The sequence below is a fragment of the Arthrobacter sp. BI5 genome, from assembly GCF_056680065.1.
In genome coordinates this window covers 3299389-3354838 of record NZ_CM155264.1, presented here as the reverse complement: position 1 = coordinate 3354838, position 55450 = coordinate 3299389, and the positions used below count along the sequence as shown (strand labels likewise).

At 67.9% G+C, this 55450-nt stretch carries 57 protein-coding genes and 1 pseudogene (2 of these 58 running past the window's edge); 27 read left to right on the top strand and 31 right to left on the bottom strand.

Annotation, left to right across the window (positions count from 1 at the left end; genetic code table 11):
• Window positions 1–271 carry the 5' end (the start) of a GNAT family N-acetyltransferase gene (locus tag AC1MED_RS15470; RefSeq protein ID WP_346957824.1) on the bottom strand. Its footprint begins 422 nt before the window's first position, so only the first 271 of its 693 coding nucleotides appear in the window; the start codon lies at window positions 269–271; its stop codon lies beyond the left edge, outside the window.
• A 143-nt stretch (window positions 272–414) separates the two neighbouring features.
• On the opposite strand from AC1MED_RS15470, the gene trhO reads away from it, so the two are divergent.
• Window positions 415–1368 carry an oxygen-dependent tRNA uridine(34) hydroxylase TrhO gene (gene trhO / locus AC1MED_RS15465; RefSeq protein ID WP_479784141.1) on the top strand — a complete coding sequence of 318 codons (954 nt, stop codon included), beginning with the start codon at window positions 415–417 and terminating at the stop codon, window positions 1366–1368.
• On the opposite strand, the gene AC1MED_RS15460 is transcribed toward trhO, so the two are convergent.
• The 4 genes from AC1MED_RS15460 to AC1MED_RS15445 form a co-directional block, all read right to left on the bottom strand.
• Window positions 1324–1863 carry a DUF6023 family protein gene (locus AC1MED_RS15460; RefSeq protein ID WP_479784139.1) on the bottom strand — a complete coding sequence of 180 codons (540 nt, stop codon included), beginning with the start codon at window positions 1861–1863 and terminating at the stop codon, window positions 1324–1326. The two genes, trhO and AC1MED_RS15460, sit on opposite strands and share 45 nt — an antisense overlap.
• A 62-nt stretch (window positions 1864–1925) precedes the next feature.
• Window positions 1926–2471, bottom strand: coding sequence for a hypothetical protein (locus AC1MED_RS15455; protein WP_479784137.1), 546 nt, complete (start codon window positions 2469–2471; stop codon window positions 1926–1928).
• 40 nt (window positions 2472–2511) lie between these two features.
• Entirely contained in the window at window positions 2512–2967 is a 456-nt protein-coding gene (locus tag AC1MED_RS15450; RefSeq protein WP_479784136.1) for a DUF6023 family protein, read from the bottom strand.
• 107 nt (window positions 2968–3074) lie between these two features.
• Window positions 3075–3527 (bottom strand): hypothetical protein, encoded by a 453-nt coding sequence (locus AC1MED_RS15445; protein WP_479784135.1) that lies wholly within the window; start codon window positions 3525–3527, stop codon window positions 3075–3077.
• A gap of 73 nt (window positions 3528–3600) precedes the next feature.
• Between AC1MED_RS15445 and AC1MED_RS15440 the strand changes: the two genes are divergently transcribed.
• On the top strand, window positions 3601–5250 hold the full coding sequence (locus AC1MED_RS15440; RefSeq protein ID WP_479784133.1) for a DUF7059 domain-containing protein: 1650 nt from the start codon (window positions 3601–3603) through the stop codon (window positions 5248–5250).
• 93 nt (window positions 5251–5343) lie between these two features.
• On the opposite strand, the pseudogene AC1MED_RS15435 reads toward AC1MED_RS15440, so the two are convergent.
• Window positions 5344–6441: pseudogene (locus tag AC1MED_RS15435) on the bottom strand (MFS transporter); the annotation flags it as partial.
• 210 nt (window positions 6442–6651) lie between these two features.
• On the opposite strand from AC1MED_RS15435, the gene AC1MED_RS15430 reads away from it, so the two are divergent.
• Window positions 6652–7311 carry an ArsR/SmtB family transcription factor gene (locus tag AC1MED_RS15430; RefSeq protein WP_479784132.1) on the top strand — a complete coding sequence of 220 codons (660 nt, stop codon included), beginning with the start codon at window positions 6652–6654 and terminating at the stop codon, window positions 7309–7311.
• Between the two features lie 102 nt (window positions 7312–7413).
• Here AC1MED_RS15430 and AC1MED_RS15425 read toward each other — a convergent pair whose 3' ends face one another.
• From AC1MED_RS15425 to AC1MED_RS15410, 4 genes are all read right to left on the bottom strand, one after another.
• Window positions 7414–8208, bottom strand: coding sequence for a DUF2382 domain-containing protein (locus AC1MED_RS15425; RefSeq protein ID WP_479784130.1), 795 nt, complete (start codon window positions 8206–8208; stop codon window positions 7414–7416).
• A 324-nt stretch (window positions 8209–8532) separates the two neighbouring features.
• Window positions 8533–9483: an SRPBCC family protein gene (locus tag AC1MED_RS15420; protein ID WP_479784128.1), complete on the bottom strand. Its 951-nt coding sequence runs from the start codon at window positions 9481–9483 to the stop codon at window positions 8533–8535.
• A gap of 253 nt (window positions 9484–9736) precedes the next feature.
• Window positions 9737–10687 carry a carbohydrate ABC transporter permease gene (locus tag AC1MED_RS15415; protein WP_479784126.1) on the bottom strand — a complete coding sequence of 317 codons (951 nt, stop codon included), beginning with the start codon at window positions 10685–10687 and terminating at the stop codon, window positions 9737–9739.
• Window positions 10687–11634, bottom strand: coding sequence for a carbohydrate ABC transporter permease (locus AC1MED_RS15410; protein ID WP_479786704.1), 948 nt, complete (start codon window positions 11632–11634; stop codon window positions 10687–10689). The genes AC1MED_RS15415 and AC1MED_RS15410 overlap by 1 nt, the downstream gene beginning before the upstream one ends.
• A gap of 234 nt (window positions 11635–11868) precedes the next feature.
• Here AC1MED_RS15410 and AC1MED_RS15405 point away from each other — a divergent pair, with 234 nt between their 5' ends.
• Window positions 11869–13227, top strand: coding sequence for an ABC transporter substrate-binding protein (locus AC1MED_RS15405; RefSeq protein ID WP_346957815.1), 1359 nt, complete (start codon window positions 11869–11871; stop codon window positions 13225–13227).
• An 87-nt stretch (window positions 13228–13314) separates the two neighbouring features.
• Here AC1MED_RS15405 and AC1MED_RS15400 read toward each other — a convergent pair whose 3' ends face one another.
• From AC1MED_RS15400 to AC1MED_RS15385, 4 genes are all read right to left on the bottom strand, one after another.
• Window positions 13315–13854 (bottom strand): HPP family protein, encoded by a 540-nt coding sequence (locus tag AC1MED_RS15400; protein ID WP_479784125.1) that lies wholly within the window; start codon window positions 13852–13854, stop codon window positions 13315–13317.
• Between the two features lie 26 nt (window positions 13855–13880).
• Entirely contained in the window at window positions 13881–14342 is a 462-nt protein-coding gene (locus AC1MED_RS15395; protein ID WP_346957813.1) for a hypothetical protein, read from the bottom strand.
• A complete protein-coding gene (locus AC1MED_RS15390) occupies window positions 14339–16861 on the bottom strand; it encodes a molybdopterin oxidoreductase family protein (protein WP_479784124.1) in 2523 nt (840 codons plus the stop codon). Before AC1MED_RS15390 ends, AC1MED_RS15395 begins: the two co-directional genes overlap by 4 nt.
• 399 nt (window positions 16862–17260) lie before the next feature.
• Window positions 17261–17515 (bottom strand): hypothetical protein, encoded by a 255-nt coding sequence (locus AC1MED_RS15385; protein WP_346957811.1) that lies wholly within the window; start codon window positions 17513–17515, stop codon window positions 17261–17263.
• A 336-nt stretch (window positions 17516–17851) separates the two neighbouring features.
• Between AC1MED_RS15385 and topA the strand changes: the two genes are divergently transcribed.
• The 6 genes from topA to AC1MED_RS15355 all read left to right on the top strand — a co-directional run bounded on the left by topA (window position 17852) and on the right by AC1MED_RS15355 (window position 24499).
• A complete protein-coding gene (gene topA / locus AC1MED_RS15380) occupies window positions 17852–20590 on the top strand; it encodes a type I DNA topoisomerase (RefSeq protein WP_346957810.1) in 2739 nt (912 codons plus the stop codon).
• A gap of 197 nt (window positions 20591–20787) precedes the next feature.
• On the top strand, window positions 20788–21237 hold the full coding sequence (locus AC1MED_RS15375) for an SseB family protein (RefSeq protein WP_346957809.1): 450 nt from the start codon (window positions 20788–20790) through the stop codon (window positions 21235–21237).
• Between the two features lie 63 nt (window positions 21238–21300).
• Window positions 21301–22320 (top strand): Ppx/GppA phosphatase family protein, encoded by a 1020-nt coding sequence (locus AC1MED_RS15370; RefSeq protein ID WP_479784123.1) that lies wholly within the window; start codon window positions 21301–21303, stop codon window positions 22318–22320.
• Between the two features lie 136 nt (window positions 22321–22456).
• On the top strand, window positions 22457–22798 hold the full coding sequence (locus AC1MED_RS15365; protein WP_346957807.1) for a YciI family protein: 342 nt from the start codon (window positions 22457–22459) through the stop codon (window positions 22796–22798).
• Between the two features lie 227 nt (window positions 22799–23025).
• Window positions 23026–23859, top strand: coding sequence for a pyrroline-5-carboxylate reductase (proC, locus tag AC1MED_RS15360; protein WP_346957806.1), 834 nt, complete (start codon window positions 23026–23028; stop codon window positions 23857–23859).
• A gap of 55 nt (window positions 23860–23914) precedes the next feature.
• The gene (locus AC1MED_RS15355) at window positions 23915–24499 is read left to right on the top strand and encodes an HhH-GPD-type base excision DNA repair protein (RefSeq protein ID WP_479784122.1); all 585 of its coding nucleotides are present in this window, start codon (window positions 23915–23917) and stop codon (window positions 24497–24499) included.
• Between the two features lies 1 nt (window position 24500).
• On the opposite strand, the gene AC1MED_RS15350 is transcribed toward AC1MED_RS15355, so the two are convergent.
• A complete protein-coding gene (locus tag AC1MED_RS15350; protein ID WP_026539112.1) occupies window positions 24501–25139 on the bottom strand; it encodes a potassium channel family protein in 639 nt (212 codons plus the stop codon).
• A gap of 40 nt (window positions 25140–25179) precedes the next feature.
• Complete coding sequence (locus AC1MED_RS15345) at window positions 25180–26613, bottom strand: TrkH family potassium uptake protein (RefSeq protein ID WP_479784121.1); 1434 nt, start codon at window positions 26611–26613, stop codon at window positions 25180–25182.
• Window positions 26614–26716: 103 nt separating this feature from the next.
• Here AC1MED_RS15345 and AC1MED_RS15340 point away from each other — a divergent pair, with 103 nt between their 5' ends.
• Window positions 26717–27940, top strand: a complete 1224-nt coding sequence (locus AC1MED_RS15340; protein WP_479784119.1) for an acetoin utilization protein AcuC — start codon at window positions 26717–26719, stop codon at window positions 27938–27940.
• 88 nt (window positions 27941–28028) lie between these two features.
• Window positions 28029–28589: an ArsR/SmtB family transcription factor gene (locus AC1MED_RS15335; RefSeq protein WP_479784118.1), complete on the top strand. Its 561-nt coding sequence runs from the start codon at window positions 28029–28031 to the stop codon at window positions 28587–28589.
• 99 nt (window positions 28590–28688) lie between these two features.
• Here the strand turns inward: AC1MED_RS15335 and AC1MED_RS15330 are convergent, their stop codons facing one another.
• On the bottom strand, window positions 28689–30089 hold the full coding sequence (locus AC1MED_RS15330; protein ID WP_479784116.1) for an alpha-hydroxy acid oxidase: 1401 nt from the start codon (window positions 30087–30089) through the stop codon (window positions 28689–28691).
• Between the two features lie 293 nt (window positions 30090–30382).
• Between AC1MED_RS15330 and AC1MED_RS15325 the strand changes: the two genes are divergently transcribed.
• The 3 genes from AC1MED_RS15325 (at window position 30383) to AC1MED_RS15315 (ending at window position 32204) form a co-directional block, all read left to right on the top strand.
• A complete protein-coding gene (locus AC1MED_RS15325; protein WP_479784115.1) occupies window positions 30383–31495 on the top strand; it encodes a 3-deoxy-7-phosphoheptulonate synthase in 1113 nt (370 codons plus the stop codon).
• A 204-nt stretch (window positions 31496–31699) separates the two neighbouring features.
• A complete protein-coding gene (locus AC1MED_RS15320; protein ID WP_346957799.1) occupies window positions 31700–31912 on the top strand; it encodes a helix-turn-helix domain-containing protein in 213 nt (70 codons plus the stop codon).
• 193 nt (window positions 31913–32105) lie between these two features.
• On the top strand, window positions 32106–32204 hold the full coding sequence (locus AC1MED_RS15315; protein ID WP_003792170.1) for a 30S ribosomal protein bS22: 99 nt from the start codon (window positions 32106–32108) through the stop codon (window positions 32202–32204).
• Between the two features lie 184 nt (window positions 32205–32388).
• Here AC1MED_RS15315 and AC1MED_RS15310 read toward each other — a convergent pair whose 3' ends face one another.
• Entirely contained in the window at window positions 32389–33207 is an 819-nt protein-coding gene (locus tag AC1MED_RS15310; RefSeq protein ID WP_346957798.1) for an HAD family hydrolase, read from the bottom strand.
• A 119-nt stretch (window positions 33208–33326) separates the two neighbouring features.
• On the opposite strand from AC1MED_RS15310, the gene AC1MED_RS15305 reads away from it, so the two are divergent.
• Window positions 33327–33599 carry a glutaredoxin family protein gene (locus tag AC1MED_RS15305; RefSeq protein ID WP_479784114.1) on the top strand — a complete coding sequence of 91 codons (273 nt, stop codon included), beginning with the start codon at window positions 33327–33329 and terminating at the stop codon, window positions 33597–33599.
• Between the two features lie 126 nt (window positions 33600–33725).
• Window positions 33726–34421, top strand: a complete 696-nt coding sequence (locus AC1MED_RS15300) for a redox-sensing transcriptional repressor Rex (RefSeq protein ID WP_479784112.1) — start codon at window positions 33726–33728, stop codon at window positions 34419–34421.
• Window positions 34422–34495: 74 nt separating this feature from the next.
• Here AC1MED_RS15300 and AC1MED_RS15295 read toward each other — a convergent pair whose 3' ends face one another.
• From AC1MED_RS15295 to AC1MED_RS15285, 3 genes are all read right to left on the bottom strand, one after another.
• Complete coding sequence (locus tag AC1MED_RS15295) at window positions 34496–35308, bottom strand: hypothetical protein (protein ID WP_479784110.1); 813 nt, start codon at window positions 35306–35308, stop codon at window positions 34496–34498.
• A gap of 214 nt (window positions 35309–35522) precedes the next feature.
• Window positions 35523–36107 carry a hypothetical protein gene (locus tag AC1MED_RS15290; protein WP_479784109.1) on the bottom strand — a complete coding sequence of 195 codons (585 nt, stop codon included), beginning with the start codon at window positions 36105–36107 and terminating at the stop codon, window positions 35523–35525.
• Between the two features lie 129 nt (window positions 36108–36236).
• Complete coding sequence (locus tag AC1MED_RS15285; protein ID WP_175321455.1) at window positions 36237–36785, bottom strand: YceI family protein; 549 nt, start codon at window positions 36783–36785, stop codon at window positions 36237–36239.
• Window positions 36786–36999: 214 nt separating this feature from the next.
• On the opposite strand from AC1MED_RS15285, the gene AC1MED_RS15280 reads away from it, so the two are divergent.
• From AC1MED_RS15280 to ccsB, 5 genes are read left to right on the top strand one after another with little or no spacing between them, the layout of a single operon-like run.
• The gene (locus tag AC1MED_RS15280) at window positions 37000–37665 is read left to right on the top strand and encodes a histidine phosphatase family protein (RefSeq protein ID WP_479784108.1); all 666 of its coding nucleotides are present in this window, start codon (window positions 37000–37002) and stop codon (window positions 37663–37665) included.
• Window positions 37662–38279 (top strand): TlpA family protein disulfide reductase, encoded by a 618-nt coding sequence (locus AC1MED_RS15275; RefSeq protein ID WP_346957792.1) that lies wholly within the window; start codon window positions 37662–37664, stop codon window positions 38277–38279. The genes AC1MED_RS15280 and AC1MED_RS15275 overlap by 4 nt, the downstream gene beginning before the upstream one ends.
• Before the next feature lie 16 nt (window positions 38280–38295).
• Window positions 38296–39051 (top strand): cytochrome c biogenesis CcdA family protein, encoded by a 756-nt coding sequence (locus AC1MED_RS15270; RefSeq protein WP_479784106.1) that lies wholly within the window; start codon window positions 38296–38298, stop codon window positions 39049–39051.
• On the top strand, window positions 39051–40886 hold the full coding sequence (resB, locus tag AC1MED_RS15265; RefSeq protein WP_479784104.1) for a cytochrome c biogenesis protein ResB: 1836 nt from the start codon (window positions 39051–39053) through the stop codon (window positions 40884–40886). Before AC1MED_RS15270 ends, resB begins: the two co-directional genes overlap by 1 nt.
• Window positions 40886–41989: a c-type cytochrome biogenesis protein CcsB gene (gene ccsB, locus AC1MED_RS15260; protein WP_479784102.1), complete on the top strand. Its 1104-nt coding sequence runs from the start codon at window positions 40886–40888 to the stop codon at window positions 41987–41989. The genes resB and ccsB overlap by 1 nt, the downstream gene beginning before the upstream one ends.
• A 349-nt stretch (window positions 41990–42338) precedes the next feature.
• On the opposite strand, the gene AC1MED_RS15255 is transcribed toward ccsB, so the two are convergent.
• Window positions 42339–42764, bottom strand: a complete 426-nt coding sequence (locus tag AC1MED_RS15255) for a PLD nuclease N-terminal domain-containing protein (RefSeq protein WP_479784100.1) — start codon at window positions 42762–42764, stop codon at window positions 42339–42341.
• Window positions 42765–42844: 80 nt separating this feature from the next.
• On the opposite strand from AC1MED_RS15255, the gene AC1MED_RS15250 reads away from it, so the two are divergent.
• On the top strand, window positions 42845–43153 hold the full coding sequence (locus AC1MED_RS15250; protein WP_346957787.1) for a DUF4229 domain-containing protein: 309 nt from the start codon (window positions 42845–42847) through the stop codon (window positions 43151–43153).
• Window positions 43154–43255: 102 nt separating this feature from the next.
• On the opposite strand, the gene AC1MED_RS15245 is transcribed toward AC1MED_RS15250, so the two are convergent.
• The 7 genes from AC1MED_RS15245 to AC1MED_RS15215 all read right to left on the bottom strand — a co-directional run bounded on the left by AC1MED_RS15245 (window position 43256) and on the right by AC1MED_RS15215 (window position 50144).
• Entirely contained in the window at window positions 43256–44137 is an 882-nt protein-coding gene (locus AC1MED_RS15245) for a 1,4-dihydroxy-2-naphthoate polyprenyltransferase (protein WP_479784098.1), read from the bottom strand.
• Between the two features lie 57 nt (window positions 44138–44194).
• Window positions 44195–45358 (bottom strand): AMP-binding protein, encoded by a 1164-nt coding sequence (locus tag AC1MED_RS15240; RefSeq protein WP_479784096.1) that lies wholly within the window; start codon window positions 45356–45358, stop codon window positions 44195–44197.
• Window positions 45359–45368: 10 nt separating this feature from the next.
• Window positions 45369–46322, bottom strand: a complete 954-nt coding sequence (locus tag AC1MED_RS15235) for a 1,4-dihydroxy-2-naphthoyl-CoA synthase (protein WP_479784094.1) — start codon at window positions 46320–46322, stop codon at window positions 45369–45371.
• 21 nt (window positions 46323–46343) lie between these two features.
• Window positions 46344–46784, bottom strand: a complete 441-nt coding sequence (locus AC1MED_RS15230) for a VOC family protein (RefSeq protein WP_479784093.1) — start codon at window positions 46782–46784, stop codon at window positions 46344–46346.
• An 84-nt stretch (window positions 46785–46868) separates the two neighbouring features.
• A complete protein-coding gene (locus AC1MED_RS15225; RefSeq protein WP_479784091.1) occupies window positions 46869–47618 on the bottom strand; it encodes a CPBP family intramembrane glutamic endopeptidase in 750 nt (249 codons plus the stop codon).
• A gap of 139 nt (window positions 47619–47757) precedes the next feature.
• The gene (locus AC1MED_RS15220) at window positions 47758–49674 is read right to left on the bottom strand and encodes a hypothetical protein (protein ID WP_479784089.1); all 1917 of its coding nucleotides are present in this window, start codon (window positions 49672–49674) and stop codon (window positions 47758–47760) included.
• The gene (locus AC1MED_RS15215) at window positions 49671–50144 is read right to left on the bottom strand and encodes a hypothetical protein (protein WP_479784088.1); all 474 of its coding nucleotides are present in this window, start codon (window positions 50142–50144) and stop codon (window positions 49671–49673) included. The genes AC1MED_RS15220 and AC1MED_RS15215 overlap by 4 nt, the downstream gene beginning before the upstream one ends.
• Before the next feature lie 386 nt (window positions 50145–50530).
• Between AC1MED_RS15215 and AC1MED_RS15210 the strand changes: the two genes are divergently transcribed.
• The gene (locus tag AC1MED_RS15210; RefSeq protein ID WP_346957779.1) at window positions 50531–51991 is read left to right on the top strand and encodes an amino acid permease; all 1461 of its coding nucleotides are present in this window, start codon (window positions 50531–50533) and stop codon (window positions 51989–51991) included.
• Between the two features lie 135 nt (window positions 51992–52126).
• On the opposite strand, the gene AC1MED_RS15205 is transcribed toward AC1MED_RS15210, so the two are convergent.
• Both AC1MED_RS15205 and AC1MED_RS15200 read right to left on the bottom strand, forming a co-directional pair.
• Entirely contained in the window at window positions 52127–52891 is a 765-nt protein-coding gene (locus tag AC1MED_RS15205; protein ID WP_479784086.1) for a dienelactone hydrolase family protein, read from the bottom strand.
• Window positions 52892–53006: 115 nt separating this feature from the next.
• Window positions 53007–53183 carry a CsbD family protein gene (locus AC1MED_RS15200; protein WP_346957777.1) on the bottom strand — a complete coding sequence of 59 codons (177 nt, stop codon included), beginning with the start codon at window positions 53181–53183 and terminating at the stop codon, window positions 53007–53009.
• 143 nt (window positions 53184–53326) lie between these two features.
• Here AC1MED_RS15200 and AC1MED_RS15195 point away from each other — a divergent pair, with 143 nt between their 5' ends.
• The 3 genes from AC1MED_RS15195 to AC1MED_RS15185 form a co-directional block, all read left to right on the top strand.
• Entirely contained in the window at window positions 53327–53983 is a 657-nt protein-coding gene (locus AC1MED_RS15195; protein ID WP_479784084.1) for a pentapeptide repeat-containing protein, read from the top strand.
• Between the two features lie 124 nt (window positions 53984–54107).
• Entirely contained in the window at window positions 54108–55319 is a 1212-nt protein-coding gene (locus AC1MED_RS15190) for a thiolase family protein (protein ID WP_479784082.1), read from the top strand.
• Window positions 55319–55450, top strand: the start of a protein-coding gene (locus AC1MED_RS15185; RefSeq protein ID WP_479784080.1) for an enoyl-CoA hydratase/isomerase family protein. 684 nt of this gene lie beyond the right edge of the window; 132 of the gene's 816 nt are visible here — the first part of the coding sequence; it begins with the start codon at window positions 55319–55321; its stop codon lies beyond the right edge, outside the window. Before AC1MED_RS15190 ends, AC1MED_RS15185 begins: the two co-directional genes overlap by 1 nt.

Genomic DNA, 55450 nt, shown 5'->3' with positions numbered 1-55450 from the left:
TTTGTTCCGCGAGAGCGGTGTAGCGCGGCACGTCGTTGGTGAGGATGGTGAGGATCCGGGCCGGGACCTCGGCGGTTTTAGCGGCCAGGTCGGCGAACTCGGCGTCCGAGGGATCGTGGGCGAAATACTCCCATTCGTGGGTCGTGTCCGCCCGCAGCGCCGCAGGAAAGCGGCCCTCCCTGCGCGTCTCATAACCCCGGCAACCGGCCCACCCGGCAACCCAGACCTCCAGGAGGTGGGTGGTGTCTTCAACCATGGCGTCAAGACTCATGAGATGAGCGTATTCCAGCCCTGCCGCAAGCAACAGGGGCCGGGTTCGGTGGGGCCGCTTGCTTACCCAATTGTGACCGTGGCGAGCTCGCACCGCGACGCAGCGCTGCCCGGGGTTTTGCCCCGACCAGTACGCTTAAATACGTGGCTTTGAATCGAATTGTGCTCTTTTACGGCTTTACCCCGATCGCCGACCCGGACGCCGTCCGGCTCTGGCAGCGTGCCCTCTGCGAAAAACTCGGGTTGACCGGCCGGATCATCATCTCCAAGGACGGCATCAACGCGACCGTCGGCGGCGAGATCGGCGCCGTTAAGCAGTACGTCAAGACAACCCGCGAATACAAGGGCTTCTGCGGCATCGACGTGAAATGGTCCGACGGCGGTGCCGCTGACTTCCCCCGGCTCAGCGTCAAGGTGCGCGACGAGATCGTCTCCTTCGGCGCGCCGGGTGAGCTCAAGGTGGACGAACACGGCGTCGTCGGCGGCGGGACGCACCTTGCGCCCGAGGAACTGCACCGGCTTGTGGAAGCGAAGAAGCAGGCCGGGGAAGAGGTTGTGTTCTTCGACGGACGCAACGGCTTCGAAGCCCAGATCGGAAAATTCAAGGACGCCGTCGTCCCCGACGTCGCAACGACCCACGACTTCATCAAGGAGCTCGACTCCGGCAAGTACGACGCCCTCAAGGACAAGCCGGTCGTCACCTACTGCACCGGCGGCATCCGCTGCGAGGTCCTCTCCAGCCTGATGGTCAACCGCGGCTTCAAAGAGGTCTACCAGCTCGACGGCGGGATCGTCCGCTACGGCGAGGCGTTCAAAGACCAAGGGCTCTGGGAGGGCTCACTCTATGTCTTCGACAAGCGGATGCACCTGGAGTTCAGCGAGGACGCCAAGACCATCGGCCAGTGCGTCCGCTGCGCGGCGCCCACGAGCAAGTTCGAGAACTGCTCCAACCCCAGCTGCCGCACCCTGACTCTGTACTGTGCAGACTGCGCCTCGGACCCGGCGACGCTGCGCTGCCCGGACGGCTGCGACCCGGCTCCGCAAGGATCGGGCTCAGATCCGGCTCACGCGGTAGGCGAAATTCGCCGGGGCCAGTGACTCTATCCGGACCCGCAGCACCGCGTCGGCGGCGAGCTGGACCACGTTGACCCGCGGACTGCCGCAGCGCAGGCTGAGATCCACCAGGACACTCTCCTTGTCCCGGATGGTGAACGACACCCGGCGCGTACTCCGGCAAACCAGGGTCAACGCATACGTTCCGCTCGGCAATTGCGTGGTGGTCTCGTGCCGGATCTCGCCTGCGTCCAACAGGCCGGAAGCGGTGTGGAAGACCTGTCCCTGGGTTTCCGGCAATACCTCCACCAGCCATTGGTCCAGCTCCGCCCCGATTACCGGCCGGTTCCTCCCGGGGTCCTGCGGGAGCGCGGCGTCCGTGAACGTTGCCGCCTGGGACGGCGAAGGACCGGAGAACCCGTCGTCGTACTTATACTCGCAGGCGGCCAGCCCCGAAGCGCAGGCAAGGACAGCGGCCAGCGCGACGGCGGCCGCGGCGCCGCGGCACCGCCGCAGCGCGGGTGCCTGCGCGGTGGGCATACTCCGACTCTAGGCCCGGCCGCGGCGCCGGACCAGAGCGACGTAGCCGGGCGGTCGCGGCTCTAAGGCGGCGGTTCGCGGATGACTCGGAATCCGACCGCGGCGCCGAGACCGGGGTCAGTGGAGTTCTTGACGATCTGCACCGTGGCCGGCCCGGATTTCAGTGCTACGGAAGCCTCGACAGCGCGTCCGCAGGGGACGTTGAGCTCCAGTCTGCCGCCGTCGCGCCGGCCATCCTGCGAGATCGTCAGGAGCGCGCTGGGCGTGCCGGTGCAGGCCGCCGTCACGTCGTACGTGCCCTCGGCGAGGCCCTTGAAGGAGCCGCGGAAGCCGAACCCCGCCGAGGCGCCCATCACCATCGCAGCGGGGGACGTCCCGAGGATACGCTCAACCGCAGCCTGGTTCCGGACCGCCCTGGCGGCAAGTTCCGGGTCCTGGGTCGGCAGAGGCGGTCCAGGCGCCGTTGAGCGGGCCGAAGACGCGGTTTCAGAAGACGGACTCCCGACGTCGTCCGCCACCTCACAGCCGGACAGCGCCGCCACCGACAACGCGAGCACGATCAGCGGCGCCGCGGCACGTGCCGTTTGCCTACCCCCAGTAGCAACCATGCCCCGAGCCTAGTGGCAGCCGGGAACGGGGCCAGTCACATCAGGCCGCAGGCACCACGTGGTAGGCAAAAATGAGCGGGGCGTCCACGCTGGAGGCGCTGACCTTCAGTTTTCCGGCTGCCGGCACCTTGATCCTGGCGGTCTCCCGGCTCCCGTTGCAGGCGGCCCCGGCCTCCGTCAGCCGCTGGCCGTCGAGGGAGACCTCGAAGAATTCCTTGCCGCCGCCCTCGCAGGTCATGGTCAGGGCGTAGCTGCCGGCCGTGACGGTGGCATCCTTGGCGACCGGATTCCGGTCCCGGATCTTGCCCGCATCAGCCAGGACGGCCCCGCTGGCCGACGGCAGGGCCGTGGCCTGCCACGAGTTCACGTCGGCCGATTCAATGGACCCGGCCGGGGAGCACGCCGAGGCGCTGAGCACGACGGCGGCGCCGGCCGCGGCGGCCAGGGTGCGGCGGAGAACGCGGGGGCGGGACGGCAGCGGTGGAACGGAAAGCATGACTCCAACTTACCCGCTGGGTGCCCTGCCCCCGGACCTCGCTGTCCCCGGCTCCCTTGGGGGCAGCCCGGGTCGACGAGTCCCGCCCCGCCGTCGTCCGGAGGGTGCTAACCGGCTATCAGCTCCTGCACCCGCCCCCGGTGCAGTGCCAGGTACACCCGGTCACGCAGCTTGTTGGCAGCCTGGTCCGTCAGGGTCCGGTCCAGCGGCTGCAGGACCACCCGGAGGAGCACGTTCACCTGGTCCGGGGCCAGCCGGAGGCGTTCGACGGCCCTCGCCGGCAGCCCGGGCGCCGGTGTAACGGCCAGGATCTCGAGTGCTGCCAGGATCTCGGCATCGGCGCCCAGGGCCGTGCGGGCAAGATCGCCGAGCAGTTCGACGTCGGCGTCCGCCGCGGTGCCGAGCACGAGGGATAGATCGCGCCGGACCTCCGGCATGGCCGACACCGGCTGGTACAGCGCCAGATCCTGCAGCTGCGCCTTACCCTCCGGATGCGTGGAACGCAGAAGCCGGATGTCCCGGATCCCCTTGCGCAGCATAACGGCCCGGTCCAGCCGCATGCCCAGGCGAGCCCGGCCCAGCGGCGGGGCACCGCCCGCCGCGCGGAAGCCGCGCCACGCCTAAACTTGTCCGGTGACCCCATCAACGTTTTTCACCGCCGGCAACACCCCCGACGCGCCCCGCAGCGACCTCCCGGACCTGCTCGAGAGCCTGGCCGAGGACCTGCGCCGCATCGGCTACACCGTTGACGGCGTTGCGGGCCTGCTGGGCCCGGCCGCGCACAGCGCACTCAGCCGCGACCAGCTCATCCCGGCGCTGATCGCCACCGAGGCCGCAGCCCACGCGGAACGGACGACGGCGGCGCTCGCCGCCGTCGTCCGCTTCTGGCTGCTGGCCGAACCGCAGCGCGCCGCAACCCTGGACGCTGCCCTCCCCGCCACTGGCACGGAGGGCCTGCTGGAACTGGGACTCGCCGAGCCGGCCGCCGGGGGACTGGTCCAGGCGAAGGTGGATCTGCGTCCATACGGCTGGGAGGGGGCCCCGGGGGAAGGCGCCCAGGGGGAAGAAACGCTCAGCAGCGGCGGCGCCGAACTCTGGGTGGCGAGCGATCTGGCCGCCCACCAGCGCCCGGGCGTGCTGCGCCACGACCACGTACTCGGGATCGGGCAGGCGTCCACCACCCTGGTGCAGGTGACCGCGCGGCGGCACGTGGCCCGCGCCCTGGACCTCGGTACCGGCTGCGGCATCCAGACCTTCCACCTTCTGCACCACGCCGAACACGTCACCGCCACCGACATCTCCCTACGGGCCCTGGCCTTCACGCGCTTCAACCTGATGCTCAACGCGGCGGCGCTGCATCTGGACCCCGCCCATCTGGAGGCCCGGGTGAGCCTGCGCCGGGGCTCGCTGCTCGATCCGGTGGCGGGGCAGGAGTTCGACCTGGTGGTCTCCAACCCGCCGTTCGTTATCACGCCGCGCAGCGTCGGGGAGGCCTCCGCGGACCAGTTCACCTACCGCGACGGCGGCCTGCCGGGCGATGACATCGTCGCCGCGCTGGTCCGGGACCTCCCGGCCGTCCTCGCCCCCGGCGGTACCGCCCAGCTGCTGGGCAACTGGGAGATCCCGGCGGGCGCCGACTGGGCCGAACGGCCGCAGTCCTGGGCCAGCCCGGACGCGGACGTCTGGTTCATCCAGCGCGAGCAGGTCGGGCCGGAACAGTACGCCGAAACCTGGCTGCAGGACGCCTCCGAAGCCCGCGACCGGCGGCTCTACCAAGAGTCCTACGCCGCCTACCTGGATGACTTCGCGTCGCGGAACATCGAGGCCATCGGCTTCGGAATGATTTGGCTGCGGCGCCCCGCGGCCGGCTCCCCGGTGCTGAGGCGCTTTGAGGAGATCACCTACCCGATCGAGCAGCCCGTCGGTCCCCACCTGGGCGAAGCCGTCGGGCGCGCCGACTGGCTGGCTGCCCACGACCTGCCGGCCGCGCACCTGCTGGTGGCCGAGGATGTTACCGAGGAACGGCACCAGCGCCCGGGCGCCGAACACCCCGGCGTCATCCTGCTGCGCCAAGGCGCCGGGCTGCGCCGCACCAACCTGCTGAGCACCGAGCTGGCCGGCTTTGTCTCAGCGTGCGACGGCGAGCTCTCCGTCGGGCAGATCATCGGTGCCCTTGACGCCCTGCTGGGCGGGTATGAGGGATACGACAGCGGTGTGTTCCGCCAGGGGCTCCTCGACGAGGTGGGCAACCTGGTCCGCGACGGCTTCCTGCTTCCCGCCTGAGCCTGACGGCGCCGGAACCGACGCGGGGGCCGGCGCCGCGGCCTCCGCGACCGGGGCGGGCGCGCCTTCGCGGCCGAAACGGGGCAGCACGTAGGCGGCGACAGCCAGGGCCACCAGGACGCCGGCCACCCCTGTGACCAGGAAGCTCTGCCGGACCGGCAACAGCGCACCCAGCAGGCCACCGATCGCCAGCGCGGCAATGGAGACGGCGCGGGTCATGCCGCCGATGATCGCCATCGCCTGGCCCCGCCCGCTTTCCGGAATCCGCAGGATCGCGATAGCGCCAAAGCACGCGTTCAAGGCTCCGCAGGCCGAACCCATCGCCGTGTACGCCACGAAGAGCAGCCCCACCGTGGGCACCAACGCCATCACCCCCAGGAACGCGGAGGTCAGCGCCATTGAAACGAGCAGTACCCGCAGCCGGGCCGGCGGCGTCTTGATCCGGCCCGCCAGCGCGGCGCCTGCCGCCATGCCGAGGCCAAAAGCCGCTGCGAGCAACCCGTACTGCGTCTCGGTGGCACCGAGTTCGCCGCGGGCCAGGAAGACCTCCAGCACGTTCGTAGCCTCACCGACGACGATGAAGAACAGGGCCCCGAGGACCAGGGCCCACACCAGGCTGTCCCGCCGGATCAGCCGCAGACCGTCCAGCAGGGCCGGCGCCTCCCGCCCGGCCAATTCGGCCGCGGTGCCGCGCCGGGTCCGGATCAACAGGGCGCCGACGCCCATGGCCAGATAGCACGCGCTCGCCACGGCAAACACCATTCCCGAGCCGCCCCAGCCGCTGAGCAGTCCGCCCGCGGCAGGCCCGGCCATGCCGGCGATCATGATGGTGGCCTGCATGGTGCCCATCGCCCTCGGGGTGCGCTCCTCGCCAACGATCCGGGGCAGCAGCGCCTGCCAGGTCGGGCCCGCCACGGCCTGCGCGGCGTCCAGCAGGAACGTCATGGCGAACAGCACGGGGATCTGGTTGTCCAGGTATTGCAGGCCGAGGCCCATGCCGGCTACGGCGGCGGCACTGACCACGGAGGCGGCCGTCGCGAGCGCGCGGGAATCCCTAGTGTCGGCGAGCCGGCCCGCCCACGGTGCCAGCAGCACCAGCGGCAGCGCCGAGCACAGCAGGTAGCCCGCCACGAGCCACGGCCCGGCCGCCGCCGTCGGGCCGGCCGCCGCGACGTTCTGCAGGTGCAGCATCACACTGACGACGACGGCGCCCATGCCGGCGGTGGCCAGGAAGCGGGAGCTGCTGGCGAGCAGGAAGTCGCGGTTGCGCCAGAGCGAGGGCCCGCCGGCCGGGCCCGACCCTGTATGAAGTATATGTTTCATAACGGCAAAGTATCCCGTGTAGGGAATCAGTGTCAAGCATTTCTTTCATAGTTTGGCGGGCCTCGGTAGACTGGGAAGGTGAATGCAGAAACCCCAAAGGCGGAGCTGTCCGCTGACACCGCCGCGCCGCCAGCCAAGCGCAGGCCGCGCCCGGAAAAGAAGGTCGAGATAACCGACCCGAAGGCGATCCGGGCCCTGGCCCACGCCGCGCGGCTGGAGGTCATTTCGGAGCTGTATTCCACACAGGTCAGCCGGACGGCCACCGAACTCGCCGCCCAAACGGGCCTGACGCCGAGCGCGATGAGCTACCACCTGCGCGCCCTGCAGAAATGGGGCATAGTGGTGCCGGCCGCCACCGCCGGTGATGCCCGGGAGCGCCGCTGGAAAGCAGCCGGGACCGACTTCACGATCAATTCGGGCGGCGGCGTGGCGAGCCCGGAATTCGCCGTGCTCGATCTTGAGCTGGACGCCTACCGCCGGCGCGTCAACGCCTACGCCAGGACCCGCGACGAGCAGCGGCAACGCGGCGAAGCCGTGGACGGGACCTCGTCCGTGGTGCTGGCCAGCAACCTGCTGTACCTGACCCCGGCGCAGCGTGCGGAGCTGAACGAGCGGCTCTTCGACCTGCTCCGGGATTATGAGCTCGAGGACCCGGACCAGGTGCCCGAGGGAGCGGAGCGGATGGCCACCATGTGGTCGATGATTCCGGATGACCGGGGCAAGGCCGCCCGTGACTGACCGGCCGCGACTGATTGGCCAAAGGCGTTAAAAGGCCGGGGCGGGGACACTTAGTCCCCGCCCCGGCCTTGCTATGAAGTTGTCCCGGATCTGACGGCCCCTTTAGCGGCGGGTGTCGTCGACGCCGTCGGTATCGATGCGTTCCTTGCGGACTTCCTCGTCGACCCTGACCTCATCGGTCACGGTGTCCTTGTCGAGACGGACGCGTTCCACCGGGACGGTTTCCTTGTCCACGACGGGGCGTTCCTCGTGGAGGATGACTTCGTGCTCCTCCTCGCTGATGTCCGGACCGGACAGGGCCTCGCCCCGGTTGGCGTCCGTGATCGGTTCGCGTTCGAGCCGGACTTCCTCACGCTGGACGGGGACGGTCCGGGTGACGTTCTCGGTGGTGACGTACTTGCGGAGCCGAACCCGGCCGGTTTCCTGCTTCTCGGTACCGACATGGAGGCGTTCCTCGGAGCGGGTCATGGCATCGTCCGTCGTCGGACCGGAGGTGTCGTGGCCGACGGTGCCGGAGGTGTCCTGCCCGGCGAAGCGGTTCTCCTGATTGGTGGTGGCGTCCGTGTATGTCCGGCCGTCGCCGCTGAGCTGGTAGTGCTGGTAGAGACGCTCTTCCTCGGTGGATTCGAGGTGTCCGTCGACGTCCACGCGGGGTGCGTCCTTGACCACGTCCTTGGTATAGGGGACGACCACGTCATCGCCCCGCACCTGGGCTCCTTCCAGGGGGACGAAGGTCTCCGAGGTGCCGAACAGGCCCGTCTTGGCCGTGACCCAGGTGGGCTGGCCGTTCTCGTCGTCGGTGTAAACCTGTCCGATGGAGCCAATCTTGTCTCCGTCGGTGGAAAGGATGTTGCCATTGCGGTTCAGCAGGTCGTCGATGTGTTCCTTGGCGATCATGGTGTCTCCTTGGGTTGTCGATCATTTACTGCGGTTGGTGGCCCGGCCGGGAGCCTGGGTGGCATGCCGGCCGGCGGGGTGTGACCGGAATCGGTGCGGCTGCCCTGCGGGATTTTCCCTGCGGGGGCGACCCTTCTGTCCGGCTTCGACAGGACTACCATAAGCATGCTTACTACCTAGTTGGCAAGCATGCTTATTAATTTTTTTGCGTGCTCAACTCTCGAACCACAGCAAAAAGCCTCCGGCCGGGTCCAAGAACCCGGGCGCGAAGGCTTCCTGCCTGTCAGGCTGCGCCGGCGTCCGCCGGCGTCCGCCGGCGCCTGGTCAGTGCTGGCCGAGGCTGCCGCCGGCAGGCGGAAGCGTGCCGGGGCCACCCTCGGTCCGTGCCCTGCGTTCCGCCTCGCTCGCGGTGTCGCTGAGGGCGGTCTCGTCAGAGTCGCCCTCAACATCGACCAGGCCGTTCGTCTGGTCGAAGGGTTTGGCGGTGGAACGGGTGCCCACGTCGCTGGCGGTCCCGGTCCCATCCTGGGTCAGCCCGGCACCCTGTCCGAGTCCCTCGTCCGGGAAAACGCTTCCCGCGGTGCCGGTCGGCGGCACCGCGGCGGCCGCCCCCGGGCGCGGCGCGGCCGGCGGCACGACGGGCGCATCGGTCGGCGCCGCGTCGCCCTCGGAGCCCTTGCCTCCGGCCGCGGCGGCCACGCCCGCGGCCGCCGCGGCCGCGAGGCCTACGCCGGCAATCACTTTGCCGGAGACGCCGGCTTTGCCGCTGTCGCCGCGTGAGGCGGCTGCGTCGTCGACGCCGGGGGTTCCCGCCGGTACGCCTTCGCCCACTGTTCCGCGCCAAGCGCCGGTGGCATACCCCTCGTCCTCGATGAATGCCTTGAAGCGCTCGAGGTCGCTCTCGGCCTGTTTCTCCACGACGTTGAGCCTGTCACCGATCTTCTCCACCACGCCCTCGGGCTCGTAGTCGAGGGAGAGCCGCACGGATGTCTGGCCGCCGCCGAGATCTTCAAACGTGACGGACCCTGCGTTGGTCGCTCCATCCGTGGCCGCCCAGGCAACTTTCTGGTCCGGCACTTGTTCCAGGATCCGGGCCTGCCACTGCCTGCGGACCCCGGCGATCTCTGCAGTCCACTCCAGCCGCTCATCGCTGAGCTGCTTGACACTCTTCACTCCGCCCATGAAGTGCGGGAATTCCTCGAACTGGGTCCACTGGTTATAAGCCACGCTCACCGGGACGTTAACCAGGATGCGCTTTTCAACTTTGGTGCTCATGGTGTCTCCTTCGATTGGATCGGGATCGACAGTGATGAACTAGTCATCAGTAGGCTTACTATATCCGCGGATCCGCGAACCGGCCAGAGGTTTTCCGTCGCCAGGGAGGGCCGGGCGTCCCCGTGGGTTTCCCGGGGCGGTGGAGAGGCCGCGCGCCCCGGATGGCCCGACGGCGGCGCGCGCGGCTCCGTCCCTGCCCACTTAACGCTCTTGCCACAACGAGATCGGGGGTATCGGGCGTGACGCCCCTGGTCTAGCCTTTCCGGCCCTCCGTGGCGACGCCTTCGATGAAGTGGCGCTGTCCGAAGGCGAAAAGAATCAACATGGGCAACGTGATCAGGAGGGTGGCGACCATAACGTACTGGTAGTCTCCCTGGCCCCCGTTGGTGGGGCTGTATTTGGTCATCGCGTAGGCGATTCCCAGCGGGGCGGTGAAACCTTCCACCGACCCGGCGTTGAGGTAAATTAGCGCCGACTGCAGGTTGTTCCAACTCGCCTGGAACTCGAAGATGAAGATCACCACCAGCGACGGAATGGACAACGGCAGCGCTATCCGCCGGAAGAGTCCGAAGTAGCTGGCGCCGTCAATTCGTGCAGCCTCGAAGAGCTCCCGGGGGAGACCAAGGAAAAACTGCCGCTGCAGGAAGATATAGAACGCCGAGCCAAAGAGGTTCATGCCGAAGAGCGGGATCCAGGTGCCGAGGACGCCGAGGTTTTTCCAGATCAAATACTGCGGGACCATCGTCACCGCACCCGGGAGCATCATGGTGGCCAGAACGAGGCCGAAGAGGAAGTTGCGGGCAGGGAAGCGGAAATAGGCGAAACCGAAGGCGACCATGGCGCTGGAAATGGTGACCAGGGTGGCGGCCAGGACGGCGATCAGGAAACTGTTGGCCACCCAGTGGACCAGTGGCAGTTGGTCCCATACCTGGACGTAGTTCTGCGGCGAGAAAGTGCGGGGGACCAGGGCATTGTCGAATACCTCGGCGCGGGGTTTCAGGCTCGCGGCAATGAGCCACACGAGCGGGTATAGAAAGGCCCCGCTGATGAGGATCAGTACCGTCCAGAGCAGCAAGCGGGCCACGGCGGTCCGCGGGCCGCGCGTCGTTCGGCGCGTCCGCCGCCCGGCGGTCCGCTCCATTTCATCCTGCGGAGGGGCAGCGCCCGGTGACTTTGCAGCGGGCTGGGTCCGTGTCGTTGCCATCAGCGTTTCTCCCCTTCGTAGTAGACGAACTTGTTCCCGATTTTCACTTGGACGAGGCTAATCAGGAGGATCAAAGCGAACAGCACCCACGCCATGGCTGCGGCGAACCCAAAGTTGAATTCCCGGAACGCCTGCTGGAAAAGGTAGATCCCGTAAAAAAGCGACGCCTCCGGGGAGGAGCTGGTCTGGTCCCTCCAGAAAAGAAGGTAGGCCTGATCGAAAACCTGCAGCGCCGCGATCGTCAGGACAATCACGTTGAAGAAGATGGCACCCGAGATCATCGGCACCGTGATGTAGAAGAACTTCCGGACCGGACCGGCGCCGTCCAAAGCCGCCACCTCGTAAAGATCCTTCGGTACGCTCTTGAGCGCCGCCAGGAAGATGACCATGGTGCCGCTGACCCCCCATAAGGTCATCAGCACGATCGACGGCTTCACCCAGGCCGGATCGATCAGCCACTGCGGGCCGGTAATTCCGAAGAATCCGAGGGCCTGGTTGATGGCCCCCGTATTTCCGTTCAGCAGGAGCAGGAACACAGCCGCGGTGGCCACGGAGGGCGTCATCTTCGGAAGGTAGTAGACGGTCCGGAAAAACCCGGCGCCACGCCCCACCCGGTTCAGCAAAAGCGCGAGCCCCAGCGCGACGCAAATTTCCAGCGGCACCGCCAGGACGGCGTAAAACAGGGTATTGGCCAGCGACAGGGCCACTTTCGGATCGTCAAAGAGAAGGGCGTAATTAGTGACCCCGGCCGGCCGCGCCACGTTCGTGGCGAGGTTGTAGCGGCTGAAAGAGATCACCAGGCTGTAGACCATGGCGCCGAGCATGAACACCACAAAGCCGACGATCCACGGCGAGATGAATAAGTAACCAGCGATCGCTTCACGACGGTTGTATTTGTTCCGTGCCGGACGCCCTCCGCGCGACGTTTGGCGCGACGCGACTCGCACCGATGCCTTAGCTCCCACCAATGACCCCCGTTCTCGATTTCTCCAGCGCGAAGTCGAGGTCCGGCGACCTTGTGATGCCGGTGGCGCGCCCCTTGCGTCGTCCTGCAGCTTCGGCTAGCTTTCGATTTAGCAAGCTTACTTACAGTTTGGCAGTTAAAGGGCGTTTGGCCGAAAGTTTTCCGGTGGCGAAAAGATGCCGCGAAGACCTTGAAATTGACACTGGGGAGGATTCAGATGCGGGTTCGGGAAAAGAGCGTAGCGGTGCTGGCTCTGGCCGTTTTGGGGTTGACTGCATGCGGCGGGGGCGGTGCGTCCACTGCGGAGACGGCTGATTTCAAGAAGGAAGCGTCAGGGTCGCTGACGGCCTGGGCCTTCGACAACGCTGACGACGTCGGTAAGGCCCGGATGAAGTTCGCAGGGGAGCAGCTTCCTGACGTCAAGATCACCATGGACCAGACACCCTTTGACGCCCAGAAGTTCACCACCCGCGCCGCCAGCGGCACCGTCCCCGACGTCGTCCAAATGGACCGGGCCTTCGTCGCCACCTACGCCGCCCAGGGTCTCATTAAGCCGCTGGACGGGTGCTTCAAAGCGCACGGCATGGACCCGGCCAAGCAGTTCTATCCAGCGGTCACGCAGCAGGTCACGTACCAGGACAAGGTGTGGGCGGTTCCGCAGTTCTACCAGCCGGCTGCCATCATCCTCAATCAGGACGTCCTGCAACCCGCCGGCGTGGCCCCGGAAGACATCGACACCTCGGACAAGGCGAAGCTCCTCAGCGCCGTTTCCAAGGCCTACAAGTCGAGCGGAAGCAACCCCGCAACGCTTGGCTTCGATCCGGTGGCCGGCGGCCAGGCCGAGCTCTGGATCCTGGGCCAGGGCGGAAAGCTCATGGACGACAAGGGTGCCCCTGCCCTGGACGATCCTGCGAACATCGAGGCATTGACCTTCCTGAAGGGGATATACGACGCCCAGGGCGGCTACGCGAAGGCGAAAAGCTTCAGTGACTCGTTCGACACCTTCGGCAAGGACAACCAGTTCGTCAAGAACCAGGTCGGCGCGCAGGTCGACGCCCAGTGGTACGTCAACGTCCTGGCGCCGTACTCGAAGTCGCTCAACATCTCCGCCGTGCCCTTCAAGGGCAAGGACGGCAAGCCCTTCACGGTGGCGGGCGGAACATCGTTTGTCATCCCTGCCGGCGCCAAGAACGCCGATGCCGCGTGCGCCTGGATGACCTCGTTGGTCACGGATGACGCCTGGTCCGCGGCAGGTGCTGCCAGGGCGGAGAAGATCGCATCAACGCCCGGGGGCATGAACACGGGACTCTTCACCGGCTCGCCGTCCGCGGACAAGCTGATCCGGGACAAGTTCGTCAAGGCCAGCGGCAATGCAGGATTCGATCAGACCATCGCAACCTATTACGAGGTCCTCCCGGCCGGAAAGTCGCTCGGAGCTTCGCCGGCCGGCCAAACCATCAAGACGGAAGTCAACAACGCTATCGCCTCCGCCCTGCTGGGCACGAAGACACCCGACAAGGCCCTCGCCGACGCACAAGCCGCCGCGAAGCGGGCGTTTGACCAGGCCGGTTCCTAGGGGCGCAATGGCTGCCGACGCGACAATGTGAGGGGCGCTCCCATCCGGGGGCGCCCCTCACTGCGCCGGTCCTCCCGGCGCGGGGCCTCAGTGCGGGGCGGCCGGTTTCGTGCCAAGGAGGAGGTTAAGTCCCCAGCCCGCAGCGGTGGTCAGAAGGATGGCTCCTGCCATGGAAAGAAGCTGCGGCGGCGAGGAGAGGATTCCGAGGCTGACGATGAGTGTGGTCGCCCCGGCCGGCGGATGCGGCTTCCGAAGCCACGTGAGCACCAAGGTGGTGAGCGCAACGGAGAGCGCCCCGGCCGCCACAAACGGGGCGGTGAGTCCGCCGACCGGGGCGGGCGGGGCGTCCTGCAGGCCGAAGGCGTACAGGCAGGCGGCGCCCGTGATCAGACCGGTGAGGTGTCCGGCCAGCGTGTTGGATGGCCGGGCGGAGGGCTGCTCGGGGGATTCGAAAAACAGCATCACCGTCGGGCCCAGACTGGGGAAGAGCCATGGCAGGTGCAACCCGAGGCCCACCAACCCGGCGAGGGCAAGAACCACGAGCGAAAGCACCGCTGCGTAGGCTGCCGGCCCCACGGCGCTCCGGCGTGCTTCGAGCCGCTTCAACAGCGGCGGCCTCATGGTCATTTACGGCTACCTTCCACTCTCGGCCCTCAGCGCGCCACGATCAGCGCCTGGGGTGCTGCCTGCTTCATGCGGGTCTGCAGCCAGCGCAGCTGTACGGAGGTCTCCCCGTCGCACCGGGCGACGATGTCGAGCAGTTCGCGGTCGCGGAGAGCGGAGCCAGCTTGTTTCACCATGGTCCAGGTCACGTCAACAAGGCTGGCCAGCAGGTAAAGGTCCTGAAGGTCCCGCAACAGCCCCACCGGGCCGCTGCGTGTTGTGGAAAGCCCCTCGGCATGGAGGCGCTCCGGCTCGTCGTCGGACACGGACTCGCCGTACCGCTGCACTGCCGGGAGCAGCAGGCGGCTGTGCTCCTCGCACTGCTGCGCCAGGGTGTGGCAGAGGAAATGCACATCCGGTTCGGCACCATGGCCCGTCGCCACCTGGCGGAAGGACTCCGCGAGCGTGGTTTCGGCCTGGTGAAGCATGCCCAGGTAGATGTTCAGGTTCACGGCTTTCCGTCCTTCCCGCTCGGCTTGGTGGCGCCCGGCCCGATCGCGGCGGGGAAGCTGGGTGGCGGTGCAGCGCCGACCAACTCGGAGGCCTGGGCCTCGCTGCCGCCGGCCGTCAGCCGCGCCGACCGCTGTCCCGCCGCCGCCGCGGCGGGACGGGACGCCGTCGTGGTCGGCGCCGGCGCGGGGCCGGTGCCGTCGCCGATCTTTTCCACCTTCACGGCCGCGTTCTTGAAGACCGGCTGTTTCGAGACTGGATCCCATTCGGTGAGGGTGAGTTCGTTCGCAGCCGTCGGGTGTTCCCCGGGCGAGCCGCCCTGGTCCCAGTAGCCGTAGTGGAACGGGGCAAAGACGGTGCCGCGTCGGATGTCGCTGACGCGGACCGGGACTTCGATCCGGCCGCGCCGCGAGGTCACGCGGACGAGGTCGCCTTCGACGATCCCCAGCCGCTCGGCGTCGTCCGTGCCCAGTTCCACCCAGGCACTGGGGGCGGCCTTCGTCAGGGGGCGCGAGCGTCCGGTCTTGGTCCGGGTGTGGAAATGGTAGGCGGTCCGGCCGGTGGTGTACCGCAGCGGGTACTGGCCGTCGGGTTCCTCATGCGGAGGGGAGTAGTCGGCGGTTTTAAGGATGGCCTGGCCGGCCGGGACGCCGGCGCGGAACGATTCGGCGCCTACGGTGGCGCCGGTCAAGAGGTCATGCCCGTAGCTTTCGCAGTAGTCCGGGTCGGTGGGGAAGACGCCGTCCGCGTAGAGCCGCTCCCGGCCGTCCGGATTCTCATCGTTGCAGGGCCACGGGATGCCGCTGCTGCCACGGAGCCGGTCATAGCTGATGCCGCTGTAGTCGCAGGGCCGGCCTCGGGAGCATTCCTTCCACGCCTCAAAGCCGTCCTCCGGCCCGGTCCACGGAAGGAGCGGTTCGCCCTGCAGGGTGGTGAATTCCATCCGGCGGGAGTAGTCGAGGAAGATGTCCAGGTCGCTCCGCGCCTCGCCGGGCGGTTCGACGGCCTTGTCGGAGAGGTGGACGATGCGGTTGACGTTGGTGAAGGTTCCCGTCTTCTCACCCCAGGCGGCGGCGGGCAGGACGACGTCGGCGGCCTGGGCTGTCTCGGTCAGGTAGAGGTCCTGCACCACCAGAAACAGCTCGGGCTTGGCCAGGATGTCCCGGATCCTGGGCAGGTCCGGCATGGAGACCGCCGGGTTCGTCGCCGAAATCCAGAGGAACTCGATGGAGCCTTGTTCGGCGTAGCGGAAGATCTGCATCGCGTGCGTCGGCGGCGCCCAGTGCGGGATGACCAAGGGGTCCACTTCCCAGAGCTCGGCAAGTTCCCGGATGTGCTCCGGATTCTCCCAGTTCCGGAAGCCGGGGAGGTCCCCGTCCGCCCCGCATTCGCGGTTATTCTGCGCGGTCGGCTGGCCGTTCATCTGCAGGATGCCGCATCCGGGCCGCCCGAGCAGCCCGCGAAGCAGGTGCAGGTTGTTGACCTGGCAAGAGGCGGCGGTGGCCTGAGCGGACTGGTAGAAGCCCTGCAGGACCGTGGACAGCACGCGAGCCGAGGTGCCGAAGATTCGGGCGGCCTCCCTGATGTCCGCGGCGCTCACGTCGCAGACCCCCGCCGCTGCCTCCGCCGTCCAGGGTTCCACGGTGGCCTTGAGCTGCTCCAACCCGACCGTGTGCTCGTTCACGTACTCCTCATCGAGCCAGCCGTTCGCCAGGAGTTCGTGGACCAGGGCGTTCATGAGGGCGAGGTTGGTGCCGGGTCGGACGGCCAGGTGGACGTCCGCCTGGCGCGCCACCTCCGTTTCGCGCGGATCAACGCAGACGACCTTGGGCCGGTCCGGTCCCGCGATGCGGTCCAGCACCCGCGACCACAGCACGGTCTGCGTCTCGGCCATATTGTGTCCGTAGAGGAAGATCGCGTCGCAGCTGTCGATGTCCGTGTAGCTGCCGGGCTGTCCGTCCGCTCCGAAGGACTCCTTCAGCGCTGCCGCCGCCGTCGCGGTGCACAGCCGGGTGTTGCCGTCCATATGCGGGGTTCCGATGCCGGCCTTCCCGATCACGGCCAGGGCGTAATACTCCTCAAGGAACAACTGGCCGCTGGTATAGAAACCGTGGCTGAGGGGTCCGCGTTCCCGCAGCAGCTCCCGGCTCCGCTCGGTGATGCGGTTCATCGCCGTGTTCCAGTCGCATTCGACCAGCCGGCCGTTTTCTCGGATCAGGGGCCGTGTGAGCCGGTCGCGGTGGGCCACGCCCTGCCAGCTGGCGAACAGGCCTTTGGGTCCGAGGCGGCCGTGGTTGACGAGGTCTCCGGCGCGGCCGCGGATGCCGACCATGGCGCCGTCCTTGACGGCGATGTCGCAGGCGCAGCCGTTGCTGCACAGCACGCACGCGGACTGGACCCAGCGGTCGACGTCGTCCTCGGTGACACCTTCGCTAAGCGTCTGGTCCACCCGCACCGGCCACAGCCCGTCGCGGGGATACGGGGTCCTCGTGCCCCAGATGTCGGCAATCCGGTCAACCATAATTGTCCTCCCATTGCTGCGCCCCGGGCTGCGACCAGGGCCGGATAGTTGCCCCGATCAAGCTTTATCAGCATGTGGCCGCCGCGTACAGGGGCCGGTTCCAAAAGGGTCCGAAGTCCGCAGCGCAGGTGCCGGGGTCAGAGGGGCGGCGTGACCCTGCCTGCTAGGATGCTGGCGATCTCCGCAGTTGTCAGGACCCGTTGTCGGTACTCCCGGCAAAGGACGTCCCGGACGGCGGCTGCTGCCTCAGGATTCTCCGAGGCGGTGGCCTCCGCCGCGTAGATGACGCGGATGATGTGGCCGAACGCAGGCGGGACGCATCAGGTTCTCCTGGGTAGCAGCTGTTGAGGATGGCCCCCAAGGGAGGGTCCATGGGATTCTTCGACATCACATCGTGAGTCAGGCCGTGTCGGGGTAGCTGGCCAGCAGGTAGTCCGCGGCGGTAGCTCCGGCCATCCGACGTCGGCTGCTGTTGGGGTCAACCCCGCACCGCTGCATGGCCGACCGGAACACCCGGTCCTCCACGGGCGTGATGCGGTGAAGCAGGCACCAGCTCGTATAGAGGCCGTAGAGACAGTCCGGCCCCAGGGGGCTGTGGGTTTCATCGGGGACCGTTGCGTCCAGCAGGAACCGTTCAAAGTGCGAACTGGCCATTGGAAGCTCTCTTTCGCGAGCGCATCAATGTGCCGCCGGTCTGCTTCAGCGGCTCCCTTTGCGGCCGCGCAAGCGCCGGCAAAAGGATCCGCCCCTTTCGGGGACTGGATTCCTTCGAATCTACGACTCACCCCGCTCCGCTGTCCAGAGTTTGTCGCCTCCGCCGGTTCGGGTCCAAGGCGCGCGTACCCAGGGCCAAGCGTGCGTCCCGGCAGGCCCTGGGTACCCGCGCGTCCGAGGCCGTTTCGGGCCCGGATGCGCGGGAATCTGCAAAATATGGTGAACTAGGCGGGTATGGGCGCATCTGCCCGAGCAACCTTTTTCTGTAGGAGCACCGTGCCAAGCAAGGCCCCCACCGGCAAGAAACTCGTGATTGTGGAGTCTCCCGCCAAGAGCAAGACCATCGCCAAGTACCTGGGCGAAGGTTTCATCGTTGAGGCCTCTATCGGTCACATCCGCGACCTTCCGCAGCCTTCGGAGCTCCCTGCGGAACTGAAGAAAACCCCGCTGGGCAAGTTCGCCGTCGACATTGAACACGACTTCAAGCCGTATTACGTGGTGTCTCCGGACAAGAAGAAAAAGGTCGCCGAACTCAAGGCCCAGCTCAAGGGCGCCGACGCGCTCTACCTCGCAACCGATGGGGACCGCGAGGGCGAGGCCATCGCGTGGCACCTGCTGGAAGTCCTTAAGCCCAAGGTTCCGGTGTACCGGATGACCTTCGGTGAAATCACCAAGGAAGCCATCCACCGCGCCATGGACAACCTGCGTGACGTGGACCAGGACCTCGTCGACGCGCAGGAAACCCGCCGTGTCCTCGACCGCCTCTACGGCTACGAGATCTCCCCGGTGCTGTGGCGCAAAGTGGCCCGCGGCCTGTCCGCCGGCCGCGTGCAGTCCGTCGTGACCCGCATGGTGGTGGACCGGGAACGCGAGCGGATGGCGTTCAAGTCGGCGTCCTACTGGGACCTGACCGGCCAGTTCGGCGCGGAGTCCGGTTCCTTCAAAGCGAAGCTTGCCGCCGTCGACGGCTCCAAGGTCGCCAGCGGCCGGGACTTCAACGACGACGGCGAGCTCACCTCGCGCGGCGTCGTGCACCTGAACGAGGAACTCGCCGGCGCCCTGGCCGCCGGCCTGCAGGACGCGGACTTCCGCGTCCGTTCCGTCGACACCAAGCCCTACACCCGCCGCCCCGCGGCGCCGTTCACCACCTCCACGCTGCAGCAGGAGGCCGGCCGCAAGCTGCGTTTCTCCTCCAAGAGCACCATGCAGGTGGCCCAGCGGCTCTACGAAAACGGCTACATCACCTATATGCGTACGGACTCGAACGCCCTGAGCAACGAGGCCATCACCGCCGCGCGGCGGCAGGCCTCCGAGCTGTACGGCCCCGAATACGTCCCGGCGTCGCCCCGCGTCTACAGCGGCAAGGCGGCCAACGCGCAGGAAGCGCACGAGGCCATCCGCCCCGCTGGCGACTCCTTCCGCACCCCGGCGCAGGTCGCCAAGCAGCTCTCCGGCGACGAGTTCCGCCTCTACGAGCTGATCTGGAAGCGCACCGTCGCCTCCCAGATGGCCGACGCCAAGGGCTCCACCGCCACCATCCGGCTCGGCGCCGTCACCGTGGGCGGCGCGGCCGCCGGCCGGGACGCCGAATTCTCCGCCTCCGGCACCGTCATCACCTTCCCGGGCTTCCTCGCAGCCTACGAAGAAGGCAAGGATGAGAGCCGCGGCGACGAGGACTCCGAGGAAGCACGCCGGCTGCCCAACGTGGCCAAGGACGACGCCCTGACCGCCTCGGAGATCGTCGCCGTCGGGCACGAAACGTCGCCGCCGCCGCGCTACACCGAAGCGTCCCTGACCGCGGAGCTGGAAAAGAAGGGCATCGGCCGCCCGTCGACCTACGCCTCCACGATTTCCACCATCCAGGACCGCGGCTACGTCCGGAAGCAGGGCTCCGCGCTGGTGCCGAGCTGGATCGCGTTCTCCGTGATCCGGCTGCTCGAACAGCACTTCCACGACTACGTGGACTACGACTTCACGGCGGACATGGAAGCCGACCTGGACAAGATCGCCAACGGCCAGGAAGCCGGGCCCGCGTGGCTGAAGCACTTCTACTTCGGGGAGGATTCCGAGCCCGGCCTGCTGAGCATCGTCAACAACCTCGGCGAGATCGACGCCCGCGAAATCAACTCCATCCCGATCACCGAGGGCATTACCCTGCGCGTCGGCAAGTTCGGGCCGTACCTGGAAAGCTCTGTCCCCACCGTGGACCCGAAGACCGGCGAAGTCATCGAATCCGCCCGCGCCAACGTCCCCGAGGACTTGGCCCCGGACGAGCTCACCGCCGCCAAGGCGGTCGAGCTGATGGAGACCGCCGCCCCGGAGGAGCGCGTACTCGGCGCAGACCCGCACACCGGACACACGATCGTGGCCAAGAACGGCCGCTACGGCGCCTACGTCACCGAAGTCATTCCGGAGATGACCGAGGAGCAGCTCGCCAACCAGCCGGTCGAGTACTACAAGAACGGCAAGCCGAAGCCGCCGAAGAAGCCGGTCAAGGCCAAGCCGCGCACCGGTTCGCTGTTCGCCTCCATGAGCGTGGACACGGTGACCCTGGATGAGGCCCTGCAGCTCATGAGCCTGCCACGGGTGCTCGGCCAGGATGCCGACGGCAACCCGATCACGGTGCAGAACGGCCGTTTCGGCCCGTACCTGAAGAAGGGCACGGACTCCCGTTCCATCGGCTCGGAGGAGGAAATCTTCACCATCACGCTGGAACAGGCGCTGGAGATCTACTCGCAGCCCAAGCAGCGCGGTGCCCGCGCCGCCGTCCCGCCGCTGGCGGAGTTCGGCCCGGACCCGGTGTCGGAGAAGAACATCGTGGTGAAGGAAGGCCGCTTCGGCCCGTACATCACCGACGGCGTCACCAACATCACCGTGCCGCGCAGCACTGCGATCGAGGAACTGACGCGGGAACGCGCCGTCGAACTCCTCGCCGAAAAGCGCGCCAAGGGCCCGGTCAAGCGCACGACGACGGCCCGCAAGGCCCCCGCCCGCAAGGCCGCCGCCAAGAAGTAGAAGGTGCTGCCCGAACCGGTGCAATCCTCTGCGTGCTCGCTCGTTCCTCCCCGCCGCCCCCTATCCTCGCAAGCTCGGACAGGGAACCCTGACGGCGGGGGCCCAGCTTAGACGCACGCTGCCGGATCACTCCGGTTTGGGCAATAGGGGTTCGGGTAGGAATTGCGGACCGGGGCGTGACGTGATCGAGTAGGACCATGACTGAACAGCCAGAACCCATGGATCTCCAGCCGCTCAACGACCTCGAAGAGAAGCTCGCCCGGGGAGAGCAGCCGGACGCCAACCCGGTGGACGTCATCCTGTCCTTCCTCAACAACGAGGTCTACATCGTCAGTTCCGACACGATCGAGGGCCCGGACTCCCAGGTGGAGCCGCTGGTGCTCGCCAACGCCTCCGGCGAACCCGTGCTGGCCGTCTTCTCGCACCCGAGCCGGGTGGCGGAGCAGTACCTCGCTGCGGCGCCGAACGTGCTCGGCACCCAGGGTTCGGCGATCATCGGCAACCTCGGCGACCAGCTGGGCATGGTGATCAACCCCGGCGCTGTCTACGGTTTCGAAATCGACCCTGAGGGCGTGGCGAACATCCGCCGGGACTTCAAGCCGTCCGAGGAGGAGCCGGAAGCGGCCCAGGGCGACGGCCAGGCCTAGTCCGCGGAACGGGGCCGGCCCGGTCCGTTAGGCGGGCCGGGTTCCCGGGGGAATAATGGCAGCATGCGGCTAGGCGTCCTCGATATCGGGTCCAACACTGTCCATCTCCTCTTGGTGGACGCCCACCCCGGCGCGCGCCCGGTTCCGTTCGCGTCGCATAAGCGGCCGCTCTCCCTCGTGCAATTCCTGGAGACCGACGGGAGCATCAACGACGCCGGCCAGCATGAACTGATCGAATTCGTCCTCGAAGCGTGGGAGTTCGCAGCCAAGCACAAGGCCGAAGATCTTCTGGCGTTCTGCACCTCGGCCATCCGCGAGGCCACCAACGGGCCCGCCGTCCTGGCCCGGGTCAAACATGAGACCACCGTGACGCTGCGGGAACTGACCGGCAGCGAGGAGGCCTCGATGACGTTTTTCGCCGTCCGCCGCTGGTACGGCTGGGGCGCGGGTCCCGTGCTGAACCTGGACATCGGCGGCGGTTCCTTCGAAATGGCCTACGGGGAGGACGAGCTCCCCGAACTTGCGACGTCGGTCCCGCTCGGCGCGAGCCGGCTCACCCGGGACTGGCTCGCCGAGGACCCGCCGTCGGCCAAGAGCGTCAAGGAGCTTCGCCGCTACATCAGGGCCACCCTCAAGCCCGCGGTGCGCGACTTCGCAAAGCTTGGCAAGGCCAACCATGTCGCCGGAACCTCCAAGACCTTCCGTTCGCTGGCGCGCATCGCCGGAGCCGCGCCCAGCGGCGCCGGACCCTACGTCAAGCGGGAACTGTTCGCCACGGACCTCGGCCTGTGGGCGCAACGCATCTCTGCCATGGAGGTGGAGGACCGGCTGAACCTTCCCGGTGTTTCCGAAGCGCGCGCCCCCCAGCTTCTGGCCGGTGCCCTGGTAGCGGAAGCGGCCCTGGAAATGTTTGAGTTCCCGAGCCTGGAAATCTGCCCCTGGGCCCTCCGCGAGGGACTGATCCTGCGCCGCCTCGATCAGCTCATCTTCGAAGGTCCCCTGCAGCCGGCGCCGCACGTGACCCGGGCCGACGAGCCCGCCGAGCCGCAGGCACCCGACGTCGAGGCGCTGGAAGCGCCCTGACGAGGGCCGGCTCCGGCCGGCATTGTCCGCCCGGCACCGAAAGCGGGCCCCGGCGTGTCGTTCCGGACGCACCCCGTTCGTTGACAAGGTGAAGGGCCGGCAAGGGACCGGCCCCATCGTCCAGGAGGACAGCACCATGGCACAGTACCTGCTCAGCGTCTACCAGCCCGCCGGCCCGGCCCCGGCCGCGGACGTCCTGGCGCCCATCATGCGGGACCTTGAAGCCTTGAACCGGGAAATGAAGGCCGCCGGCGCCTGGGTCTTCGCCGCGGGACTGCACCCCACAGCGACCGCCACAGTCGTGCGGCAGCAGGGGGCCGAGACACTCATGACGGACGGCCCGTTCGCCGAAACAAAGGAACACCTCGGCGGATTCACGGTCATCGAGGCGCCGGACCTCGACGCCGCCCTCGGCTGGGCCGGGAAGCTGGCCCGCGCCACCACCCTGCCCGTCGAAGTGCGGCCCATCCAGCACTAGCCGGACGGGCGGGAGCCCGGAAACGTGAAAGGCACCGGCGGTCCGCTGCGGGAAAATGGGGGAAACCCGCTGCAGACCACCGGTGCCGGGCAGACATCCGCATGACTGCCATATCATCACTCGCACCCTCAATGAGGCAGTTCCTACGTTAGGCGCCGAGTTTGGGAACAAGCTGCGTTGAGGATGTGAGCTGGCTGTGAATCGGGGCGGACTGCAATGATGGGTCAATGAGCAACCGAATCGCATTCCTGGGCTGTGGGTCAATGAACGAGGCAATCCTGGGCGGCATGATCGCGGGCGGAACGGACCCCGCGGACATCGTCGCCACCGTCCGGCGCGCCGAACGGGCCGCCGAGCTGGCCGAGCGGCACCACGGGATCACGGCCATCGCCGGCGAGGAAGAACCGGAGAACAACAGCCAGGCCGCCACCGGCGCCGCCGTGGTGGTGCTGGGCGTCAAGCCCGTGGGAGTTACGGACCTTGCCCGCGAGATCAGCGGCTCGCTCTCGCCGGAGACCATCGTCGTCAGCGTTGCCGCTGCAGTCTCCCTGGCGCAGCTGGAAGCGGCGCTCCCGGCCGGGCAGCCCGTCATCCGTTCGATGCCGAATACGCCGGCCAAGCTGGGCCGCGGCGTCGTGTCGGTCTCGGCCGGAACCCATTGCTCGGGCGAGCAGCTGCAGCGCGCGAAGGGCATCTTCGCCGCCGTCGGCACCGTCGTCGAGATCCCCGAGGAGCAGGTGGACGCCCTGTCCGCGATCAGCGGCTCGGGCCCGGCGTACGCCTTCTACCTGGCCGAGGCGATGGCGGCCGCCGGCGTCGAACTTGGCCTTGACGCCGAGCTCTCGCTGCTGCTGGCGCGCGAAACCGTCGCCGGTGCCGGGCTGATGCTCGCCGAGCCGGGCGCCGATCCGACGGCGCTGCGCAAGGCCGTGACCAGCCCGAACGGCACCACCGAACGGGCAATTGCCACCTTTGACGAGCGCGGCCTCCCGGCGATCATCGCGGACGGCGCCCGGGCCGCCGCCGAGCGGGCCGCGGAGATCACCCGGCAGCTTGGCTAGTCCGAACGCAGGCGCCGCCATGACGCCGGCCGGGCCGGGTGGCAGGATAGGACCCATGGAACTGCACATCACAGGGGACCCCGCGGCGGACCAACTCCTCAGCGAGGACGCGTTTGCGCTGCTGACCGGCATGCTGCTTGACCAGCAGGTGACGATGGAGTCGGCTTTTGCCGGTCCGGAAAAGATCCGGACGCGCATCGGGTCCATGCAGCCGGCCGCGATCGCGGGGTACGATCCGCAGGAATTCGTCGAGATGTTCAAAGAGCGCCCGGCCGTGCACCGGTTTCCCGGCTCCATGGCCGGCCGCGTCCAGGCGCTTGCGGAGACGGTGCACAGCGATTGGAACGGCGACGCTACCGCCATCTGGACGCAGGGCGACCCCGACGGGCCGGAGGTGCTGCGCCGGCTCAAGGCGTTGCCGGGGTTCGGCGAGCAGAAGGCGAAGATCTTCCTGGCGCTGCTGGGAAAGCAGTGCGGGCTCCGGGCGGAAGGCTGGCGCGAGGCCGCCGGCCACTACGGCCAGGAGAACGCTTTCCTGTCCGTCGCGGACATTGTGGACCCCGAGTCGCTGAGCAAGGTGCGGGCCAGCAAGCAGGCAGCCAAAGCCGCCGCGAAGGCTGCAAAGACCGCCGCGCCCTGAGTTACGGGCGCGCGGCGAACCGTTCCAGCAGGTCCACGTGGCCGGAGACGATGAGCATGTCCCGGGAGGAAACCTTGGTCTCCGGCCGGGCATAGGTGAAGTCCTCGCCCGGGGATTTGACGCCCACGATCGTCACGCCGTACTTGGAGCGGACCTTGGACTCATCCAGGGTGAAGCCCACCGTTTCCCGCGGCGGGTACATTTTCACGATCGCGAAGTCGTCGTCGAACTCGATGAAGTCCAGCATCCGGCCGGAGACGAGGTGCGCGGCGCGGACGCCGGCGTCTGCCTCCGGGTAGATCACGTGGTTGGCGCCGATCCGGGTCAGGATCTTGCCGTGCGAGGGCGTGATCGCCTTGACCCAGAGGTGCTCGATGCCGAGGTCCACGAGGTTCACGGTGATCAGCACCGAGGATTCGATCGAGGTGCCCACACCGACGACGGCGGAACTGAACTCCTGGGCGCCGAGCTGGCGGAGGGCGTCGATGTTGGTCGCGTCGGCCTCCACCACGTGGGTCAGGACGCTGGCCCACTTCTGCACCAGGTTGCGGTCGCGTTCGATCGCCAGCACTTCGCGGCCTTGTTTGACCAGCTGCTCTGCGGTGGACGCGCCGAAGCGGCCCAGCCCGATCACCAGCACGGGCGCGTTGTGGGCGGGACGGTTGACGGCGCCTGAGGAACTAGCCAATGATCGGTCTCTCTTCCGGGTAGTGGTACAACTGGCTGCGCTGGCGCAGGGCCAGCCCAGCGGCGAGGGTGACGGTGCCGACGCGGCCGGCAAACATCAGGGCGGTGAGGACGTAGACCCCCGCCGGGGGCAGCTCGGCACTGAGGTTGGTGCTCAGGCCCACCGTGGCGAACGCGGAGATCGTCTCGAACAGCACCCGGTCCAGCGAGGCGCCGCTGATCTGCAGCAGCAGCAGGGCCGAGACGGCCACCAGGGTGGCGCCGGCGACAATGACCGAGATGGCCACCCGCATGGTGCCCTCCGGGATGGTGCGGCCGTAGATCTTCACATCCGCGTCACCGCGGGCCTCTGCGACGATGGCCAGGAACATCACCGCGATGGTGGTGACTTTGATGCCGCCGGCGGTCGACGCCGAGCCGCCGCCGGCGAACATCAGCGCGTCGGTCAGCAGCATGGTGGTCGAGTCCATCTGGTTCTGGTCCACCAGGTTGAAGCCACCGGAGCGCGTCATCACCGAGGCGAAGAGCGAGTGCGTGATCTTGTCGGCCAGGTTCATGCCGCCGATGGTGCGCATGTTCTCCCACTCCATCAGCCCCCAGAGCACGGTGCCGGCAGCGAGCAGGATCAGCGAGACCTGGATGGTCAGCTTGGTGTGCAGGTTCCACTTCTTCCAGTTCAGGCCGTTCTGCTGCAGCACCATCACGACCGGGAAGCCGAGGCTGCCCAGGAACACGCCGATCATCAGCGGGATCAGGATCCACAGGTCCGTCTCGTAGGGCACAATGCCGTCCGAGTGCGGCGTGAAGCCGGCGTTGTTGAACGCGGAAACGGCATAGAACACGCCGTGCCAGACGGACTGTCCGAAGCTCTCGCCCAGCGCGAGGAACCGCGGAATCAGTGCCACGGCCAGGGCGGCTTCAATCACCACGGAGGTGACGATGACGATCCGCAGCAGGGTGCCCACCTCGCCGAGGCGGCCGGCGTTGTTCATGGCCTCCTGCGCGATCAGCTTGCCGCGGACGCCGAGTTTCTTGCTGACCATCAGCGCCAGCAGCGACGCGAGGGTCAGGGTGCCGAGGCCGCCGACGAAGATGCCGAGCAGGATCACGAGCTGGCCGAAGAAGGACCAGTGCACGGCCGTGGACACCACCGTCAGCCCGGTCACGCAGACGGCCGAGACGGCAGTGAAGAGGGCCTGGTGCAGCGGCGTCGCCTGCCCGGTGGCGGAGGACACCGGCAGGGAGAGCAGGGTGGTGAAGACGAGGATGACGACGGCGAAGGCCGAGACGGCCAAGCGCGCCGGGGAGGTGTTGGCGATGTCGTCGACGAAGTCGCGCAGCCGGGTGAAGATCCACAGGCCCTCGCGCTCCGGCTGGCCGGGGTGCCAGCTGGCCGGGCTCGGTGACCTCGACTGGCTTTGCGTCATGTGCGGCTTGTCCTCGGTTGAAACGGCGTCCTTCAGTAGTAAACCACTATATTCCGCGCAACGACGGGGGATCGGGGCTGTGCGCTCGGGTAGCCTGTGATTGATGACATTCCTCCCCGGACTCGCTCAGACCGCCCTGCCGACGACGGTGGTGTGGGACTCTGCCATGACGGCCTACAACTTTGGCCACAGCCACCCGATGGCGCCGGAGCGGATGGAACTCACCGCGCGGCTGGCCCGCAGCCTGGGGCTGCTGGACCTGGACCACGTGAGCGTGGCCGCTCCCTGGGTGGCCACCGACGAGGAACTCGGTACCGTGCACAGTGCGGACTATGTCGCCGCCGTCCGCCGCGTCAGCGCTGATCCTGACACTCCGGACCTGGACCGCGGCCTCGGGACCGAGGACGACCCGGCCTTCGCCGGCATGCACGAGGCCAGTGCCAGGCTCGCCGGCGGGTCGCTGCTCGCGGCCGCGGCCATCCTGGACGGCAGCGCGGTCCGGGCCGTGAACTTCGGCGGCGGCATGCACCATGCCTCCCGTGAACGGGCCAGCGGCTTCTGCATCTACAACGACGCCGCCCTGGCCATCCAGCGGCTGCTCGACGGCGGCGTGCAGCGGGTCGTGTACGTCGACGTCGACGCGCACCACGGCGACGGGACACAGAGTATCTTCTGGGACGACCCGCGGGTGCTGACGATCTCGCTGCATGAGACCGGGCTGACGCTGTTCCCGGGCACCGGCTTCGCCAACGAGATCGGCGGCCCGAATGCCCAGGGCAGCGCGGTCAACGTGGCGCTGCCGGCCGGGACCGGGGACGCGGGCTGGCTGCGGGCCTTCCACGCGGTCGTTCCGCAACTCATCGGCGCCTTCGAACCGGAGGTTATCGTCAGCCAGCACGGTTGCGACTCGCACCGCCTGGATCCGCTCACGCACCTGAACATCAGCGTCGACGGTCAGCGCGAGGCGGCCACCGCCATCGGCAACCTCGCGGCCCGCTACTGCGAGAACCGCTGGATTTCCACCGGCGGCGGCGGCTACAACGTGATCACGGTGGTCCCGCGCTCCTGGAGCCACCTGATCGCGATTGCGGCGGGCCGCCCGGTCCCGCTGCGGACGCCCGTGCCGGAGGACTGGCGGCAGTACGTGCAGGAGAAGTACGGGGCCAAATACGGCGTCGCACCGCCAGCGGTCATGGGCGACGACGTGGACCTCTGGTGGCGCTCCTGGGAGGTCGGCTTCGACCCCAACGACGAGGTGGACCGCACCGTCATGGCCACCCGCAAGGAAGTCTTCCCGCTTTACGGCCTGGATCCCTGGTTCGACTGACCGGCAGGTCCGGGCCGCCGGGCCCGTCCCTGCGGGCGCCCGCAATTAGTGGATGCCTTCCGGCGTATATGTCGCTAGTGTGGAGGGCATGGTGACAGACGACGTATTTGCCGTCATTGCTGAGGCAACCCGGCGGGACATTCTGATGTCCCTCCGCGAGGGGGACAAAGCGGTGGGGGAGCTGGTCCAGGAGCTCGAGGCGAGCCAGCCCACCATTTCCAAGCACCTTAAGGTCCTGCGCGAGGCGGACCTGGTCAGCATGCGCGCCCAGGGCCAAAAACGCTACTACGCCCTGAACCCCAAGCCGCTGGCCGGCGTCGCCAGCTGGCTGGAGACGTTCGACGTCGGGCGTCCCGCCGCTGCCGAACCGGCGGCACCGGCCCCGGCGGCAGTCCTGCCCGCCGGCACCCCGGAACCGGGCCCGGTGCCTGAGAGCCTTGCCGCCGCCGTGACCACGCCGCCGGCGGCAACGGAACCGGCGCTGCCGGACGTGCCCGCAGGGAGTGCGCTGAGCCCCGCCGTCGCCATTCCGGTGGGCACCGCGGGGGAGGACAAGCGGCCGCAGCAGATCGGCCGGACGGTGGGCCGTGCCGCCACCCGCGCCGCGGACCTGCTGGCCAACTTGCCCAAGTTCGGCCGCAAGAAGTAGCCCACCTGCCGTCTGCGTGTGGCTTCCGCGCCGAGATGGCAGGTGGCGGCAATGTTCGGGACAAACACTGCCGCGACCTGCCATCTCGCGGGACTGTGGCTACTTGGCGAGCAGCCGGACGTGGTCCGCGGTGAGGTCCGCGATCCGGCTGACACCCAGCAGCGCCATGGTGCGGCGCATGTCGGTCTCCAGGATCTCGATGGCCCGGTCCACCCCGGCCCGGCCGCCGGCCATCAGGCCATAAAGGTAGGCGCGGCCGATCAGGGTGAAGTCCGCCCCCAGCGCCAGCGCCGCGATGATGTCCGCACCGCTCATGATGCCCGTGTCCAGGATCACCGCCGCCTTGCTGTTGTCCGCCCTGAGCGCCGCAGACACCTCCGGAAGCAGGTGGAACGGGATGGGGGCGCGGTCCAGCTGGCGGCCGCCGTGGTTGGAGAGTACGACGCCGTCCGCGCCGTGGTCGACGACCTTGCGGGCGTCGTCGACGGTCTGGATGCCCTTGACCACCAGTTTGCCCTTCCACGTTTCGCGCAACCAGTCCAGGTCCTCGAAGGTCAGGGTGGGGTCGAACATGGAGTTGATCAGGTCCGCCACGGTGCCGGTGTAGCGTGACAGCGACGCGAAGGTCAGCGGCTCGTGCGTGAGGAAGTTGAACCACCACGCCGGCCGGTAGGAAGCGTCCAGCACGGTCTTCAGGGTCAGCGCCGGAGGGATGGTCATGCCGTTGCGGACATCGCGGAGCCTGGCGCCCGCGACGGCGGTGTCCACCGTGACCATCAGCGTGTCGTTGCCCGCCGCGGCCGCGCGTTCGATCAGCTCCAGCGAGCGGTCCCGGTCCGTCCACAGGTACAGCTGGAACCAGTTGCGGCCGTCCGGGGCGGCGGCGGCCACGTCCTCGATGGACGCGGTGCCCATGGTCGAAAGGGTGTAGGGGATGCCGGCGGCCGCGGCGGCCCGGGAGCCGGCGTACTCGCCTTCGGACTGCATCATCCGGGTGAAACCGGTGGGCGCGATGCCAACGGGCAGCCGGGCGCTCTGGCCCAGGATCTCGGTGCTGAGGTCCACGCTGGAGACGTCGCGCAGGACGCCCGGGCGGAATTCGATGTCCAGGAAGGCCTCACGGGCCCGGCGCAGGGTGATCTCGGCCTCGGCCGCCCCGTCGGTGTAATCGAACGGCGCCTTGGGGGTGCGCCGCTTGGCCAGATCCCGCAACTCCCAGATGGTGCTGGCCCGGCGCAGCTTCGCCTCGCGGCTGAAATCCGGCTTCTTGAACTGCATCAGCGGCGCGAGGTCCGCGTACTTCGGCACGCGGCGCCGGAGGGCGTCGGGCAGCAGGGCGCCCTCCCGGTCACCGGTAGCGGCACCAGCCGCCCCGGCCGCCCCAGCGGCGCCAGCGGCGCCTGGCCTCGCGCCTGGCTTCGCGCCGGGCTGGCCGGGGGTGGCCGTGTCGTCCGGCGTCGTCGGGGCCTCGGGGTTGCCGATGATGGTGGGTTGCGTCATTGCTGCCTCCAGTGAGTCTCGTCACAGTCTGTGGTCCAACCACACTCTAAAGGACGGGGCCGGAATGTTACGCCGCCGCATTGCCCTTCGGCCGTGGCCGGGGCTATGGTCGATGCCATGACTAACCGTTGGTATGCGTATTTTTCGTTGGCTCTGGAGGGGCCCGCGTCTAACTGACACGCATCCACACACCTTCAGAGCCAACAGGGCAGAGATCATTCTCTGCCCTTCGCCATTTCTCCGGCGGGTTCTGACCAGGGCCCGCTCCGCACCCCCGGAACAGGACCCAAACCATGAACATCGAAGCAGCCCCCGAAAGCCAGCAGTCCACTTCTAACCTGCGGGTCAGCGAATTCACCGCGCTGCCCACCCCGCACGAGATGATCGCAGAACTCCCGCTGGACGCCCGGGGCTCCGACGTCGTTGGCCGCGGCCGGGACGAGGTCCGCGCGATCATGGACGGCGTGGACGACCGGCTCCTGGTGATTGTTGGCCCGTGCTCCATCCACGATCCCAAGGCCGGGCTGGAATACGCCCGCCGGCTGGTCAGCCAGGCCGAGAAGCACCGCGAAGACCTGCTGATCGTCATGCGCACCTACTTCGAAAAGCCGCGCACCACGGTGGGCTGGAAGGGCCTGATCAACGATCCGCGGCTCGACGGCAGCCACGACATCGCCGCCGGCCTGCGCGCCGCCCGCCGGTTCCTGAGCCAGGTCACCGCGCTGGGGCTGCCCACCGCCACGGAATTCCTTGAGCCCATCAGCCCGCAGTACATGGCGGACCTCGTCGCCTGGGGTGCCATCGGAGCGCGCACCACGGAGAGCCAGATCCACCGCCAGCTGGCCTCCGGGCTGTCCATGCCGATCGGCTTCAAGAACGGGACCGACGGCGGCCTGCAGGTGGCGCTCGATGCCTGCAGCGCCGCGGGCGCCGCCCAGGCGTTCCTGGGGATCGACGGCGACGGGCGGGCCGCTCTGGTCAGCACCGCGGGCAACCCCGACACCCACATCATCCTGCGCGGCGGCAGCGACGGACCCAACTTCTCCGCCGCCGACGTCGAAGCCGCCTCCACCCGGCTCGCCGACAGGCAGCTGAATCCGCGGCTGATCGTGGACGCGAGCCACGCCAACAGCGGCAAAAACCATCACCGGCAGGCCGAAGTTGCCCTCGAGATCGGAGCCCAGTTGGAGGATGGCGGAGCCTCCGCCTCGGCGATCGCCGGGATCATGCTGGAGAGCTTCCTGGTGGGCGGTGCGCAGGCCCTTGACGTTGCCGAACACGCCGCCGGGACCGACGAACTGGTGTACGGGCAGAGCGTCACGGATGCCTGCATGGACTGGGACGTCACCGCCTCGCTCCTGGACCAGCTGGCGGCCTCGGCGCGCACCCGGCGGACCAAGGGCTAACTGGCCATCGCGGGCACGGCCCAAGGACGGCCCAGGTGGGGCAATCCTGCGGAAATCCTTCACAGATTCCTGCGGAAACCTTTCACATTGGCACCATGAACCCCTAGAGTATCTAGCACATGGTTGTTTGATGGCTCAGCATCGGCACACCGCCATGTCGTTCAGACGGGGCAGCCGTTCGCTTGAGCAAAAGGAATAAGGGAAATGTCTTCGGAGGCCAACTTCTCCAACGCGCGCTTTCTCACCGTGGCCGAGGTCGCGGATGTTATGCGGGTATCGAAAATGACCGTGTATCGCCTGGTGCACTCGGGCGAAATGCCGGCGGTGCGCTTTGGCCGCTCATACCGGGTTCCGGAAAACGCCGTCGAACAGTACCTCAAGGGTGCTGTCGTCGACGGACGCACCGAGACGGCCTGAGTCTTCTGCTGTCGCACCGGACCGCGGCAGACCCCGTTGCGGGGCCTGCGGTCGTGGTGTGCCCCGGATAGGCGGTACCCTGTTAAGGAACGTTTAACGTCATTGTAAGAACCTGTCAGTTGTTCAGTCTGCTGCTTCGCGCGCGGACCCTTCCCAACGGGCAGGTATTGCATCTAGCCGGTAAGGAACTTTCGTGGGTTCAGTTATTAAGAAGCGTCGCAAGCGTATGGCCAAGAAGAAGCACCGCAAGCTGCTTCGCAAGACGCGCCACCAGCGTCGCAACAAGAAGTAGAGATACTTCGTACAGCGTCAATGCCCGTTGCCTTTCCGGCGGCGGGCATTTTCTTTTGCCCAAGTCGGGAAAACCGCGGCGGCCTCGGAAAAGCGCGGCGGTTTCGGACCAGGGCACCCCGGATCCGGGCCGCGCGGGTCCGAAAGCGCAGCGGAAAGCCCGGACAGGCCCCGGGGGAGTGAGCCTAGACCGTGGGGCCGCGGAAGCGGGAAAAGCCCCGCCAGAGGCCGTAGATGGCTCCGCCGACGGTGGCGGCTTTCAGGCCCAGGGTGGCCGCCCGGCGTCCGGAGCGGAAGTCGTAGACCGGCCAGTTGTGTTCGCGGGCGTGGCGGCGCAGCCGGGCATCGGGGTTGATGGCCACCGGGTGCCCCACCATGCTGAGCAGCGGAATGTCATTGTGCGAGTCGCTGTAGGCCCAGCAGCGGTTCAGGTCCAGGCCTTGCGCTTCGGCGATGCCGCGGACGGCGACTGCCTTGGCCGGCCCATGCAGGATATCGCCGACCAGGCGCCCGGTGTACGACCCGTCGTGGATCTCACCGACCGTGCCCAGGGCTCCGGTGAGGCCCAACCTGGTGGAGATAACCGTGGCCACCTCGATCGGCGTCGCGGTGACCAGCCAGACCCGGCGGCCCACGCGGAGGTGCTGTTCGGCCAGCGCCTTGGTGCCCGGCCAGATCCGGGACTCGATCATCTCGTCGTAGACTTCCTCGCCGAGGGCTTCGATGTCCTGCACGGTGAAACCCGAGGCCAGGCTCAGGGCGGTGTCACGGACTGCATGGACGTCGTCGATGTTTTCGCCGCGGAACACAAACATCAGTTGCTTCCAGGCGAAGCCCGCAGCCTGCGGAATGGTGAACGCCCCGCGCTGGTACATTTTCCGCGCCACATGGAACAGGCTGGCGCCGCGCATGAGGGTGTTGTCGACGTCGAAAAAGGCGGCCTCGCCGTCCTGCGATGATGCAGCCGGCCGCGTAGCCACCGCGACGTACTTCTCCTCGGGCATGCCACGAGTCTAGTCAATGCCGGCGGATCCCACGCGCAGTTCGTCCGCCGCCGCACCGCCGTCGGGGCCGGAACGCTGCCGCATCGACGCCGGGCCCGGCGCCGGGCTACCGTGGAACCATGGCCATACCCGCGCTCCGCCCCGAGGTAGTTCTGATCACCAAGGCTGACTGCCATCTGTGCGCCGACGCGCGCGACGTGGTTGGACGCGTCACCGCCGGGCTGGGACTCGAATGGTCCGAGCGGTCCATTGACGACGACGCCGGCCTGCGCGAGCGCTACGCCGAGGAGATCCCGGTGCTGCTGGTGGACGGTGTGCAGCGGGATTTCTGGCGGATCGACGAGGCCCGGCTGCTCCGTACCCTGCGGCGTGCGCTCGACCAGCCTGCCTGAGTGCCCCCGGGCCCGTCGGGTTGGCCTGAGCGCTCCCGGGCCCGTTCGGCCGGCCGGTCGCTGCTTTGTGGCCCGAACAGCCGGGGCTCTAGAGTGGAGGCACAACGCGACGCAATGGAGCAGATAGTGACTTCGCTGGATTCCTCACCCGACGCCCTGCCCGGGGGAGCCGGACCTGCCGCCAAGCAGATCCCGCCCGCGGCCGTGGCCCGGCTGACGATATACTTGCGCGCGCTGACGACTCTGCTGGCCGAGGGAGTGGACCGGGTTTCCTCCGAGTCGCTGGCCGAAGCCTCGGGGGTCAGCTCCTCCACGCTGCGCAAGGACCTCTCCTACGTGGGCTCCTATGGAACCCGCGGCGTGGGCTATGAGGTGCAGTACCTCAACCGCCACATCGCCGCGGCCCTTGGCCTGACCCACGACTGGAAAGTTGCCATCGTCGGGGCGGGCAACCTCGGCAAGGCCCTCGCCCGGTACGGGGGCTTCGAGTCGCGGGGCTTTGACATTGTGGCGATTTTCGACGCCGACCAGATGGTGGTGGGCAGCGAAGTGGGCTGGCTGCGGGTCAGTGACGCCGCGGACCTTGAACCCGTGCTGCACCGCACCGGGGCCAACATGGTGGTTCTTGCCCTGCCGGCCGCGGTGGCGCAGAGTGTGTGCGACCGGGTCGTGGCAGCAGGAGTGCGCAGCATCCTGAGTTTTGCCCCGGTCATGCTGCAGGTGCCGCCCGGAGTCAATCTCCGCAAGGTGGACATGGCCACCGAACTGCAGATCCTCGCCTACCACGCACAAAGGGCGCAGGACCCGGAGGACGCCGAATGATCTCAGCCGGCGTCCTCCGGTTCCCGCGCCCTCGGCTAGCGCCCTCGGCTAGCGCCCTCGGCTAGCGGCCTGCGTTAGCGGCCGTAAGGGTTCTGCGCGTACGGGTTGGTGAACGGCTGCTGCTTCTGGAAGTAGGGGGAGACCGTCGGCAGGTACAGGATCACGATGCCGGCGACGCCCAGCACAACCGCCAGGGTGCCCAGGCTCAGCGGGAAGAGGCTGAGAAGGGACAATGCGGCAAAGACCGTGCCCAGGATCCGTGCCCAGTTCTTGCCTTTGCGCACGTTCAACGCGACAAGGGCGTAAAGCCCGGCGCTGATAATCGCGAACACCACCACGGTCGTCACAATGACGCCCTTGATGTCTTCGAACCGGACGTCGGCGCCGCTTGCGGACATCTGCTGTTCGAACATGTCCCGCATGGCGGGGGAGTCGAGGGTTCCAATCGCCAGCAGCAGGGACAGAACCCATACGACGCCGGATGCCACCAGCAGCCAGAAGGCAAGGTCGAGCCGCGGCGGCCGGGTCCCGGCGCCACCGGTGGGGAGTTCCGAGGGGTACTGCGCGTAGGGGGACTGTCCGTACGGGCTCTGGCTGAACTGGCCCGGGGTCTGCCCGTAGGCCGGCGGCTGCTGGCCGTAGCCCGGCGCCTGCTGGCCGAACTGCGGAGCATTTTGGCCGTACTGGGGGGCTGGCGGCTGCTGGCCGTAGCCGGGAGCGTTTTGGCCGTAGCCCGGCGCCTGCTGGCCGTACTGCGGAGCGTTTTGGCCGTACTGCGGGGCTGGCGGCTGCTGGCCGTAGCCGGGGGCATTCTGGCCGTACTGCGGAGCCGGCTTGCCCGACTCGGGTCCGTCAGGGCTGGAAGGCTCGACTGGCGGGTTACTCATGGCGGTCCTTTTCATGTTGATGACGGGATGGGCTACCGGGACCAGTGTCTCAACCCCCTGCCCCCAGCATGGTTTAACTACACCGTACCCCGGGCCTGTGGCTGTGCGGGCCATTCCAGAAAGGTATTCTCGGCGCCACTTCCCGGACCCGGCCGACCCTGCAGCCCGCACCTCGGGCCGGGCCGTCGCGGGAGCTCCATTTTGCGGCGAGGGCTCAGAAACGGCTCTTAAAGGCGTCGAACCAGGCCTGCGACTTGGGCAGCCACATCAGCACGGTCGCCACCAGGCTGATGAGGAATCCCGGCCAGCTTCCGCCGCCGGCGACGCCGATGCTCAGCAATGCGAGGACCAGGCTGACGCCGGCGGCGATGGTCAGGGCGAACCGGGCCCATTCCCAGCCCTCTTTCATCTTCATCGCCAGTGTGACCTGAGCCCAGGCCAGCGCGAGGGCCACCAGCACCAGCAGGAGCAGCAGGATGCCCGCCGGCGGTGACACCACAAAAAGGACGAGGGTGCCGAAGAGCCCGATCACGCCGGCGAGCACACCCAGCAGGCCGCCGATCACCCAGACCCAGTAGGAGACCTTCAGCTCGGTGGGCATGGCAGGGAGGTTGAGGATCGCGGAATAGCCGCCCACCGGCAGGGCATCCTTGAAGGTCTGCGGCCGGTCCGCGGGCCACTGGATGCGGAATCCCCCGGGGCGTCCCGGCCGCCCCGGTTTGCCCGGCGGGACGTTGCCCGGTTCCGGCGGGTTGGCACCTGGCTGTGGTGGCTCGGGGACGTCACCGGTATTGCTCATGGATTTCACTTTAGACCCAAACACCCCGCGCCATCCGGGGACGGCGCGGGGTGTCGAGGTGCTTCGGCGCCGGGCCGGGCCGGCTGGGCCGGCCCAGCCAGGACGGGACGCCCTGAGCGGCGGCAGGGCCTAGGCTGCGGGGGCGATGAAGGCCAGTTCGAGGTTGATGGCAACCTTGTCGCTGACCAGCACGCCGCCGGCTTCGAGGACTGCGTTCCAGGTCAGGCCGAAGTCCTTGCGGCTGATGGTGGTTTCGGCGGTCAGGCCGGCGCGGGTGTTGCCGAACGGGTCAACGGCCACACCGTTGAGCTCGGTTTCCAGCGCCACCGGGCGGGTGACACCCTTGATGGTCAGGTCACCCTGGAGCTCGTAAGCGTCGCCCTTGGGAACGATGGCGTTGGAGACGAAGGAGATCTCCGGGAACTTCTCGACGTCGAAGAAATCTTCGCCGCGGACGTGGCCGTCGCGGTTGACGTCGCCGGAGTCGAAGCTGGCGGTCTTGATGGTGGCGTTCACCTTGGAGTCGGCGACGTTTTCTGCGAGGTCCAGGGTTGCGTCGGCTTCCTTGAACTGGCCGCGGACCTTGCTGATGCCCGCGTGGCGGACGGTGAAACCGATTTCGCTGTGCGAGGAGTCGAGGGTCCAGGTGCCGGTGGTGAGGTTTGCGGGAAGTGCCATGGTGGTTCTCCTTGAGTCGGGTGGGCGGTACGGAAGTTCATCTGATCGTCAGTTGACGCTTCATTGGTTGAAGTCTCAACTAACCGCTTCACCCAGTATAAACATGCATTTGCATCTTTTATTCCGGTCCGGGGGAACATTTCCCAAAAAGTTTGAGTTCTACCTCCTGTAGAAGATTTCGTCATTGCCCCTGCCCTTTGAGAAACTGGTACACATGCCACAAGCGACTGTTCATTTGCTCCGCCACGGCGAGGTCCATAACCCCGACGGCGTCCTGTACGGCAGGCTGCCGGAGTTCCACCTCTCCGAGCTGGGCCGGCAGATGGCCGGGATGTTGGCCGAGCACTTCAGCGAACGCGCCGCACAGGGGGCGAAGATCGTGCACCTCGCGGCCTCCCCGCTGACCCGCGCCCAGGAGACGGCGCAGCCGATTTCCCAGGCCCTCAGCCTCGAGATCGCCACCGAGGAGCGGATCATCGAGGCCGCCAACTACTTCCAGGGCCTGCAGGTGTCCAAGGGCGAAATCTTCAAACCAAAGCACTGGCCGATGCTGCGCAACCCGCTTCGTCCGTCCTGGGGCGAACCGTACAAGGAGCAGGCCGCGCGGGTGACTGCGGCGGTGCAGGACGCGCGACGGCGGGCCGTCGAGCTCGGCGGCGACGGCGCAGAGGCGATCCTGGTCAGCCACCAGCTGCCCATCTGGGCCACCCGGCTCAGCGCCGAGGGCAGGCCGCTGTGGCATGACCCGCGTAAGCGCGAATGCACGCTCACCTCCGTAACCTCCCTGGTCTTCGCCGACGACGGGACGCTGCTGCGCGTTGACTACAGCGAGCCGGCCGCCGTCCTGCTGCCCGGTGCCTCCCGCACCCCGGGGGCATGACCATGGCCGCCAACGACCCGCGGCTCTCCCGCCGCAGCATCCTCACCGCCGGCGGCGCGGCGCTGGCCGCAGCGCTCGGACTCTCCGGCTGTGCCCAGGAAGACGACCTCGCCAAGCAGGCCAGGGCCGGGGATAACAAGAACTACGTCGCCGGCGACGGCTCGGTGACCGAATTCGCCGTCGGTGACCGGAAAAAACCGGTGGACATCAAGGGGACCTTGTTCGACGGCACCGCCGTGACGGCGTCGGAGTTTCAGGGCAAAGTGACGGTGCTCAACTTCTGGTTCGCCGCCTGCGCCCCGTGCAGGGTGGAGGCGCCGTCGCTGGAGGCCCTGCACCAGGAGTTCAAGAGCCAGGGCGTGCAGTTCTTCGGCGTCAACCTGCGCGATGAGAAGGCCACGGCCGAGGCGTTCGACAAGACCTTCAACCTGACCTATCCCAGCTTCAACGACAAGGACGGCGCCGTGCTGCTGGCCGTCTCCGGCTTGGTCCCGCCCGGCGCGGTTCCCACTACGCTGGTGCTCGACAAGCAGGGCCGGGTCGCCTCCCGGGTGCTCGGCGAAATCCAGAAGGGCACCCTCAAGTCCCTCATCGCCGCCGCCGTGGCCGAGTAGCCAGGAAGGTGACGCCGTGAACAGCCCCTTCGCCGAAGCCATCCTGAGCGGTTCGCTGCTGCTCGCCATCCCGGTGGCGCTGCTGGCAGGACTCGTCTCCTTCCTCTCACCCTGCGTACTGCCGCTGGTGCCCGGCTACCTTGGCTACGTGACCGGGCTTACCGGCGTCGACCTGCAGAAACAGAAGCGGGGCCGGATGCTGGCCGGAATCGGGCTGTTCGTCCTGGGCTTCTCGGTGATCTTCGTGCTCCTGGGCGGGGCCTTCGGCCAGCTGGGAACGCTGATCACCGGCTCCCAGAACGCCTGGATCACGCAGCTGCTGGGCGTGCTGGTGATCGTGATGGGCGTTGTGTTCATGGGCGGCTTCGGCTGGCTGCAGCGCGACGCGAAGATCCATGCCAAGCCGCCGGCCGGTCTCTGGGGTGCGCCGCTGCTGGGCGTCACCTTCGGCCTGGGCTGGGCGCCGTGCATCGGCCCCACCTACTCTGCCGTCCAGCTGCTGAGCCTGTCCGGCGGCTCTTCAGCGGCCAAGGGTGCGCTCCTGGCCTTCGTGTATAGCCTTGGGCTGGGCATTCCGTTCCTCCTGATCGCCCTGGCGGTGCGCCGCGGCGTCGGGGTGCTCTCCTTCTTCCGCCGGCACCGGGTGGCCATCCAGCGCACCGGCGGCGGCATCCTGATCGTGCTGGGTGTGCTGATGGCCAGCGGTGTCTGGGGGGCCTGGGTGTCCGGGCTGCAGTACTGGTTTCAAACCGATGTGAAATTGCCGATCTGATGAGCGAGCGCGTGAACGTAGAGAAGAAAACCCCGGCCGCCGGCACCCCCGGCAGCAGCCCCGCCGAGACCGGTATTTCCGCCGCCAAGGCTGATGCTGTCATGCCCTCGCTCGGACCGGTGGGCATGCTCCGCTGGGCGTGGACGCAGCTGACCAGCATGCGCACCGCGCTGTTCCTACTGCTGCTGCTCGCCGTCGCCGCCGTGCCCGGGTCGCTGTTCCCGCAGCGGCCCGCGAACCCCGCGGTGGTCACCCAGTACATCAAGGACCACCCGGACTACGGCAAGATCCTGGACTCCCTGCAGCTCTACGACGTGTACTCCTCGGCGTGGTTCTCCGCCATCTACATCCTGCTGTTCATCTCGCTGATCGGCTGCGTGGTGCCGCGCGCCATTGTGCACTACAAGGCCATGCGATCGCAGCCCCCGCGCACCCCTGCCCGGCTGTCCCGACTGCCCGAATACGGCACCCTGGTGATCCCCGCCGACGCCGGGATCCCGGCGTCGCGCGCCATTGACGACGCCGCCGCGCTGCTGAAGAAGCGCGGCTACCGCGTCGATATCAGGGACCGCGACGGCGACCGGCCCTCGGTAGGCGCGGAACGCGGCTTCCTCCGGGAGGTCGGCAACCTGGTCTTCCACACCGCGCTGATCGGCGTGCTGGTGTCCGTCGCGGCCGGCGGCCTGTTCGGCTACAGCGGGCAGCGGATCCTGGTCGAGGGGGACACCTTCGTGAACACCCTGGTGGGCTATGACCAGTTCACCCCGGGCACCAACTTCCAGAGCAGCCAGCTGGAGCCGTACTCCATTCAGCTGGACAAGTTCCAGATCACCTTTGACCGTGAATCGAAGGGCAAGTTCGGCCAGCCCATCGACTTCAAGGCCGATGTGACCACCAAGGAGAACCCCGGTGCGCCCGCCAAGCAGGAGGTGCTGAAGGTCAACGACCCGCTCAGCCTCGGCGGCACCAGCATCTACCTGACCGGCAACGGTTACGCCCCGGTGGTCACGGTGCGCGACGGCGCCGGCAACATCGCCATGCAGGGCCCCGTGGTGGCCAAGCTGCAGGGCGACAACTACTACTCTTCCGTGGTCATCAAGGTTCCTGATGCCAAGCCCGAGCAGCTCGCCTTCGCCGGTTTCTTCCTGCCGACCGCCTTCATCACCAAGGACGGCGTTTCCTTCAGCGGCGATCCGGAACTGTTCAACCCGCAGCTGACGCTGAACTCCTACTACGGGGACCTCGGGCTGGACAGCGGCTCGCCGCAGAACGTCTTTGAACTCGACGTGAAGAAGCTGACCCCGCTCAACGCCCGCAACCTGCCGACCAAGGGCATCGTGCTGACCCCCGGCACCACCCACACCCTGCCGGACGGCAAGGGCACCATCAGCTTCGACGGCGTGAAGCGCTACGTCGGCGTGGACATCCACCACAACCCGGGCCAGGGCTACGCGCTGTTCTTCGCGCTGCTCGCCGTCGCGGGCCTGGTCACGTCGCTGTACGTCAACCGCCGGCGCGTCTGGGTCCGCACCGCCACCCACGAGGACGGCCGGACCATGGTGGAATACGGCCTCCTGGCGCGCGGCGAGGACCACCGGCTGGCCGGGGAGGCGGCCGCCGTCCGCGCCCTGCTGTCGGCCGCGTGGCCGCTCGACGACGGGCCGGCGGACGATTCCGGCGTAGGTTCCCAGCCTGCTCCCAGCGCGGCGGCGGATAATGACCGGGCGGACCACGGCGCAAGCGCCAACGCCGGCACCCGGACCTCCACGGAACACCCCGCAACAGACTTCATTCAGTCCACAGCAGGCTCTCCTGAGTCAAAGAAGGATCAGTAATGCCGTACTCGATCAACGAAACCATGGGCCAGTACAGCGAGCTCTTTATGCTGCTCGCCGCCGGCACCTACACGGTGGCCTTCATCGCCTTCGCCTGGGATCTGGCCAAGAGCAGCAAAACCCTGCGCGCGGTGGATCTGAAGGCAGCAGAATTGTCCGGCGCCGCTCCGGCCCGCGTCCCGGTGGGCGCCGGCGTCGGGGCCTCCGCTGCCGGCGTTGACCGCGCCGACGCGGACGTGGCCGGCCCGGTAGGCCGGGCCGAGCGGCCGACGTCGTCGGTCTCCGGCAGCCAGGCAAACGGAGCCGGCGTGACCGCCGACGGCGGCATGCGCTACGGCGCCGAGCGCCGCGTTCCTGCGCGGGTCGCCGTCGCCCTGGCGGTGCTGGGCGCCGCCATCCACGCGGCCGGCGTCATCACGCGGGCGATCGGCGCGGGCCGGGTTCCGTGGGGCAACATGTACGAGTTCCTGACCACCGGCGCGTTCGTGGCCGTGGCGGTCTTCCTGCTGGTGCTGATCCGCCGCGACCTGCGCTTCCTCGGCACGTTCGTGATCGGCCTCGCCATCATCATGCTGGTCGCGGCGTCAGTCGCATTCTGGACGCCCGTGGGCCACCTCGTGCCCGCGCTGCAGAGCTACTGGCTGATCATCCACGTCTCCATCGCGGTGCTGTCCTCGGCCCTGTTCACCCTGACCTTTGCGATGTCCGCGCTGCAGCTGGTCCAGTCGCACCGGCAAAAGACGATTGCTGCCGGCGGGGCCGACAAGCTCGGCTTCATGCGCCTGGTGCCGAACGCGCTGAGCCTGGAGAACCTGTCCTACCGGATCAACGCGATCGCGTTCGTCGGCTGGACGTTCACCCTGATGTTCGGCGCGATCTGGGCGGAGAAGGCCTGGGGCCGCTTCTGGGGCTGGGACACCAAGGAAGTCTGGACCTTCGTGATCTGGGTTGTCTACGCCGGCTACCTGCACGCCCGCGCCACCCGCGGCTGGACCGGCACGCGCGCGGCCTGGCTCTCGATCGTGGGCTACCTGTGCGTGGTCTTCAACTTCACCATCGTCAACCAGTTCTTCAACGGCCTGCACTCCTACTCGGGGCTGTAAACGCCCCGGGAAATACCACCCGGCACTACTTGGAGGGCCGCTGCGCAGACCGCGTGGCGGCCCTCCCGCGTTTCCGCTACGATTTCGGACCGGCGCCCACCTGATCCGCGTAGCGTTCGTCCGGAAACGTAGCGGAAATGCTCGCAGCAGACGACGGGACGGGGGAGGCTGCGGGAACGGAGCGGCGCGCACCTTCTACAAATCCGCTACCTGCCTACAAATCGGCTACGTTTTCGGACCGCTGCCCCCCTGATCCGCGTAGCGTTCGTCCGGAAACGTAGCGGAAATGCTCGGAACGGGAGTACGTCCGGACCCGGCCCGCGGCAGGTGCCCGGCGGGGGCGGAGTGGCTACTTGACCTCGTCGGTGCCCGGCGTCGGGTCGCCGCTGCCGTGGGCCTCGCCCGACTCCGTGCCCCGCGCTTCTCCGGAACCGTTGCCGAGACTGCGCTCTTTGGCGTCCAGCTCGTCCTTCAGCTTCTTGAGCCGGTCTGCCTCCGCTTGGTTGCGCCGGCGCAGCTCCAGGTTGCGGAGGAAGTCGGGATCGTCGTCCGGGGCGGTCGGGTGGCGGTAGCCCGCGGGGGCGGCCGTGGCCTCACCGCGGGGCCGGCCGATGAGGAACCACAAGACTGCGCCGACCACGGGGAGGAGGATCTGCACCACGATCCAGGCCGGCTTGGAAATGCCCTTGGTCAGGCGGGCGTCAGTCCGGATGAGGTCGATCAGTCCGTAGACAAAGACGACCAGTACAACGATTGGTACCACGACACGGAGCATAGCTTCAGTTTAGCCTCCGCGCGAGCTTCCGGCGCCGCGCAAGCATCCCCGGGGCCTGACGGGACGGCTAAACTGAAGGTGTGGCTTTCCTGAAATACTCCCTGATCCGTCTGGCTCTCTTTGCGCCGTTGTTCGCGCTGTTTGTGTATCTGCAGCTGGGTTGGCTGCTGGCCGCCCTCTGCGCCGGAATGATGGCCTTTGCCATCAGTTTCCTGTTCTTCCAGAAGCAGCGGGATGCGGCCACCGCATCGATCCACGACCGGTTCTCCGGCAGGGCCAAGCCGCTGCGCACTGCCGGGGAAGTCGACGACGCCGACGCGGAGGACCGCCTGGTGGACGAGCACCCGGACGTCACCGTGCGCACCGACAGCCGGCCCAAGGACTCCTAGGGCTCCCTGAGGGGCGCCCCCGGCGGGCCCGGGACCCGGCGGATTCAAACTGGGCCGGCGCTCAGACCCGCCGGCTGCATACTCAGCCGGCGCCAGACCCGCCTAGAACCCGCGGCTCAGCACCAGGCCGAGCGAGAACAGCACGGCGTAACCGAGGTTGATCAGCCCGGTCTGCTTCAGCACCGGGATCAGGCTCTTGCGGCGCCGCCCCGCGATCATCAGCCAGGACGGCATCAGGATGGCCGGGATGAGCAGCAGCACAATGAGCATCCACGGCCGCCCCGGGGCGAGCACGATCACCAGCAGGATCGCAACGGCGAGCATCAGGACGTAGCTTTCCCGGGCGTGCTTGTCGCCGAGCCGGACGGCCAGGGTCTTCTTCCCCGCGACGCGGTCGGTGGGGATGTCCCGCACGTTGTTGGCCATCAGCAGGGCGCAGGCGATGAGTCCCGTGCCGATCGCACCGATGACGGCGGCCAGGCTGAGCCGGCCGGCCTGCGTGTAGGTGGTGCCCAGCGTGGCCACCAGCCCAAAGAACACAAAGACGAACAGGTCGCCCAGGCCAAGGTAGCCGTAAGGGTTCTTGCCCCCGGTGTAGCCCCACGCGGCGAGGACGCAGCCCACGCCCACCAGGATCAGCCACCATGCCTGCGTGATGATGACCAGGACCAGCCCGAACAGCATCGCCAGCCCGAACGCGGCAAACGCAGCCCGCTTCACGTGCCCAGGCTCCGCCACCCCCGAACCGACCAGCCGGAGCGGGCCCACCCTGTCCTCGTCCGTGCCGCGGATGCCGTCGGAGTAGTCGTTGGCGAAGTTCACGCCGATCTGCAGCAGGAGCGCCACCATGGCGGCAAGCAGGGCGTTGACGGGACGGAACGCACCCATCTCATAGGCGGCTGCGCATCCGATCAGGACCGGCGCGATCGCCGCCGGCAGGGTGCGCAGACGGGCGCCTTGGATCCATTGTGCGGCTGTGGCCACGTTCAGTACCTCGTTGTTGTGGGGGCGAGCTGGTGGAAAGTCCGGGGTGAAGCTTTTCTATTTTCCCCGATGACGGGCATCCAGCCGAAACGTCATGCCCAGCCGGTCCGGTTTGCCGTTCGGAAGCATCAACAGTTCTTCGGCCGTGAGCACCGTTTTCGGGACCAGGGCACCCGCCAGCGGACCCGCATTGCCGGAGGCCAACCGCGCGGTGAACGCGTCGGCCGCCTCGGGGGAGCGGTCCGCAAGCACCACATAGGCCGCCAGCGCCTGGCCCCACTCGGCGGACGGGACGCCGGCAACGAACGCCGCGCGCACGCCGTCGAGCCTCTCCAGCTCGGTCTGCACGTGCGCGGCGGACACTTTCACGCCGCCGGTGATCACGACGTCGTCGGCCCGGCCCAGGACGGTCAGCGTGCCGTCCGCGGACAGCTCCCCGAGGTCGTTGGTGCGGTACCAGCGGACGCCGTCGTCCTCCGCAAAGGCGGCGGCCGTGAGATCCGTCCCGCCGAGGTAGCCGGCGGCAATGGTGGCACCGCCGAGCATGATCCGGCCCTCGGCCGAGATCTTCACCTCAACGCCGTCCAGCGGCACGCCGTCGTACACGCAGCCGCCGCAGGTTTCGGCGGCGCCGTAGGTGGCCACCACCCGGACGCCGGCGTCCCGGGCTGCGGCGAGCAGCTTCGCGGACGCGGGGGCACCGCCGAGCAGGATGGCGTTGAAGCGCCGGAGCGCTGCCAGCGTTTCCACCGTCGGGGCCTCCAGCAGCCGCTGCAGCTGTGTGGGCACGAGGGAGGTGAAGCGGATCTTGTCGGTCAGCTCCAGCGCCGCGGCGGTGAAGGCCTCGGGGGTGAACCCGCCGGAGAGGTCCATCGCCCAGGGCCGGGTGCCGGCGAAGAGCGACCGGACCAGTACCTGCACGCCGGCCACGTACTGCACCGGCAAGGCCAGCAGCCACTGGCCTTCACCCTCGAGCGCCATGGCGGTGGCCATCGAGGAAGCCGCGAGGGCGTCCACCGTGAGGACCGTGGCCTTGGGTGCCCCGGTGGAGCCGGAGGTCCGGACCACGACGGCCCCGTCCTCGAAGCCGGGGGTTTCCACCAGCTCGACGACGGGGGAGCCGTCAGGCCCGGCGGACAGCTCGACGGCGGGTCCCTCGCCGCGGAGGGCGGCCGCGAGGGCTGCGAGGGCGGGCTCGATATTCAGCGCGGCTGTTGTCATAGCGGCAGCCTTAGAAGTAGTACGGGAACTGGGACCAGTCCGGATCGCGCTTCTCCAGGAAGGCCTCCTTGCCCTCCACCGCCTCGTCCGTCATGTACGCCAGCCGCGTCGCCTCACCGGCGAACACCTGCTGGCCGGCCAGCCCGTCGTCGGCCAGGTTAAAGGCGAACTTGAGCATCCGGATGGCCTGCGGGGATTGCCGGGCGATGTCCGCGGCGTATTCCAGCGCCACTTCCTCGAGCCGCTCGTGGTCCACGGCCTCGTTCACGGCACCCATCCGGACCATGTCCTCTGCGGAATATTCACGGGCCAGGAAGAAGATCTCGCGGGCGGCTTTTTGCCCGATCTGGCGGGCCAGCAGCGCCGAGCCGTAGCCGGCGTCGAAACTGCCCACCGTCGCGTCGGTCTGCTTGAATTTGCCGTGCTGCCGGGAGGCGATGGTCAGGTCGGAGACTACGTGCAGCGAGTGTCCGCCCCCGGCCGCCCACCCGTTCACGACGGCGATGACCACCTTGGGCATGGTCCGCATCAGCCGCTGGACCTCGAGGATGTGCAGCCGGCCGGCGCGGGCCGGGTCGATGCTTTCCTGGGTCTCACCCTCCGCGTACCGGTACCCGTCCCGTCCGCGGATCCGCTGGTCACCGCCGGAGCAGAAGGAGTGACCGCCGTCCTTGGCGGAGGGCCCGTTGCCGGTGAGCAGGACGGTGGCGACGTCCGGGGTCATCCGGGCATGGTCCATGGCCCGGTACAGCTCGTCCACGGTGCCGGGGCGGAACGCGTTGCGCACCTCCGGCCGGTTGAACGCGATCCGGACGGTGGGGAGGTCCCGGATGACGGTGCCGTCGTCGGACCGCTCCACCTGCCGGTGGTAGGTCATGTCCTGGAAGTCGTCGAAGCCGGACACGGTGCGCCAGCGGCTGGGGTCAAAGACGTCGGATACCTTGGCGGGGATTTCGTTGCTCACAGTCCGAGTCTAGTAATCGGCTCAGCTGATGCAGAACTCGTTGCCTTCCGGGTCCGCCATGGTGTGCCAGGAATGCGGGCCCTCGTTGGCGGTCCACAGGTACGTCGCGCCGCGGGCCTCGAGGGCAGCGCGCACCTCGTCCTTGTTCGCGCCGGCCAGGTTCACGTCCCAGTGGACCCGGTTTTTGACGGTCTTAGCCTCCGGCGCGGTCTGGAACAGAATCCGCCGGGAGGCCGGTTTAACGCCCAGGTCCTCGGGCGGCCGGATGGCGGCGCCGTCCCGCCAGACCAGTTTTCCTTGGTGCAGCTTGGTCTCCGCGTCCGTCGCGAAGCCCTGCTCGATCATGGAGCGGATAAAGCCCTCGTCCTGCGGCTCCACGGCCCAGTCCAGGGTTTCCGCCCACCAGTCGGCGAGGCCGTGCGGATCGATGCAGTCGACAGCGATCTGGATGTTCAGTGCCATGGGAAAAACCTACGACGCCGGCGCCCTCGGCGCTAGGTGCCGCGGGGACGAATCCTGCCGGACCCCGCTTCGGCCCGGTCCCGCTTACTGCAGCTGTTCGAGGACTTCCGGCGGGATGGCGTAGATGAAGATGACGGCCAGCAGGTTCTTCGCGGCATGGACGAAGTAGGAGAACATCAGGTTGTTTCCGGTCCACACGTAGACGAACACCAGGGTGGCGCCGAGAGCAAGGTAGGGCATCAGGACCGGGAGCGTCAGCGCTTCCTGGCCGACGACGTGCAGGGCCGCGAACAGCACCACCGAGAGGGCGGAGCAGATCCAGATGTTCAGTTTCCGGCTCAGCTTGCCGATCAGCAGGTGCCGGAAAATGTACTCCTCCACGAAGGGACCCACGATCACCAGCAGCGGCACCATCAGCCAGGCCGGGACCTGCTGCATCAGAGCCTGCAGGCCGGCCTGGTTGGCGGAGGTCTGAGGCGGCCCGGTGAGGGCCACCAGGACGGCGGTCAGGATCATCGCGGCCACCACTGCCAGCGGCACCATCAGCAGCGTGAACCAGGGTCTCGTCGCCAGGACACGGAGGTCGCGGCCCGCGATGTGGCGTGCCGCGGCCAGGGCGAGGGCGCCGATGGCCACGTAGAAGATGAGGTTCACCGCGTAGGACGCCACCGCGGGATTGGGCGAGAGCTGCAGCAGGAGCGGGCCCAGCAGCCCGGAAGCGGTGGCAAAGAGACCGGCCACTGCCACGTAGATCCCCGCTGTGATGAAGTCGAGCCGGGAAAAGGCGTACAGTTCCGGGCGCGGCGCGGGTGGTTGACGGAGAGCGGTGCCCATGCCACCAGCCTAGCCCGGCCGCGGCCCCGGGGACGCCTGACGCCCGGGCCGAGGGGCGCCGGGCGTCAGATGCGGGTGTTGCCTGCCGGAGTGTTGCCTGCCGGAGTGGCTGCCGGCCGGAGTCCTGCCGGAGGGGCGGCTAGCGGAACAGCGACCCGTAAGTCCCCATCAGGATCCGGTCGCCCGGAGTGGACTTGCGGAGATAATCCACCACTGCCCAGTCGTCGAGCGAGATGCAGCCCGCCGTCGGGATCTTCTTCATGTGCAGGAAGATCGCGAACCCGGCGTTCTGGACGATGTTGGGCCGGTTGTAGTTGATGACCACGCCCTGGCGGTAGTAGCCCAGGCTGGCGAACCACCACATGTTCTCGTCATAGCCAACCCAGGAGGACGACTCGTGGTACTTGTTGTACGTGGCCGTCCAGGGGTTGCCGCCCCAGCGCGAGCGGGGGTTGAGCGTGCGGTAGGGGAGCTTGGTGCCGGGGTTGCCCAGGCCGAAAGCCTCCGTCACGGAATACGAGCCGGTGGGGGAGTACAGGTTCCGGGTGGGACCCGACGGCACTCCCGGCGGCTTGAACCCTGAAGCGCCGACATAGCCGTCGGTCCGCCAGTCCTGCACGTAGATCCCGGCGACGCTCCTGCAGTACATGTTGGTCGCATGGGATTGCCCGTAGGTCTGGGTCCAGGTGATCAGGACCCGGTTGGCGCCGTAGGTGGAGTACTTGGACTGGCCGTTGTTGAGCTTGTGGCATTCGGACATCGGGTACACCCGGGTTCCGCTGGAACCGGACCAGGTGATGTCCCCGCGCTGGTAAGACTGTGCGCAGGAGCCGCCGGCGCAGCGTTCGTTGCCGATCGGGTAGCCCAGCGAGCCGCCGGGGCCGCCGGAGGCGATGTATTTGCTGACGATGCCCCGGCCGGAGAACCACGCGCCGGTGGTGGGGGACCAGTAGATGCTGCCGCCCTGGAAGCGCTGCACGCAGCCCCGGCCGGACAGTCCGCACTGCTCATCGGTGAGCGGGAATCCGAGCATGCTGCGCGACGCTCCGGCGGCCGTCCAGCGGCTGCCGATGCCGCCGCGGATCACGTGCGCGCCGGTGGGGCTGGACCAGTAGATGCTGCCGCCCTGGAAACGCTGCATGCAGCCCCCGCCGGGCAGGCCGCAGGCTTCCTCGCCGGACGGGTAGCCGAGCACGCCGTTCTGAGCCTTGACGGCGTCCCAGCGGCCGCGGATGCCGCCCCAGACCACGTGGCCGCCGACGCCGGGCGCCCAGTAGATGGCGCCCCTGCCGAACTGTTGGACGCACCCGGACGCCGTCAGCCCGCAGCTTTCGGCCGTCACGGGCAGGCCCAGGACAGTTTCGCCGCCGGCGGCCACCCACCGGCTGCCGATGCCGCTCCGGGTGGTGAACTCGATCAGCCGCGTCCCCGACCAGGCCACGATACGGCCGGTGGAGAACTTCTGGATTGTTCCGCCGGACACCGTGGTTTCGTCGGTGACGGGGTAGCCGTAGAGGGCCAGGCCGCCCTTGGCAAACCACCGGGGGCCGGTGTGCCCGGTCTTGCTCAGGACAGGGTGCGCGCCCGTGGCCTTGGTCCAGAAGATGGACCCGCCCTCGAAGGCCTGGCTGCAGACGCCGCCTGAGCAGGTCTGGTCGGCGGTCGGCGCCCCGAGGACTCCGGCCGCGCCCTTCAGCGCGGTCCACTTCTCACCGATCGGCCCCGGCACGACGGCGGCCGGCAACGTCGGGTCCTCAGTCGGCGTCGGCTCTTGGGTCGGCGTCGGTGCGTCGGTTGGCGTCACGGCGGCGGTTGGCGTCGCCGTCGCCTCGCTGGTCGACCGCGCCGCCGTTGTTGTCGGAGCCGAGGTGACGTCCGGGGTGGGAGCGGTGGTAGTGGGCGTAGTGAGGGCCGGCGTCGCCGCGTCGGTGGGCGCCGCCGTCGGGCTTTCTGCCGGCGCCGGCGGGTTGGCGGTCTCAGCGAAGGCGGGGCCGGCTGCCAGCGGCCCGGCCGTGAGCCCGAGGACCACCGCGGCGACAAGTACGAGCTTTTTCATGGGGCATCCTCTACGGAGACAACCGGATTGCAGGTCCCGCTGCTGTCTTTGGTCTTGGCGAAGTTCGGTGCTGAGATCTGGGCCGACTTGCCGGCGGCAACGGTTTCGGTGATCAGGGTGTGCCCTGCGACCGCCGGGCCCACGGTGACGGCGACGGCCACGGTGAAAACCCTGGTTTTGTCGCTGCTGTTGACGAGGGTCCCCGTGAAGGACCACGACCCGTCGGCTGCGGCCGTGCAGGTGTGCTGCCGCAAGGCGTCGGGTGCGTTGAGCGAACTGGAGACATCGGCGGGTTCGGATGATGCCGGTGCCGTGGACGTCGCCGGCGGTGCCGTGGTCGGTGCTGTGGACGTCGAGGTGGCCGTGGCCGTGACGCGGGTTTCGCTGGGTTGGTTCGGTGCGGGTCCGCCGCTCGAGCATCCGGCCAGCGCGACGAGCAGCACCGCTGGCAGTAGCGCTCTGTGTTTCATAGTTCCCCCAAACTCACGGCGTCCCTGCCATGGCCTGCAGTGACGTCGCAGGCGTACCGGCCGGGAAGTCCCGACGGTTTGCTTAGAGTAATGGACGCAGGGCGGAAATAGGACCCCTGACCAGCGGTTTTGCGTTAAGACGTAGTTTTTGTTGCGGTTTTGTGGCCGCCCGAGGGCCGGCGACGGGGGCTCCCGGGTGTAGCCCGCGTCACGGTGGGGCCCCAAAAGCTAGTAGTATGGACTCGCCGCGCGACGCTGCGACCCATTGTGAGTTTCGGTCCATACCCCCTGCCCGCCGCCCTGGGCCGGGAGTGTTTAGGCCCGTACTTGTGCTCCCGGATCCGCCCCTCCCGTCCCGGCGATACCCCGACCTACAAGGAACAGTTGTGCCACAAAGTACTTCCACCGAAGCTAAGAGCGCGCCGGCGCAAACCGCCGTCGTCGACTCGACCCTCAGCGCCGAGGGCTATAAGAAGTCCCTGAACGGCCGCCAGGTCACCATGATCGCCATGGGCGGCGCCATCGGCGTCGGCCTCTTCATGGGTGCCGGCGGGCGCCTGGCCTCGACCGGCCCCGCCCTGATTTTCTCCTACGCCATCGCCGGCGTGATCGCGTACCTGCTGATGCGCGCCCTGGGCGAACTCATCATGTACCGGCAGACCTCCGGCTCGTTTGTCAGCTACGCCGGCGAGATGTTCGGCCGGAAAGGCGCCTACCTGTCCGGCTGGATGTACTTCATCAACTGGGCCATGACGGGCATCGCTGAGCTGATCGCGATCGGGCTGTACTTCCAGTTCTTCTTCCCCAACGTGCCGGTCGAACTGACCGCCATCGCGGCGCTGCTGCTCCTCGTCGGCGTGAATCTGCTCAGCGTCAAGGCGTTCGGTGAATTCGAGTTCTGGGCCTCGGTCCTCAAGGTCGCGGCCATCCTGATCTTCCTGGCCGTCGGCACCTTCATGGTGGTCACCAACGCGAAGGTCGGTGACGGTCACGCCTCGGTGAGCAACCTCTTCGCAGCCGACGGCGGCATGTTCCCCAAGGGCGCCCTGGTGATGATCCTGGTGCTGAACGCCGTGATCTTCGCCTACAACGCCATCGAGCTCGTCGGCATCACCGCCGGTGAGATGGAGGACCCGGCGAAGGAGGTCCCCAAGGCCATCCGCGCCGTCGTGATCCGCATCGTGGTGTTCTACGTCGGGTCCGTGACCCTGCTGGCGATGCTGCTGCCCTCGGACCAGTACAAGGCCGGCACATCACCGTTTGTCACCGTCTTTGGCCAGATGGGCCTGCCGTGGATGGGCGACGTCATGAACATGATCGTCATCACCGCCGCGCTGTCCTCCTGCAACTCCGGCCTGTACTCGATCGGCCGGATCTTCCGCACCATGGCCAACAACGGGCACGCCCCGCAGTGGCTGACCCGGATGTCCAAGAGCCACGTGCCCTACGCCGCGATCCTGGCGATCGGCGCGGTGTACCTGGTTGGCATCCTGTTGAACATCTGGCTGGGCGGTTCGCACGCCTTCGACCTGGCGCTGAACACCGCCTCGATCGGCGTCATCTTCACCTGGGGCTCGATCTTCGCCAGCCAGATCGCGCTGCGCAAGACCAAGGGCAACGCCTCGTCCCTGCCCATGCCGGGGTCGCCCTGGACCAGCTGGGCCGGGCTGGTGGCCCTGCTGGCCATCACGGTGCTGATCGGGTTCGACACCATGACCAGCAAGTCCGGCGAGGTCTTCCCGCTGGGCCTGTGGACCCTGGCCACCATCCCGTTCTTCGCGGTGGTGCTCTGGCTCGGCTGGCAAAAGGTCAAGAACAACGCTCCCAAGAGCGAGCTGTTCAGCTAATACCACGGTCCTGAACCATCGGGGTCGGCTTCCCGGCCCCCTCTGATGGCGCGAACGTACACTTGAGGCCCCGAATCCGCGACGATTCGGGGCCTCAAGTGTACGTTCGCGCGACACCGCCGGGCAGGGGTGCGGCTAGCCCTTCAGATGCCGGGCGAAATGGTCTTCGATCCGGCGCCAGGCCTCGGGTGCCGCCTGCGGATCCGGACCGACGCCGAGCACGCGCATCAACGGACGCAACGGCCTGGGCCCGGCCTCGGCGTCGTTGAGGAACGCGTGGCCCGCCGTCTCGAATTCCTTGACATCGTTCTCGACGCCGAGTGAGTCGAGTACTGAGCCCAGCCGGGCCGCCGCGCCGCGAAGGCTGCGGTCCTTCGCGCCGAAGTTGGCAACGATCGGACAGGCCCCCGCGAGCGCCGTTTCCGGATCCCTGGGCAACCGGCCGTAGTTCACCGCCGCGGCGTCGAATCCGTCATTGGCCAGCAGCAGGGCGAACCCGCCGCCCATGCAGAAACCGATGACGCCGATTTTTCCGGTCGTGCGGCCGGAAGCCAACAACCACTGGCGGGCCGCCGCCAGGTCCGCGAAGGCCCGGCCCTCGCCGGCCGCCAGGGCGCGCATCGTCGACACCAGGCAGCGGCGCGCCCCGCCGTCGCTGAACAGGTCCACGGCCAGGGTCAGATAACCGGCGGCCGCCAGCCGCTCCGCGTGCCGGACCGTGTTGCCATCCAGGCCAAAGGCCTCGTGGATCATCAGCACGGCCGGGAAAGGTCCGTCCCCTTCCGGCTCGGCCAGGTAGCCGCTGAGCCGGGGTGATCCGCCGGCGCCGGCTCCGCTGAGGTCGACGTTGCTCAGATCCGTGTCCTGGGCTTTAGCCCGGTTCGCGGGATTCCTGGCCATGTGGGCTCCTGTGTCGGGTCATGTTGATGTCGTGTTCGGACAGTCTTGCACCCGGACACAAAAAACGGCGCCGGACATCCCCCAAAGGAATGTCCGACGCCGTCGATTGTTAGGACTAGTCGCGCTTGGCTGCGTCCTTGACGTTTTCGCCGACCTTCTTCGCGTCGGCGACGACCTGGTCCTTCTGGCCTTCGGCCTTCAGGCGGTCGTTGTCCGTGGCATTTCCGGTAGCTTCCTTGGCCTTGCCGCCGAGGTGCTCCGCTTCGTTCTGAATCTTGTCTCCGATACCCATGGTGTACTCCACCTTTCGTTTCCGGTTGAAATTCAACGCAGTTTCACCATAACACGAAGCATGCTTACTAATTCAAGTCCTTCCGCGAGATGATTCATTTCGCCGGGGCGAATGGTTTGGGGCGCCCGGTTAGGCTCAAGGCTATGGAGCCCAAGAAAGTCACCGCCCCGCGCCTCACCCCGATCCGGTTGGCAGACCTCACGGAGGACGCAACCCCGGACTTCCGGCGCGGGGAGCGCTACGACGGCGTCCGGTACAGCCGCGCGACGGCGGACGGGCTGGAGCTCAGCGGCACCGATTTCGTCGAGTGCGAGTTCGACGGCGCCTCCTTCAATGAGACGCAGCTGCGCGGGGCGGGCTTCCGCGACTGCGTCCTGGCCGAGGTTTACGCCCCGGTGCTCAGGGCGTCGCGCTCAAGCCTGCGCGACGTCGAGATCCGCAACCCCCGCTGGGGGTCGGCGGAACTGTATGAGAGCGGCTGGCAGTCGGTGCGGCTCGACGGCGGCAAGCTGGACTACGTCAACCTCCGCGGCGCGAAACTCGTCGACGTCCAGATCAGCGACTGCATCATCGGCGAACTGGACCTCGGCTCCTGCACGGCCACCCGGCTGGCATTGAGCAACTGCACCATCGGCAGCCTGGACTTCAGCGGCGCCCGGCTCAAGGATGTGGACCTGCGCGGCACCGGTTTCCGCTCGGTCAGCGGCCTCGGGAGCCTCACGGGTCTGGTGATCGACGACGACCAGCTCTCCCTGCTGGCCCCGCTGCTGGCGGCCCATCTGGGTATCACCGTCACCTGAGGGCCCTCCGCGTCATCCAAGGCCGTCCGGTTGACCCGCTTGACCCGCCGTGTAATCTTTATAGAACGAACGGTCGGTAATTTGTTCTGCTGCCGGCCCTGCTCCCTTGGTGAAGGATGTTCTCATGGTCGAGGCTTTTCTTGTTGGCGGTGCCCGCACTCCCGTGGGGCGGTATGGCGGCGCCCTCTCCGCGGTCCGTCCCGATGACCTGGCCGCGCTGGTGGTCCGCGAAGCCGTGGCCCGCGCCGGAGTTGACCCGGACGCCATCGACGAGGTCATCCTCGGCAACGCCAACGGTGCCGGCGAGGAAAACCGCAACGTCGCACGGATGGCCACCCTGCTGGCCGGACTTCCGCTCCACATCCCCGGCATCACCGTCAACCGGCTGTGCGCCTCCGGCCTGAGCGCCATCATCATGGCCAGCCAGATGATCAAATCCGGCGCCGCGGACATCGTGATCGCCGGCGGCGTCGAATCCATGAGCCGCGCGCCGTGGGTGCAGGAGAAACCGCAGACCGCCTTCGCCAAGCCGGGACAGATCTTTGACACCTCGATCGGCTGGCGCTTCGCCAACCCGCTCTTCCAGAAGGGCGAACTCTCCCGCGACGGCAAGATGACCTACTCCATGCCGGAGACGGCCGAGGAAGTCGCCCGCGTGGACGGCATTTCCCGCGAGGATGCCGACGCCTTCGCGGTCCGCTCGCACGAGCGTTCCCTCGCCGCGATCGCGGCCGGCCGCTTTGCCGACGAGATCGTTCCGGTGACCGTCAAGACCCGTAAGGGCGAGACGGTTGTTGACACCGACGAAGGGCCCCGGGCCGGCACCAGCATGGACGTCCTCGCCGGGCTGCGCCCCGTCGTTGCCGGCGGCTCCGTTGTCACCGCGGGCAACTCCTCCACCCTTAACGACGGCGCCTCCGCGATCATCGTCGCGTCCGAGGCTGCGATCCAGAAGCTCGGCCTCACCCCGCGGGCCCGTATCATCGACGGCGCCTCGGCCGGCTGCGAGCCGGAGATCATGGGCATCGGCCCGGTTCCGGCCACCCGGAAGGTCCTCGCCCGGGCCGGGCTCGACGTCGGCGACCTCGGCGCGGTGGAACTCAACGAGGCCTTCGCCACCCAGTCGCTGGCGTCCATGCGCCGGCTCGGCCTCGACCCGGAGATTGTGAACCGCGACGGCGGCGCGATCTCCCTGGGGCATCCGCTTGGCTCGTCCGGGTCCAGGATCGCCATCACCCTGCTGGGCCGGATGGAACGCGAGGACGCTAAAATCGGCCTCGTCACCATGTGCATCGGCGTTGGCCAGGGCACGGCCATGCTGCTGGAGCGCGTCTAATGGCGGCGCATCCCGGCGGGCTGGACACCGCGGGCTTCGGCACACTCCTCGTCGAGGAGCGCGCGGACCGGGTGGTGGTGCTGCTCAACCGTCCCGAGGTCCGCAACGCGATCGACCAGCAGATGGTCGAC

Bases quoted from the DNA above. Each gene is read 5' to 3' on its own strand.
- AC1MED_RS15460 (WP_479784139.1), bottom strand. From the start codon at position 1,863: ATGCCCACCGCGCAGGCACCCGCGCTGCGGCGGTGCCGCGGCGCCGCG.
- AC1MED_RS15455 (WP_479784137.1), bottom strand. From the start codon at position 2,471: ATGGTTGCTACTGGGGGTAGGCAAACGGCACGTGCCGCGGCGCCGCTG.
- AC1MED_RS15450 (WP_479784136.1), bottom strand. From the start codon at position 2,967: ATGCTTTCCGTTCCACCGCTGCCGTCCCGCCCCCGCGTTCTCCGCCGC.
- AC1MED_RS15445 (WP_479784135.1), bottom strand. From the start codon at position 3,527: ATGCGGCTGGACCGGGCCGTTATGCTGCGCAAGGGGATCCGGGACATC.
- AC1MED_RS15425 (WP_479784130.1), bottom strand. From the start codon at position 8,208: ATGATCGCCAAGGAACACATCGACGACCTGCTGAACCGCAATGGCAAC.
- AC1MED_RS15420 (WP_479784128.1), bottom strand. From the start codon at position 9,483: ATGAGCACCAAAGTTGAAAAGCGCATCCTGGTTAACGTCCCGGTGAGC.
- AC1MED_RS15415 (WP_479784126.1), bottom strand. From the start codon at position 10,687: ATGGCAACGACACGGACCCAGCCCGCTGCAAAGTCACCGGGCGCTGCC.
- AC1MED_RS15405 (WP_346957815.1), top strand. From the start codon at position 11,869: ATGCGGGTTCGGGAAAAGAGCGTAGCGGTGCTGGCTCTGGCCGTTTTG.
- AC1MED_RS15400 (WP_479784125.1), bottom strand. From the start codon at position 13,854: ATGACCATGAGGCCGCCGCTGTTGAAGCGGCTCGAAGCACGCCGGAGC.
- AC1MED_RS15390 (WP_479784124.1), bottom strand. From the start codon at position 16,861: ATGGTTGACCGGATTGCCGACATCTGGGGCACGAGGACCCCGTATCCC.
- AC1MED_RS15385 (WP_346957811.1), bottom strand. From the start codon at position 17,515: ATGGCCAGTTCGCACTTTGAACGGTTCCTGCTGGACGCAACGGTCCCC.
- AC1MED_RS15375 (WP_346957809.1), top strand. From the start codon at position 20,788: ATGACTGAACAGCCAGAACCCATGGATCTCCAGCCGCTCAACGACCTC.
- AC1MED_RS15370 (WP_479784123.1), top strand. From the start codon at position 21,301: ATGCGGCTAGGCGTCCTCGATATCGGGTCCAACACTGTCCATCTCCTC.
- AC1MED_RS15365 (WP_346957807.1), top strand. From the start codon at position 22,457: ATGGCACAGTACCTGCTCAGCGTCTACCAGCCCGCCGGCCCGGCCCCG.
- proC (WP_346957806.1), top strand. From the start codon at position 23,026: ATGAGCAACCGAATCGCATTCCTGGGCTGTGGGTCAATGAACGAGGCA.
- AC1MED_RS15355 (WP_479784122.1), top strand. From the start codon at position 23,915: ATGGAACTGCACATCACAGGGGACCCCGCGGCGGACCAACTCCTCAGC.
- AC1MED_RS15345 (WP_479784121.1), bottom strand. From the start codon at position 26,613: ATGACGCAAAGCCAGTCGAGGTCACCGAGCCCGGCCAGCTGGCACCCC.
- AC1MED_RS15340 (WP_479784119.1), top strand. From the start codon at position 26,717: ATGACATTCCTCCCCGGACTCGCTCAGACCGCCCTGCCGACGACGGTG.
- AC1MED_RS15335 (WP_479784118.1), top strand. From the start codon at position 28,029: ATGGTGACAGACGACGTATTTGCCGTCATTGCTGAGGCAACCCGGCGG.
- AC1MED_RS15330 (WP_479784116.1), bottom strand. From the start codon at position 30,089: ATGACGCAACCCACCATCATCGGCAACCCCGAGGCCCCGACGACGCCG.
- AC1MED_RS15325 (WP_479784115.1), top strand. From the start codon at position 30,383: ATGAACATCGAAGCAGCCCCCGAAAGCCAGCAGTCCACTTCTAACCTG.
- AC1MED_RS15320 (WP_346957799.1), top strand. From the start codon at position 31,700: ATGTCTTCGGAGGCCAACTTCTCCAACGCGCGCTTTCTCACCGTGGCC.
- AC1MED_RS15310 (WP_346957798.1), bottom strand. From the start codon at position 33,207: ATGCCCGAGGAGAAGTACGTCGCGGTGGCTACGCGGCCGGCTGCATCA.
- AC1MED_RS15305 (WP_479784114.1), top strand. From the start codon at position 33,327: ATGGCCATACCCGCGCTCCGCCCCGAGGTAGTTCTGATCACCAAGGCT.
- AC1MED_RS15295 (WP_479784110.1), bottom strand. From the start codon at position 35,308: ATGAGTAACCCGCCAGTCGAGCCTTCCAGCCCTGACGGACCCGAGTCG.
- AC1MED_RS15290 (WP_479784109.1), bottom strand. From the start codon at position 36,107: ATGAGCAATACCGGTGACGTCCCCGAGCCACCACAGCCAGGTGCCAAC.
- AC1MED_RS15285 (WP_175321455.1), bottom strand. From the start codon at position 36,785: ATGGCACTTCCCGCAAACCTCACCACCGGCACCTGGACCCTCGACTCC.
- AC1MED_RS15280 (WP_479784108.1), top strand. From the start codon at position 37,000: ATGCCACAAGCGACTGTTCATTTGCTCCGCCACGGCGAGGTCCATAAC.
- AC1MED_RS15275 (WP_346957792.1), top strand. From the start codon at position 37,662: ATGACCATGGCCGCCAACGACCCGCGGCTCTCCCGCCGCAGCATCCTC.
- resB (WP_479784104.1), top strand. From the start codon at position 39,051: ATGAGCGAGCGCGTGAACGTAGAGAAGAAAACCCCGGCCGCCGGCACC.
- ccsB (WP_479784102.1), top strand. From the start codon at position 40,886: ATGCCGTACTCGATCAACGAAACCATGGGCCAGTACAGCGAGCTCTTT.
- AC1MED_RS15255 (WP_479784100.1), bottom strand. From the start codon at position 42,764: ATGCTCCGTGTCGTGGTACCAATCGTTGTACTGGTCGTCTTTGTCTAC.
- AC1MED_RS15240 (WP_479784096.1), bottom strand. From the start codon at position 45,358: ATGACAACAGCCGCGCTGAATATCGAGCCCGCCCTCGCAGCCCTCGCG.
- AC1MED_RS15230 (WP_479784093.1), bottom strand. From the start codon at position 46,784: ATGGCACTGAACATCCAGATCGCTGTCGACTGCATCGATCCGCACGGC.
- AC1MED_RS15225 (WP_479784091.1), bottom strand. From the start codon at position 47,618: ATGGGCACCGCTCTCCGTCAACCACCCGCGCCGCGCCCGGAACTGTAC.
- AC1MED_RS15220 (WP_479784089.1), bottom strand. From the start codon at position 49,674: ATGAAAAAGCTCGTACTTGTCGCCGCGGTGGTCCTCGGGCTCACGGCC.
- AC1MED_RS15215 (WP_479784088.1), bottom strand. From the start codon at position 50,144: ATGAAACACAGAGCGCTACTGCCAGCGGTGCTGCTCGTCGCGCTGGCC.
- AC1MED_RS15205 (WP_479784086.1), bottom strand. From the start codon at position 52,891: ATGGCCAGGAATCCCGCGAACCGGGCTAAAGCCCAGGACACGGATCTG.
- AC1MED_RS15200 (WP_346957777.1), bottom strand. From the start codon at position 53,183: ATGGGTATCGGAGACAAGATTCAGAACGAAGCGGAGCACCTCGGCGGC.
- AC1MED_RS15195 (WP_479784084.1), top strand. From the start codon at position 53,327: ATGGAGCCCAAGAAAGTCACCGCCCCGCGCCTCACCCCGATCCGGTTG.
- AC1MED_RS15190 (WP_479784082.1), top strand. From the start codon at position 54,108: ATGGTCGAGGCTTTTCTTGTTGGCGGTGCCCGCACTCCCGTGGGGCGG.